Here is a 57,671-nt window from a genome sequence, read left to right on the forward strand (position 1 = left end):
CGTTAAAATCGTTCAGCAAGAGCTGGAAGCGGTTATGGGGGCTGCTAATGAAGAGCTGAACCTGGCTGCTCAACCACCGGCTGTGATTATGATGGCGGGCTTGCAGGGGGCGGGTAAAACTACTTCCGTTGCTAAACTGTCGCGTTTTCTGCGTGAACGTAAGAAAAAGAAAGTGTTGGTTGTATCAGCAGACGTTTATCGCCCGGCAGCGATTAAGCAGCTGGAAACACTGGCGACTGAGGTTGAGGTGGATTTCTTCCCGTCCAGCATTGATCAGAAGCCAATTGATATCGTAAATGCGGCGATTAACCACGCTAAAGTGAAGCATTTTGATGTACTGATTGTTGATACGGCGGGCCGTTTGCACGTTGATAACGACATGATGGATGAGATCAAAGATCTTCATGCTGCTATAAAGCCTGTTGAAACACTGTTCGTGGTAGATGCCATGACAGGTCAGGATGCTGCCAATACCGCTAAGGCGTTCAATGATGTGCTGCCGTTGACCGGTGTGGTTCTGACAAAAACTGACGGTGATGCCCGTGGTGGTGCTGCACTGTCTGTGCGTCATATTACTGGCAAGCCAATCAAATTCCTGGGTGTGGGTGAGAAGGTAGATGCGCTTGAGCCTTTCCATCCGGACCGTGTTGCTTCCCGTATTTTGGGTATGGGCGATGTCCTGTCCCTGATTGAGGAAGTTGAACAGAAGGTTGATAAAGACAAAGCTGAAAAGCTGGCGAAGAAAGTTCAGAAAGGTAAAGGCTTCGATCTGGAAGATTTCCGTGATCAGCTACAGCAAATGAAAAACATGGGCGGCATGTCCTCTTTGATGGACAAGTTGCCTGGTATGGGACAGATGGGCCAGATGATGCAAGGCGGCAATATGGCCGGCGCTGAAAAGAACTTTATGCAGATGGAAGCCATCATTAATTCGATGACGCCTCATGAGCGTCGCCGTCCAGATGTAATAAGCGGTTCACGTAAAAAGCGTATCGCTGCAGGTTCGGGTACACAGATTCAGGACATAAACCGTTTGCTGAAGCAGCATAAGCAAATGCAGAAGATGATGAAGAAGTTCTCCACTAAAGGTGGAATGGCCAAAATGATGCGCGGTATGAAAGGTATGTTGCCTCCAGGAATGGGTGGTGGCATGGGCGGAGGAATGGGTGGTATGGGTGGTCCGGGCGGATTTCCTAAGCTTTAATTTCTCTGTCGGCAGCTCGTCAAATAATAAGCTTTTAAAAGGCGGTGTTTTCACGTAAAATGCCGCCTCGTTTTTTATGTTAGGTGCAGTCTACGCGGGATTACGAATTTCGTAACTCGAGCGAGACTGCAAACAATGAACTGTGAGTGATTTCAAAACTCACTTAATAAAGGGACCGAACGCATGGTAACTATTCGTTTAGCTCGCAGCGGCGCTAAAAAGCGTCCTTTCTATCACCTTTCTGTTGCAGATTCTCGTAATCCTCGTGACGGTCGTTTTATTGAGCGTGTTGGCTTCTTCAACCCGCTGGCGAAAGGTCAGGAAGAGCGTCTGCGCGTCAATCTTGAACGCGTTGAACATTGGGTATCTAAAGGTGCTCAGGTTTCAGACCGTGTTGCTACGCTTCTGAAAGAAGCTAAAAGCGCATAATTAATTAGTTATCAGTCGGGTTTTTTAGAATGAATGGTTTAACGTCTGAGCAAACAACGATTGTTGGGCGCATTACAACCATCTACGGTGTTAAAGGGTGGGTGAAAATTTATTCGCACACTGAGCCGATGGAAAGCATTCTTGATTATTCGCCATGGCTGCTGAACAGAAATGGTCAGTGGTTGCCGGTCAAAATTTCTGACGGCAAAAAGCATGGCAAAGGACTGGTTGCTAAATTAACAGGTGTGGATGATCGGGAAGTGGCTCGCGACTATTGCGGCCTGGATATCGCGATTGAAACCAGCCTGTTACCAGCACTGGACACCGGTGAATTTTACTGGAGTCAGCTGGAAAAGCTAAATGTTATTACTGAGTCCGGCGAGCAGCTGGGTAAGGTAAGTCACTTGATTGCGACCGGTTCAAATGATGTTCTGGTGGTTAAAGGTAATGGTCAGAGTATTGATCGCCGTGAGCGATTGATTCCGTACCTGCCTGATCAGGTGATAAAAGAAATAAACCTTGATGAAGGTACGATTCGGGTCGATTGGGATCCGGAGTTTTAACCGGTGTGGATCGGTGTTGTCAGTCTTTTTCCTGAGATGTTCGAGGCGGTTACCTGCCACGGTGTAACAGGAAGAGCAGTGCGCAATAACTTGTTGGATGTGCAGTGCTGGAATCCAAGGGATTTCACTAAAGATAAACACCGTACCGTTGACGACCGCCCTTATGGTGGTGGTCCCGGCATGTTGATGAAGGTGCAGCCGCTGCGGGATGCTATCCATGCGGCCAGGCAAGCTGCCGGTGCAGATGAAGGCGTTAAAGTTATTTATTTGTCACCGCAGGGGCGCCGTCTTGATCATGCAGGCGTGAAAGAGTTAGCCAGTGCAGAAAAGCTGGTGTTGGTTGCTGGACGCTACGAAGGTATTGATGAGCGTCTGCTGGAAACTGAAATCGATGAAGAGTGGTCGCTGGGGGATTTTGTTCTCAGTGGCGGCGAATTACCGGCAATGGTGATGATCGATGCGGTGGCCAGGTTGCTTCCGGGTGTTCTTGGACATGCGGATTCAGCAGCAGAAGATTCTTTTAGCGACGGTTTACTGGATTGTCCGCATTATACGCGGCCTGAAAAACTTGACGAAATGTCCGTACCTGATGTGTTGCTTAGCGGTAATCACGAGGCAATCAGACGCTGGCGTCTGAAGCAGCAATTAGGCAGAACCTCACAGAGGCGCCCTGATTTGTTGGAAGACCTTGAGTTAGATAAAGAGCAGCAAACATTGTTAAACGAATTTATCCAGGAGGCCTGAGGGTCTCAGGGTTAGTATTAGGAGCGAGCGATGAGCAGCAAAAATCCAATCATTCAGCAGATTGAAGCTGAACAGATGACTAAAGACGTTCCTGAATTTGCACCGGGTGATACCGTTGTTGTTCAGGTTAAAGTTGTAGAAGGCGAGCGTAAGCGTCTGCAGGCTTTTGAAGGCGTTGTTATCGGTAAGCGTAACCGTGGCGTTAACTCTGCTTTCACTGTACGTAAAATTTCTCACGGTGTGGGTGTTGAGCGTACTTTCCAGACTTTCGCTACCAGCGTTGACAGCATTGCTGTTAAGCGTCGTGGTGACGTTCGTCAGGCTAAACTGTACTACCTGCGTGAGCGTAGCGGTAAGTCTGCACGTATCAAAGAAAAGTTGGCTAAATAAGCAGCTTTCCTGCGGGAAGAAAAAAGGTGGCTCAGGCCACCTTTTTTTGTGCCTGAAACTTTATTCGCTAATATTGTGAATAAAGATTTCTAGGTCGCTGTATCCTCGGAAGCGGTACTCGAATTCGAGCTCTAGGCGTTGGGCGATTTCTATGGCTTTATTGTATAAATACTCGTCCTGAGTTTGTGCGACATAAACCAGCTTTTTATAGTTACCGAACATGAACGGCAGCATGCTGGGCGTTTTGTCCAAACCGTATTGCTGCCACATGAATTTGTCAAAATGACGGCAGAAAAAATCAGTTAAAAAGAAAGAAGTTACATCTTCATCGTTGTTTGCAAAGCGTGTGTTGCCCTCGAAGAATGAAAAACAGTGTGGGCCGGGGATGCGTTCGATACTGTATTCGTCTAATACATCATCAAGTGCGCCTGCGGTGCCGCAATCGCCATAAATAACAAAAATCTTTGCATAAGAGTGCTGGTATTTTTCAATAGCTTTGCGCATTGCGTCAGGAATGAGTACTGGTCGGTGATGTAAATATGCAGGCAAGCATTGAATATCAATATGCATAAGGTTGTTGTGCGCTGTCAGAGCGACGACTTCTTTTGCCAGTGCGCCGCAGGCGAGCAGTAAAGTGCGGTGCTCCGGGGTCTGTTGTTTTACTATGCCCATGACTGCTACTTTTATTGATGTGTGTTGCAGAGATCTTAGATGGGGCGTTATAGAATAGCGAATAGACAGGTCGCATTTGCTATCTTGTGCCGGAAATAGCATAGATAAGGGATAAGAGTGTTGAAGCAGCAGGCGGAAGTCGTGCAGTTATCGAAAGATAATGTGCAGGTAATTGATAGCTATCTGGATGCTGTCTGGCTGGAGAAAGGGCTGAGTGATAATTCTTTGCAGTCTTACAGGCGGGATCTGCGTCAGTTTGCGCAGTGGTTGCAGGAACGGGGTTATGGTTTGCTGCAATTAGAGCGGCTTGAGTTGCTCAGTTATCTTAACTGGCGAGTTACACAGCGTTTAAAGCCTGCTTCTACGTCAAGAATGTTGTCCTGTTTACGAGGATTTTATCGCTACTATGTTCGTGAGGCGGTGTTGAGCGTTGATCCAACATTGGATATTGAAAGCCCTAAGCGGGGCCGTAGTTTGCCTAAAACTATGACTGAAACGGAAGTTGAAGCCCTGCTGGAGGCGCCAAATACGAATGACCCGCTGGACTTCCGCGACCGTACGATGCTGGAGATGCTCTACGCTGCCGGATTGCGGGTAACTGAGCTGGTGTCTTTGCAGTTGGGTCAGATCAATCCCCGACAGGGTATTATTCGAGTGGTGGGTAAAGGTGATAAAGAGCGCCTGGTTCCGCTGGGTGATGAAGCTGCCCGATGGTTGCGTGATTACGTACAGCATGTGCGACCTTTGCTGATTAGCGATTCGAATAATGAAGTGGTGTTTCCAAGTCGGCGGGGCACGCAAATGACAAGGCAAACATTTTGGTATCGCATTAAGCGTCATGGTCTGGCCGCAGGGTTAACACATTTGCCGTCTCCGCATGTCTTACGGCATGCTTTCGCGACGCATTTACTGAACCATGGAGCTGACTTAAGAGTGGTGCAGTTACTGTTGGGGCATAGTGATTTATCTACAACCCAGATTTATACTCATGTGGCGCAGCAACGGCTTCAGTCTTTGCATCGTGAACATCACCCCCGTGGGTAAAAAAATGCTTAAGAGTCTGAACTTTAAGGTTATGCTGTCGTCTCAAGTTTCAGACCACAAATATACCGGCAACAGGTCGGTGATGAGTTGCAGTTATAAAAGGTAGAGGGTTTCATGCGTAAATTTTTGATGATGGCAGCTGCACTGTTTGCATTTGTTGCTACCGTACAGGCGGAAGAGAATAAAGAGGCTGGTATACGTGATGCTTTGCGTGGCCTGAATGCTATGGTGCCGATCGTTGATGTTAAACCGGCGGCCTTTCCTGGTTTGTATCAAGTGACGTTGAAGAGTGGCGAAACGCTATATACCAATGATACCGGTAGCCACTTTGTAGTTGGCGATATGTTTCAGGTGAGTGATGCTGGTGGTTTGGTTAACTTGACCGAAGAAGCAAAGAAAGGTGATCGGATTGCGTTGATATCCAGTAATGATGCCAGTGATGCAATTACTTTTGCCGCTGAAGGCGAAAAGAAAGCCAGTATCACAGTGTTTACAGATGTGGATTGCTTCTATTGCCGGAAACTGCATAAAGAGATTGCAGATATTAATGCGCTGGGTATAGAGGTGCGTTATTTAGCATTTCCACGTGCTGGGTCAGGTTCTCCGGCGCATATGACGATGGATTCTGTTTGGTGTGCTGCTGAAGGTGAACGTAAAGGCTTAATGACTAAAGCTAAGCAGGGTGAGAGCTTGCCTGCAGCAAATAGTAGCTGTGAAAGTCCGGTGCTGGCGCAAATGAATGTAGGCCGTAAAGCAGGCGTTACAGGTACGCCTGCGTTAGTCCTTGAAGATGGAACCCTGGTGCCGGGTTACGTACCTGCAGCCCGTCTTGCTGAGATGCTAGAAGTAAATTGATCCTCTAGATCAAAAACTATTCATCAAGAAGGGAGCGAAATGCTCCCTTTTTTAGTTTCAAAGCGACCTCTTGCGTAGTGCATCCCTGCTGACTTAGATATAATGCCAAGCTATTTTGGCTCGGGCTGAATATGCGCTTACGTATATTCTGACATGACAAGCGAGGTAACGGTTTGAAACCAGTAAAAGTGGGTATCTGTGGACTCGGCACCGTTGGTGGCGGCACTTATAACGTATTAAAGCGTAACGCTGAAGAAATTGCGCGTCGCGCTGGTCGCAAGATTATTGTTGAGGAAGTCGGAGCACGTCGCCCGAATCCTGATTGCGATACAAAAGGCACCCAGATTACCGCGGATATTTTTGCCGTTGCCCGTAATCCTGAAATCGACATTGTCATCGAGCTGATCGGTGGTTATGAAACAGCGCTTGAGCTGGTTATGACTGCGATTGAGCATGGCAAACATGTCGTAACTGCTAACAAAGCGCTGATTGCTGAGCATGGTAATGAGATCTTTGAGGCCGCTCAGAAGAAGAATGTGATGGTTGCATTTGAAGCGGGTGTTGCTGGTGGTATTCCGGTGATCAAAGCCATTCGTGAAGGTTTGTCTGCAAACCGTATCAACTGGCTGGCAGGTATTATCAATGGAACCGGTAACTTCATCCTGACAGAAATGCGCGATAAAGGCCGTGATTTTTCAGATGTGTTGGCAGAAGCTCAGGCATTGGGTTATGCCGAAGCAGATCCAACCTTTGATGTTGAAGGTATTGATGCGGCGCATAAGCTGACCATTCTGGCTTCTCTGTCATTTGGTATCCCGCTGCAGTTTGAAAAAGCGTATACCGAAGGCATCAGTAAGATTACTGCTGAAGATGTGCAATACGCTGAAGAGCTTGGTTACCGTATTAAACATCTGGGTATTAGTCGTCGCAGTGAAGAAGGTGTTGAGTTGCGTGTGCACCCAACCATGATTCCTGAGAAAGCACTGATTGCGAATGTGCATGGTGTTATGAATGCAGTATTGGTTGACGGCGATGCCGTTGGTCAGACTATGTATTACGGTGCCGGTGCGGGTGCTGAGCCAACTGCCTCTGCAGTAGTTGCGGATGTTATTGATGTTGTGCGTACGCTGACAGCTGATCGCGATAACCGTGTACCGCATTTGGCTTTCCAGCCAGGTGAGTTGTCTGATGAGCCTATTTTGCCAATTGAACGTGTAGTGAGTTCTTATTATCTGCGTTTGCATGCGGTTGAGAAACCAGGTGTGCTGGCAATGGTAACGGGTATCCTGAGTGAGTCGGGTATCAGTATTGATGCTATCTTGCAGAAAGAAACTCATGAGCAGCTGGTGCCTATCATTATCCTGACTCAGGAAGTGAAAGAGCAGCAGATGAATGAGGCGATCGCTAAAATTGAAGCCTCTGACGATATCGACGGTGCGGTTACCCGTATCCGTGTGGAACACTTCGAAGCTTAAGTTGTAGGAAGTCAAAATCGTGAAATATATATCTACACGTGGACAAGCACCGGCACTGGACTTTGCCGATGTGCTGCTTGCAGGTCTGGCCAGTGATGGTGGTTTGTATGTACCGGAAAAGCTGCCGACCTTTTCGAAGGAAGAAATAGCTTCATGGGCCGGTCTGTCATATGCGGATCTGGCGTATAAAGTCGTTCAGCCATTTGTTGCCGGTTGTATTGATGATGCAGACTTTAAACGCATGGTTGACGAAACCTATGCAGGCTTTAATCACACTGCAGTTGCACCATTAAAAGAGCTGAATACTAACGAGTGGGTTTTGGAATTGTTCCATGGCCCTACTCTGGCATTTAAAGATTTTGCATTGCAGTTGCTGGGACGTTTGATGGATTTTGTCCTGCAGCAACGTAATGAACGTCTGGTTATTGTTGGTGCAACTTCCGGGGATACGGGTTCTGCAGCGATTGAAGGCTGCCGTCACAGTGATCATCTGGATATTTTTATTCTGCATCCGCATAACCGGGTGTCAGAAGTTCAGCGTAAGCAGATGACCAGTATCCTGGCGGATAATGTACACAATATTGCGCTGGAAGGTAATTTTGATGACTGTCAGCAGATGGTTAAAGACAGCTTTGCTGATCAGGGATTCCTGAATGGCGGTAAGCTTGGCGCAGTTAATTCTATTAACTGGGCGCGAATCATGGCGCAGATTGTTTATTACTTCTCAGCAGCACTGGCTGTAGGTGGTCCGCACCGCGAAGTAGCATTTTCGGTACCTACCGGGAACTTCGGCGATATTTTTGCTGGCTATATTGCCAAGCAGATGGGTTTGCCGATTAATCAGCTGGTTGTTGCAACTAACCGTAATGACATTCTTCACCGTGTGATTGCAGATAATGACATGAGCAAGGGTGAGTTAGTACACACTTTATCTCCGTCAATGGATATCATGGTGTCTTCTAACTTCGAACGTTTGCTGTTTGATGTTTATGGCCGTGACGGTGCTGCGATTACTGATCTGATGGACCGTTTCAAAACCGAATCTGTTCAGCTGGATGCTTCCCGTTGGGAAACTGTCCGTGAGCTGTTTGATAGCCATGCATGTGATGATGAAACGACTTGTCAGTTGATCGAAGACGTTCATGCTGATACCGGTTATCTGTTAGATCCGCATACTGCTATTGGTGTAGCTGCAGCACGTAAGTGCCGCCGTGATCTGAATGTGCCGATGATCGTTTTGTCTACTGCTCATCCTGTTAAATTTCCGGAAGCTGTTTTGAAGGCAGGCTTGCAGGCACCGGAATTGCCAGAGCATATGGCTGATCTGTTTGAGCGTGAAGAGCGCATGACAGTGTTACCAAATGATTTGGCGGCTGTTCAGGAATTTGTTGCGAAGAATGTTCCAGCATAATTTTTGAGAACTGATTTATTAAAACCCGCGACAGGTAGCTGTCGCGGGTTTTTTATTGTCTTTTGCAGGCTTCATATTCGTTACGTCATATATAAATCGTGGAATTATCAATAATTAATTGAAAACATTCGTGTTTTTTAGATGGGTGGTGTATTAAATAAACAGGCAGAGCTAATCATCAGTGCTGACGAGTCAGGATTAAGTCGATGCGATTAGTATTCAGGATGAGGCTGTATCTGGGAGAGAGTACGGAAATATGAATAGGGATTTAATTCAGTGATTACGTGTTGGTGGAGATAGGTTCGTGGATACGTTTTTTAATCTTTCTAAAATTTTTTGGGCTGTGGCTAATCCGGGAAATTTCATTGTATTAATGTTAGTGGTTTCAATGTTGTTTGGTTGGAAAAAACTGACTTTTTTAACTGTTTTCAGCTTGATGGTTTTAACGGTATACCCCATCGGAAATTTATTACTGCAGCCTTTAGAAAGTCGTTTCAGTCAGCCGGAAAAACTGCCTGAAAATATTGCCGGAATAATCGTGCTGGGCGGCGGTGAAGATGCCGAGCTGACAAGCATTTGGGGGCAGCCGCAGTTTTCTGAAGGTGCCGACCGGGTGATGACGTTACCGATGATGTTAAAGCGCTTTCCAGATAAACCGATTATTTTTACTGGCGGATCAGGGTCTGTATTGAAGCCTGAGTTTCGTGGCGCTGATACAGTAAAAGCATGGTTGGATGAGTTCAGTTTGGCTGAAAATATAATTTATGAGCGCCAGTCACGTAACACTTATGAAAATGCTTTGTTTTCAGGGCAGGTGTTACCTGAGGCTGTCAGTATTGATCAGGGAGATGGCTGGTTGTTAGTAACCTCAGCCTTTCATATGCCGCGTTCAGTCGGTATTTATCGTCAGCAGGGCTGGAAGGTAATTCCCTATCCGGTTGATTATTATTCAAAGCCTTTTGCGTTGGATAATTTCAGGTTTGATCTGGCAGGCAATTTAAGTGATTTTGGTACCGCTGTGCGTGAGTGGATTGGTCTGGGGGTATATTTCGCTACAGGTAAAACGGATAATTGGTTTCCTGTTGAGCGGGCTGTGACTGAACAGCCGCAAGAGCTGAGTATTTAAGTGTAATGTCAGAATTATTGATTCGTCGCCGTGAACATACGGCAGATGTTCCGGTGTTTAATCAGGTTCATCCCTTACTGGCGAGAGTTTATTCGAGCCGGGGATTGTATGATGTTGAACGCTTAGGCCGGCAGCTGAATCAATTGCAGAATGGCCAGGATATTTGTGGCTTAGATGCTGCAAGTGAGCGTCTGGCTGATGCAATCAGACAGCAGCAAAGCATTTTGATAGTTGGTGATTTTGACTGCGATGGTGCGACCAGTACTGTTTTGGGAATGCTTGCCTTAGGCATGATGGGTGCGCAGCGGGTTGATTATCTTGTTCCTAACCGGTTCGAGTATGGCTACGGCCTGAGCCCCGAGATTGTTGCTGTTGCAGCTCAAAGGCAGCCTGATCTGATTGTCACCGTCGATAATGGTATTTCCAGTGTTTCAGGTGTCGCCGCTGCCAATCTTGCCGGTATCGACGTGGTCATAACGGACCATCATTTACCAGGTGACGTGCTTCCGGATGCCTGTGCAATAGTGAACCCTAATCAACCTGACTGTCATTTCTCTGAAAAATCTACTTGCGGTGTGGGTGTTATTTTTTATGTGATGGCCGCGTTAAGGCGTTTACTTCAGCAGCAGGGTTGGTTTGCTGAGCAAAACATTGCTATGCCTAATCTTGGTAGCCTGCTGGATCTGGTTGCTTTAGGTACGGTAGCGGATGTCGTACCTCTGGAAGAAAATAACCGGATTTTAGTTCATCAGGGGCTGCAACGTATTCGTGCTGGTCAGGCGCGTCCTGGAATTTTGGCGTTATTAGATGTTAGCGGCCGGACACGACATAATCTGGTTGCTTCAGATTTAGGCTTTGCGTTAGCACCTCGCCTGAATGCTGCTGGCCGGCTGGATGATATGTCCGTTGGTATTGAATGCCTGTTGAGTAACGATCCTGAAAGAGCGCGTACACTGGCAGTACAGCTGGATGAACTGAACCAGGAACGCCGTGGTATCGAGCAGGAAATGCAGCAGCAGGCTTTACTATTACTGGATAGCCTGGAGCTGGACGATGCTGAACTACCCTTTGGCGTGTGTTTGTTTCAGGAAGACTGGCATCAGGGAGTTATCGGTATTCTAGCGTCTCGCATTAAGGAGAAACTGAATCGCCCGGTAGTTGCATTTGCTGCCGGAGATGATGGTGAGTTAAAAGGATCTGCAAGGTCGGTCGCGGGTTTTCATATTCGTGATGGCCTTGATGCTGTTGCTGCTAAACATCCGCATTTACTGAAGAAGTTTGGTGGCCATGCAATGGCTGCCGGTATGACGATAGTGGCTGATCAGTTGGATGCTTTTCAGGAGGCGTTTGATGCTGAAGTACGGCGACAGATGTCTGCTGAACAGTTGCAACATTCGGTACTGACTGACGGATCTCTTAGTGGGCAGGAATTTACTTTACAGGTTGCAGAACTCTTGAGGGAAGGTGGTCCATGGGGACAGCACTTTCCTGAGCCTTTATTTGATGGTGAATTTTCATTGCTGCAACAACGTATAGTTGGGCAGCGGCATTTGAAAGTTGTGTTGATGGACCCTGAAAGTGGTGTTGCTGTGGACGGTATTCATTTTAATGCTGATACTAAGTTGTGGCCAGATCAGACTATCCAGAAAGTACGTGCTGTGTATCGCCTGGATGTGAATGAATTTAGGGGGCAGCGGAATGTGCAGCTAATGATTGATCATCTGTTACCGCTAGGCTAATTAAAACTGTAATTGATAAGGGAATACTTAAATGAATGACTTTAATTTGCAGGAATTAAATACATTGCTGGGTGTATTTGCAAAAGCCGGTATTAAGAAAGATGCTGGCAGCGCTGAAGAGTTAGCGCTATATGAGCACTTTCAACAAGCTAAGATTGAACGTGATGAACTTGAAAATATGGACTTTGATGACTGTCTGGGCGGTGCCTGTAAATTATAAACAAGCAGCTGCCAGTTGCCGGCTGGCAGTGCATTTTATATGGATTAAATTTTGAATTGCCCCAGTAGTTTGTGAATGTTATTCGCTAACTGATTAAGTTGTTCGCTTGACTGGGTTACCTGCTGTGAGCTTTCTGTTGTTTGGCCAAATGCATGATGCATGTTGTTTACGTTGTGGCTGATCATATTTACAGTTGAACTTTGCTGCTCTGTTGCACTGGCGATTTGCGTATTCATATCAGCGACACTGAGAATGTCCTGTGTAATTGAATTGAGCGTTGCGCCAGCTTGTTCAGACTGCTGCACGCTAACTTCTGCCTGGCTTCTACCTGTCTGAATTACTGTTACTGTATTGTGAGCACCGTTTTGTAGTTGCTCTATCATGCTTTGTATTTCTTCTGTTGATTCCTGAGTCCGTTGCGCCAGTACGCGGACTTCATCTGCAACGACTGCAAATCCCCTGCCTTGCTCACCGGCGCGTGCTGCTTCAATGGCCGCGTTCAGGGCAAGCAAGTTAGTTTGATCTGCAATTGAGCGAATTACATCGAGTATGCCTCCAATGTTCTCAACATCTGTTTCAAGCGTCTGAATGCTGGTAACTGCCTGATCTACTGATTGTGCAAGGTTGTGGGTGGCGCTGATGCTGGCTTTAACAACGGACTGGCCTTCCATTGCCTGGTTGCGTACAGCTGAGACTGAGTTAGCTGCTTCGGATGCATTGCCGGCAACTTCCTGAACTGTGTGGTTCATCTCTCTGACTGCTTCAACTATTTTGTGTGTTTCTTCCTGATGTGTCGCAATACTGGAGTTCGTTTGGTCTGTAATATTTGCCAGAGAATCGGATGCGGTGACCAGTTCATCACCATAAGTTCGGACCTGAATGACAGTTTGGTGTATCCGTTCAACAAAGGTGTTAAATGTCGCAGCTAATATGCCCAGTTCATCAGAGGTGTTAACGGGCAAGCGAACGGTAAGGTTGCCTTCTCCCTGTGAAATGTCTTTCATAGCTTCTGTTGTTTGATGAAGTGGCCTGATAATACTGCGGCTGATTAACAGGCAAAGTACAATAAATACAACCAGAGTAATGCCCAGAAATATTAGTCTCTGCGTGAGAATGGTTGTGAACTGTTCGTCTATGTCGTTGACATAAATACCGCTGCCGACCATCCAGTTCCAAGCTTTAAAGCCTTTAACGTAGGAGAGTTTAGGTAGCTGTTCTTCGCTGCCATTAGGGGCTGCCCAGAAGTAATCGACAAAGCCTTCGCCGTTATTATTGACGACATCAACAAAGGCCATAAAGAGTAACTTTCCCTGTTTGTCTTTAATAGCGGAAGCATCTTTGCCGTTTAACGAAGGTTTGATCGGATGCATGATTATTTGTGGCTGTAGATCATTTATCCAAAAGTATTGGTTCTTATCATAGCGTAACTGACTGATAACCCGGCTGGCGGCTTGTCGGGCTTCGGTTTCACTCATTTCATTGTTTTGGCTGCGTTGGTGGTAGTCACCCAGAATGGCGTGCGCAGTTGTAACAAGCCCCTGTAGCCGGTCTTTTTTCGCCGAGAGCAGGTTTTCTTTCAGTTGAAAAGTATCCTGAATGTAAACCACAGAAAAAATAACAATTAGCAGGCACGGCAAAAGCCAGATACGTGTAGATATGGATATTCGTGACAGCATGATAACGATTCCCTGTTTTAGTTCATGACTTCAGGTTGGTGCTGGACCAGATCTGACGGGAGAGAGATAACAGTGACATTAATCTGAATAATGTCACTTGAGCCTAATCAAAAAACGATGAACTTAATCTTATCCATTAGTTGAAACTCCTAATGGGCAGTTAATGTTTATATCTGTTACGGAGTGTCATCTTTTTGTCATCAGTGAAATTTAACGTGTGCTAAAAAGCAAAGAAGTCAGGGTAGTATTGATGGGCCTGAGCACAAGGTTAAATATTGATTATGAAGAGCAGTTATTGCGGAGCTTGATCGCTAAAGATAGTCTTATTCCGCATTTTCAGCCGATAGTAGATTTGCGCACTGGAGAAACTATAGGCCACGAGGCTTTAATTAGGGGGCCTGAGGGCAGTTCACTGTATTCACCGGACAGTTTGTTTCAGGCAGCAATTCGTTGTGGGTTAATGCATACACTGGAGCTGAGTTGCCGGCGCTTATCTTTGCAGCGTTTTGCTGAGCTTAAAACTGACGGTAAGTTATTTCTGAATATAAGCGCTTCACTGCTAGGCACGCCAGAACATCAGAAAGGTTTAACTGCTGATATGCTGGCCGAGCTGGAAATACCGCAACATTCGATAGTCATTGAATTGTCTGAACAACATCCTTTTGATCAGTATGGCCTGACGCTTGAAGCTGTGCAGCATTACAGAGGAATGGGATTCGACATTGCGATTGATGACCTGGGTAGTGGTTATTCTGGCCTGAAACTCTGGTTAGAGTTGCAACCTAACATTGTTAAGATCGATAAACATTTTGTGCATAACGTTGATCGTGAACCGATTAAGCGCCAGTTTGTAAAATCGATATGCGGTATTGCCAATGGTGTTGGTTGTTCAATTATTGCTGAAGGCATAGAGACCAAGTCTGAGTTGCTTACTTTAAAGGAGTTGGGGGTCACTATCGGACAAGGGTTTTATCTTGGACGGCCTTCGCCTGATTTGTCAGATCCGCCGGGAGAATATACCTGGTTACCTAAACCGCTTCGGGAAGGAAATGATTCGGATATGGCTGAGACGGCTTCCGTGCTGGTCCAGCCCGCGCCTGCTCTGTCACAAAATGATGAGTTAGAGCTGGCGAGTGTATTATTCAAGGATAATCCTGCATACAACGCGCTGGCAGTGCTTGAGGACGGCAGGCCGGTAGGGACTGTTGGGCGCTCAAAGCTGCTGGAGTTGTTTTCGACACAATATGGTCGTGCTTTATACGAGCATAAGCCTGTTTCGGTGATGCTGGATGACGCTTTAATTATCGAAAGTGATATGTCACTTGAAAAGGTTTCGCAGATAGTTACTGAGCAGAATGACGTGTATTTGAACCAGGGGTTAGTGATCACCCGGAAGGGGTTGTATGTAGGCTTGGGTAATGTGCGGGATTTGTTAAAGAAAATTACTGAGTTAAAAATTCGCAATGCACGTTATGCCAATCCACTGACACTGTTACCTGGAAATGTTCCGATTAGTCGAGAGATTGATGGTCTGTTAAAGCGCACTGAAAATTTCAGAGTTGCGTATTTTGATATTAATTATTTTAAGCCGTTTAACGACTCCTATGGCTATGTGAAAGGTGATTATCTGATTCAGCAACTGGGAAGTTTACTAACTCGCTTTGCTAACGGCGATAATTTTACCGGACATGTGGGCGGTGATGATTTTGTTGTGGTTTTTCGTTGTGAAGATTGGCTTGAGCGCTGTCAGAAGATAGTTGCTGAGTTCGATAATTCTATCCGCGAGTATTACAGCCCTCAGGATTTGGAGCGGGGCGGCATCTGGTCGCAAAGTCGCAGTGGTGAGTCTACTTTTTTTCCTGTTCTCAGTTTGTCTGTGGGTATCGTTCATCCAGATCCATATAAATGTCTCAGTTATCATGAAGTGGCAGAATTAGCTGCAGAGGCAAAGAAACAGGCTAAGCTGGCGGATGGCAGTCATATTTTTATTTCCCGGCGACGTAAGCAAGGTAGCAGTGAGAATGAGTCTGAAAGCGAATAACGAAGATGGTTTTATATTGGCAATCCTACCTGTGATAGAGTAACCGCCTGATATTTATCGAGGCCTAATCTATGTCCTGGCACCCAGGGTTTTCCCGTGATGATGTTGAGATTGTTACGAATAAAACGGTTTATAGTGGTTTTTTTAAAGTATCCGAATTAGAGATCCGGCATGCGCGATTTGCTGGCGGTTCGATAGATATTCGTCGGGAGTTATTACACCGGGGAGATGCTGTCTGTGTCTTACTGTTTGATCCTGCTATGAATGCTGTCGTATTAATTGAGCAGTTTCGGATTGGTGCTGTTGATAAATCTCCCAGTCCCTGGTTGCTGGAGTTGATCGCAGGTATGGTTGAGCCTGGTGAGACCGCTCAGGATGTTGCCCGTCGAGAGGCGGTTGAAGAGGCGGGGGCTATTATCCATGATCTGATGCCTATAACGCGTTATTCACCCAGTGTTGGTGGTTGTGATGAATATGTTGACCTGTTTTGTGCGCGTGTAGACGCTAGTAATCTGGGTGGATTACATGGTCTGGAAGCAGAGGGCGAGGATATTAAAGTACATGTGTTACCCTTGTGTGAGGCATTCGAGCTTGTTGTAAATGGCCAAATTGATAATGCAGGCACTATTATCGCTTTGCAGTGGCTGCAACTGAACAAGGAAACTGTTCTTCAGCGCTGGAGCTGAAGTTCTGAAATATACAGACCGTGCTATATGCTTCAATTAATAGGTGGTAGTTTTTGACTGAAGTGTTTTATAAAGTTGGTAATCAAATTTATGCGTAGACGTTATATTCCGGATATTGTTAAGCAGATGGCTGATTGTGAGGCGAACTATGTACGCCTTATGCGTCTGTTGCCGGATATTGATAACTGTGATGAACGTGAATTTGAGATTCACTGGCAAGGTCAGAATAGTTCGGTTCGCTTGCAGGTAGAGGAGCGTTTTACCTATACAACGACAGTGCGTGTGAGCCATTTGTTTGAGCATGACTGGCTTAAAGCGCCATGTCTGTTGGTCAGGATGTATCATGATGCGCGAGCCGCTGAGGTTATTTGCATTATGCGCGGTAAGCAGTTGCGTGGTGTTTATAAGTATCCGAATATGGATATGCGTCAGCCGGATGAAAAGGCGCAAGTGAATCAATATCTGGGCGAGTGGCTGAGTCATTGCCTTACCCATGGACATGTAACCGAAGCAGTATTTTCCGTTGGCTAATCAAACTATCCGTCTTGTGCAGGTGACTGATTGTCACTTACAGAATGATCCTACCCAGTTATATCGACACCATGATGTTGAGTCTCAGCTCGATCAGATGCTTGCGCATCTTTCTACTGAGCTGCCCGCAGAAACCCTGTTGTTGCTAACCGGAGATAATGTTCATCATGGTGGTGTTGACGCATATAAACGGCTGGTGGAAAAAATAGATGTTGTGCCATTCGATGCTGTATGGATTCCCGGTAATCATGATGATTTGGCGATAATGAGAGCGTGCGGTGGCGCGCTAAATCGGAAGGTTATTCTGTTAAAGGGATGGTGTTTGATTTTATTGGACAGTACGTCTGAGCCAGATGGAAAAGGCAGTGGGTCGCTTGGCAGTAAAGAGTTGGAGTTTCTTCAGCAAGCCCTTCAGCAGAATGTTGATAAGCATTGTCTGATAGTGCTGCACCATAATCCGTTATCTGTAGAAAGTGGTTGGCAGGATTCCATTATGCTGGCTGATGCGGAACAGTTTTGGCAAACATTAGCGCCGTTTGATCATATTCGCGGCCTTATCTGTGGCCATGTTCATCAGGAATGGCACTGGCAGTGGAATGGCGTGGACGTGATGAGCTGTCCTTCATCCTCTGTTCAATTCAAAAAACGTTGTGATGATATGACGCTCGAAGATGATCCTGAGCTGCAAGCGCCAGCATACAGGTTATTAGAGTTGTTGGAATATGGTGATATTAGTAGCCAGGTTAAGCGGGTTAACCTGGTTGATAATTAGAATATATCGTCAGTCTGGCTTTCTCCGCCAGAAGCCTGGCCCGGACCAGTTGCTACTTCTGTAGGTACTTTATTTGCCGGGAATATTTCAAAGACAGCATTTTCTTGCCCCGGATAAGCCAATAAGCCTGTTTCAGGATCAATACGACGTGAAATGATGCCGTCAGGTTTTGCGATAGGTTCATCAGTACTGTCAGCCAGTGCTATGCTCATGAAGTCTATCCAGATTGGCAATGCAGCACTCCCCCCGAATTCTCTTCGTCCCAAGGTGGACGGTTGGTCGAATCCTACCCAGGCAGTTGCAACAACATCTTTATTGAAGCCGGAGAACCATGCGTCTTTCTGATCATTCGTGGTACCTGTCTTTCCCGCAATGTCAGTTCGTTTCAAACTGAGGGCCCGACGCCCTGTGCCGTGAGTGATTACGTCTTGCATGATATCGTAAATCATATAAGCCGCTTGTGGTTGCATGATTTGTTCGGCAATCGGCAGTTGAGAGATTTTACTGCCCGAAAGTTCGAGTTTATCAGTGTTACTGTTAGTTTCCTGCGCTGCCTGCTGAATAGTTGTGAGCTCGATATCTTTTATATTACTTGGGGTCTCGGTTACCGGTGCCGAATATTCACAGCCAGAACATACCGTAACCGGCTGAGCCTGAAATAAGGTTTTGCCGGCAGCGTTTTCCATACGTTCAATGAAATAAGGACTAACTTTATAACCCTGGTTAGCGAGTCCTGCATAACCAGTTACTAGTTCTAATGGTGTCACATCTGCACTGCCTAACGATAACGACAGGTTTTGTGGAATTCGTGTTTTATCAAAGCCAAAGCTGGTTAGATAATTAGTAGCTGTGTCGATGCCAATAGAACGAAGGATTCTGATGGAGACCAGGTTGCGTGAGCGATACAACGCTTCGCGTAAGCGAGTAGGGCCATAGAACTTTTTACTGTAGTTTTCAGGACGCCAGCTGGCTTCAAGATCATTGTCATTAAGTACAACAGGCGCGTCATTAATAGTGGTTGCAGGTGTAAAGCCTTGCTCTAATGCCGATGCATAAATAAACGGTTTAAAGTTTGAGCCTGGTTGGCGAAGAGCCTGGGTGGCGCGGTTAAATTTGTTATGCACAAAGTTAAAGCCACCGACTAAGGCATTTAAGGCTCCGTCTTTTGGTGACAGGGCGACAAATGCGCCCTGCACATGAGGAATTTGTGTCAGGCGCCACTGGTTTTCTTCGTCGCCGGGTACGACACGCACCATGTCGCCAATTGTAAGGATATCACTGGCGTTTTTGGGGGCGGCCCCCATCCTGTTAGGGCCTTTGTAGGCTTTAGCCCAATTGATATTGTCCCAATCAAGAGTGATTTCTTCTCCAGATTTTAAACGAGCGCTTGCTGACTGTTCATCTACTGTAGTTATTACTGCAGGAAGCAGACTGCCATAGACCGTTTGTTTTTTAAAGAATGCTTTTAGGCCTTCATCAGTAAGGTCTTCAGTAGTCGCTTCAGGGCCAAAGTAACCATGGCGCTCAGTGTATGCTAATAAGCCTTTCTCAAGAGCTGCGTTTGCAGCTGTTTGCATCGCACTGTCTAAAGTTGTGTAGACCTTTAAACCATCGGTATAGAGAGCATCCTGAAAGTGCTCATAAAGGCGGTTACGTACCATTTCTGCAACATATGGGGCATATAGCTCAATCTGTGTACCGTGGTATTCGGCGGTAACCGGAGCTTCAACTGCTTCTTCGTAAGCCTGATCATCAATAAAGCTCAGAGTGTGCATCCGCTTCAGGATCCAGTTACGGCGTTCTAAAGCCCGGCTGGGGTTTGTTATGGGGTTATATGCGGAAGGGGCTTTCGGTAAGCCTGCGATCATTGCGTACTGAGCGACGCTGAGTTCATCAATGTTTTTTCCATAGTAAATTCTTGCAGCTGCCTGGATGCCATATGAACGATGGCCAAGATAAATTTTATTGATGTACAACTCAAAAATCTGTTCTTTACTGAGCTCTTGCTCAATGCGAAGAGAGAGTAAGATTTCATTAAATTTACGTACAAAAGATCGTTCACGGGTCAGGAAGTAGTTTTTTGCTACCTGCATAGTGATGGTACTGCCACCACTTTTGATTTTACCGCTACTGGCTAACTGGTATGCCGCCCGGGCAAGACCTTTGATGTCTATACCAAAGTGATTGAAAAAATTACGGTCTTCAGCAGCAAGTAGGGCATTTATAAAGGTTTGCGGAACTTGTTCGAAACTGATGGGAGTGCGGCGTTTTTCACCAAATTCAGCAATCAGCTTTTTATCTGCTGAGTAAATGCGTAATGGTGTCTGCAGTTTAACGTCTTTTAGTGTTTGGACATCAGGCAGCTTTGGTGCGTAGTGATAATACGCGCCACCAAGTGCTGCGAAACCGAGGATTATTCCCACAAGAGACAATGTCAGGCCGATTTTTAATAAAGTTTTCATTAAAGTCATTCTATTGTGGGTTTTAAAGTAAGTTTACTTGCTGCCGAGACATTATATCTGTATCTAAGTAATGGTCACTAGTGAAACAGCGTTGAAATTTATATATATTTAGGGTTAGAACTATATTTAATCGCATGCTTGCTATTTTTAAGGACTACTTATCGTGTTGAGCTTTCTGAAAAAGCAAGAAAAAGGCTGGGTCGGTGTAGATATAGGTACATCATCAGTGAAAATGGTTGCTTTGTCTAAACGCGGTGCTGACCTTAGGGTTGATGCATATGCAATCGTCCCTTTGCCACCAACGGCGGTAATCGATAATAGTATTCAGGATGTAGGCCAGGTATCTGAAATGATAGAGCGTGGCCTTAAAATTTGTAATAAGCCTCTTAATCAAGCTGTGACAGCAGTACCTTCATCTGCAGTGATTTCCAAAACAATTGAGCTGAGTGATTCTTTTACCGAGTTTGATCTTGAAGAACAGATTAAAATAGAAGCAGATCGCTTTATTCCTTATCCTCTTGATGAAGTGGCGCTTGATTTTGAAATTATTCGGCCTTCTCCTTCAACTCCTGGCCTAAATGAAATTTTGTTAGTTGCCTGCAGAAACAACGATGTTGAAAAAAGAGAAGATGCTATAAATAGTGCTGATCTGAACTGTCAGGTGGTTGATGTTGATAGTTTTTGTATCGAGCGGGTATATCCTCTTCTTGCACTGGATGATGCCGATAATCAGGCCTTGATTGGTTTGGTTGATATCGGTGCTGCTACTCTGACGTTAAATGTCTTCAAAAACAATCAGATAGTTTATAGCCGTGAGCAGGCATTTGGTGGTAATGACTTATCTCATCTACTGCAGCAGCACGCGGGAGTTAATCCTGCTGATATTGATCACCAGTTGCGCAGTGGTGAGCTAGGTCTAGAGCTAATGGAAACTGTGGTATTACCGTTTCGAAGCACTATTAGCCAACAAATATCCAGAGCTCTGCAATTCTTTTATTCATCAGGTGCTCATAACCAATTGACTAAGCTATGTTTACAGGGCGGTGGAGTGACAATTGAAGGGTTAGCCGATATTGTTGCTGAAGAGGTTGGTGTAGCAACTGAGTTAGCTAATCCGTTTGCTGGTATGGATATAGACTCTAAAATCAATCCTGCCAGGTTGGCGCATGACGCCCCTTCGTTGGTAAAAGCCTGTGGCATGTCGCTGCGTAGCTTCGAGCATTGATCAATAGGATTACGAATGGCACGAATAAATCTCAGGGCCTGGCGGGAAGAGAAGGCAGCTCAGCGACAGAAGCAGTTCATGGTCAATATCTTGTCGTGTGCATTTTTGGCAGTAGCTGTTGTTTTGTTGGTGGGTTTTTATTTTGATTTTCAAACTGACCGACAGCGAGTGAGAAATAATTACCTGAATAGCGAAATTGCCCAGTTAGATGTCCAGCTTGCGGAAATAAAAGAGCTGAATGTTGAGCGAACTCGATTAACCGACCGGTTAAAGGCAATTCAGGATTTACAATCGAGCAGACCGTTAATTGTCAGAAACTTTGATGAATTGGTTCGGGTTCAGCCTGATGGCGTATTGTATTCTTCGCTGTCACGTACAGGTGATGTTATTACACTGAATGGTCTGGCACAGAAAAGCGCAGACGTGTCTGCTTTGATGCGACAGATATATTCAAGTGTATGGTTTGGCGAACCGAACCTGACAAAAGTTGCGAATGCAGACAGCATGAAGAATTTCGATCTGACCGTACCTGTATTAAAGCCTTCTCTGGATGAGGTGAAATAAGTATGGATAGGCTGGCGAATAGTTTTAAGGGCTTTGATCCGGATAACCTTGACTTTAGTATGGCTGGAAACTGGCCAATAGGTGTGAAGATTGTCTGTTACCTGCTTGTATTTGGTGTGGTGATTGCGGGAGGTGTTTACTTCCACATATCTGATGCCGAAAAACGTCTTAATAATGAGGTATCAGCAGAGTCAGGATTGAAGCTTCAGGTGCAGGCTAAGGCTGGCCAGATAGCAAACTTGGATGCTTTGCGAAAGCAGATGGCAGATGTTCAGGGGAGATTTTCGGAGCTTCTTAAACAGCTGCCGACGGAAAAAGAAGTGCCGGGCTTGTTAGAAGATATATCTGATATTGGTCGTTCCAGTGGGTTGGATATTCAGGTAATTCAATTGGCGGCAGAGCAAAAGAATAAGTTCTATATTGAATTGCCTATCGATATACAGGTGACGGGGACATACCATCAGTTAGGTCAGTTTGTCAGTGGCGTTGCGGCTTTGTCACGTATTGTAACTTTGCATGACTATAGAATTACACCGGGCGATAACTTGTTATCGATGAATATAAGCGCAAAGACATATCGTTATGATGACAGTAATTAATATTGTAAAAAGTGCAGTTTATATTTTATTGGTTTTTGTTGTTACTGCCTGTGTATGGGTGGAAGATCCTGATGACTTGCGTCATTTTGTACAGCAGCAGCGTCAAGCGGCAGCACCTCCAATAGAGCCTCTGCCTGAGTTTAAGCCTTATCATAGCTTTGTGTATGAGGGCGCAAGCCTTCGTGATCCGTTTCAGAGCCTTGTTCAACTAAGCGACGGAAATACTGCCGAAGATCCGATTTTTAATAATGCAGATAACAGTTTGCTGCCAGATTCCGAACGTCCTAAATCTTATCTGGAAGAGTTTTCCTTAGATTTGTTGAGTATGGTTGGGACTATCGGAATGAGTCAGAGGCGTTGGGCGCTGATTAAAGATAACAAAGGCGAAGTGCACCGTGTGACTGTCGGAGATTACATGGGACTGGATTTTGGGCAGGTGATGACCGTTAGTAACGGGTTTGTTGAGTTGAAAGAAATTGTGCCGAATGGCCGCGGTGGATGGATGACCCGACAGCGTAGCATAGTAATGGATGAAGAATGATGATTTTAGAGCAGCAGTTTTATCGATTGGGTGCGGCGTTTTTCTTACCGTTGGTTTCTATCCGTACAGCTTTTAAAGTACTAAGTGTTTGTTTACTAACTAGTATAAGTCAGTTGGCTCAGTCTGCTGATGTGCAGTTATTAAAGTCTTCTTTTGTTAGTTTACCTAATGATAAGTTAGAAATGCGGTTTGATTTTGATGTGCCGCCTTCAGTGCCAAAAGCATATATGACGAACAGCCCGGCACGATTAGTTTTAGACTTATGGGGCGTTGAAAATATTCAGGATATGCGTAACTTGGCAGTGGAAAGTGGCAAGGTTCGTAGCGTGAATTTTGCCCAGGTACCTGGGCGTTTGCGAGTAGTCATGAATTTATATGCTGCTACTGCATTTGATACTTACGCTGATGGTAATAGCCTGTTTGTTGTAGTTGGAGATCTAAATAGAGAAGATACAAAAGCTGTAGCCAAGACAGAACAGGCAGCGGCCGATAATCGTTTAAATGCTGTAGCTGATCCGACAAAGCCTCAGCGCACGCGAGTTCAGGGAGTTGACTTTGAAAGAACCCCTGAAGGTGGTGGCAGGGTAGTGGTGACACTGTCTGATGATAAGGCAGGAGTAGATATTGTTGAAGAGGGCAACAATATTGTTGTTAATCTGGTTGGGGTTGAACTTTCCCAAGCATTGCAGCAGCGGGTAGATGTGCAGGATTTTGCTACGCCTGTACTGTTTATCGATTCAATTGCCAGTGGTGAAAATACCAGTATCTTAGTAAAGCCTTCCGCGGAACCTTATGACTATCTTGCGTATCAAACTAATAATCAGTTGTGGATAGAGCTTAAGCCGTTAACGCAGGAAGCGCTTGAAGAGCGCGAAGAGCGTTTTCCTTATACAGGTGAGCGTATTGACTTAGATTTTCAAAATGTTGAAGTACGTTCAGTTCTACAAATCCTTGCTGAGGTTGCCGAGAAAAACTTGGTTGTGAGTGATCAGGTTGGCGGTAATATTACCTTGCGACTTAAGAATGTTCCCTGGGATCAGGCGCTGGATTTGATTTTAAGTACGAATAAACTGGATAAGCGAGAAATTGGCAACGTTTTGTTAATTGGTACTGCTGCAGAAATTGCTGAGCGTGAACGGATTGAGTTGGAAAGTAGTAAACAAGTTGAAGAGCTTTCGCCGTTGCGTACTGAGTTTATTCAGGTTGATTACCGTAAAGCGTCGGATATGGTCAGCCGGCTAACAGAAGCAAGATTGATTTCCGAGCGCGGCTTCATTCTCGCTGATGATGAAACGAATACGTTAATGATTCGTGAAACGGCTAAAGGTTTGACTGATGTGCGTAAAACACTGAGTCGTTTTGATACTGAGGTTGCTCAGGTATTGATTGAGGCTCGGTTGGTGACTGCAAACACTGATGTGACAAAAGACTTGGGTGTAAAGTGGGGAGTAGGGTATACCGAAACGCATGGGGATGGATCTTCAGTGACTTTAGGACGGAGTATCGCTGATATTAATAGTCCTGGTGGAAATACAGGTCTAAATGTGGATCTGGGTGCGCAGGCTGTTAATGCGACAGGTCTTGCCATTGGTTTACGGTCAGGGTCTAGCACTTTACTTGGATTGGAACTATCTGCGCTCGAATCTGATGGTCGGGTAGATGTTATTTCTCAGCCTAAAGTAGTCACCACTAATGGAAAAAAAGCCTTAATTCAATCGGGTACTGAGATCCCATTTCAATCAGTTGATGAGGATGGAAAAGTTAGTATTGAATTTAAAGACGTCGTACTATCACTTGATGTGACACCGCGAATTAATCCTGGTGATCGTGTAGCTATGGACTTGGTGATAAAAAAAGATTCAATAGGTGATCTTTTACCTAATGGTGAAATCAGCATAATTAATAATGAGCTGGAAACGTCGATCGTTGTTCCAGACGGGCAAACAATCGTGCTTGGTGGGGTCTTTGAAAATACAAAGCGTAATACAATCAATAAAACTCCGTTGTTGGGTGATTTGCCTGTAGTTGGTAATTTATTTCGGAATACGCAGACTAAAAATACGAAGGCAGAACTGCTTATTTTCATAACGCCTAAGTTAATACGTGAGTCGTTGTCGGTCAGATAATACTAATGCCGTAGCTTACTTTTAAGCTGCGGCATATTTTGTAATGGATATGTTAATTTGAATATTTTTTTAGTCGGTCCTATGGGGGCGGGCAAAAGTACAATTGGTCGCTTGTTGTCCCTAGAGCTGAAATTAGATTTTGTTGATTCAGATAGGGTAATTGAAGAGCGCGCGGGTGCTGATATACCCTGGATCTTTGATGTTGAAGGCGAAGCAGGCTTTCGCCTGCGTGAGGCGAATGTGATTGATCAGCTTACCGAGGAAGATGGTCAGGTACTGGCTACTGGCGGTGGAGTTGTTTTAAAGGAAGAAAATCGGGCTTGCTTGCAGGGGCGCGGAACAGTTGTTTACTTAACGACGTCTATTGAGCAGCAGTTAGAACGTACATCCCGGGATAAAAATCGCCCCTTATTGCAGCAGCCTGATCCTGAGCAGGTTCTTGTGCAGTTAATGGAAGAGCGGCATCCACTTTATACTCAGGTAGCAGATTTCTCCGTTGTGACCGATCGACGCAATCCACGTTCTGTGGTTACTGAAATCGTAGAGCTTTTACAGCAGCAAAAAATTCTTAAATAGTGATTTGAAATATATGACTCAGCAGACGCTTAATGTTGATTTAGGTGATCGTTCGTATCCAATATTTGTTGGTAATGATTTATTTCAGCCGGAAATGCTGGCGCCATATATTCGTGGCAACCAAGTGTTAGTCGTCAGTAATACAACGGTAGCACCTTTATATATGGCGACACTGAAGGCTGCGTTACCTGCTATTCAGGTTGACGAAGTTATTCTTCCTGATGGTGAAGAATATAAAAGCCTGACGCATTTGAATGCAATCTATGATGAGTTACTACAGAAGCGACATAACCGAACCACTACGCTTATTGCGCTCGGAGGTGGTGTTGTTGGCGATATGACAGGTTATGCCGCAGCTTCTTATCAGCGTGGCGTTAATTTTATTCAGGTGCCAACCACTTTGTTGTCTCAGGTTGATTCCTCGGTTGGTGGTAAGACTGGCGTGAATCATCCAATGGGTAAAAACATGATAGGTGCTTTTCATCAACCGCAGGTTGTGTTGGCCAGTGTTGATGCGTTGGAAACCCTGCCTGATCGTGAATTATCTGCAGGCCTCGCGGAAGTAGTGAAGTACGGTTTTATTTATGACGCTGATTTTCTAGCTTGGTTAGAAGAGAATATGTCGGATCTGATGGCCCGTGACAGTAAAAAACTGAGCCAGGCGATCTATCGTTCCTGTGAGGTGAAAGCTGAAGTTGTTGCGCAGGATGAGCGGGAGGGAGGTATTCGTGCGATTCTCAATTTAGGTCATACTTTTGGCCATGCGATTGAAGCGAAGCAGGGGTACGGTAACTGGTTACATGGTGAAGCCGTTGCTGCCGGAACAATGATGGCGGCTGATCTTTCGCGTCGTTTAGGTTGGCTGACTGTTGGTGATGTAAAGCGCGTAGAGAAGGTTTTGTTGGCTGCTAACCTGCCAGTCAGGCCACCGCAAGATATGACTGCGGAAGACTTTATTGATTTGATGTCAGTTGATAAAAAAGTCTTAGATGGCCAGTTGCGATTAGTGTTACTTAAGTCGTTGGGAAATGCGGTAGTAACAGCAGATTTTTCCGCAGATTTGTTACAAGAAACGTTAACCGCTGGCGCATATTGCTAACAGAAGGCTGAATATTCAACCATGGCGCAGACCCCGATTAATCAACAGGCACTGGCAGCAGCTTTTGAATCTGCACAGCAACGTAAGTCATTCTATTTTGAACCTGCTTCCAGGGTTCAGATGGTCGATAAAATTGAGCATTTGAGTCGTTTTAGTGACTTTCTTCTGGTTGTAACAGGTGATGCCGGAGCTGGTAAATCGACCTTACTGGAACAGTTGAGAGTACCAGAAACGGATACTACGCTTTGTGCCAGTATTTTACGTTGTGATCAGCCCGTCAATGTATCTGTATTGCTGAGGAGTCTTGCTAAACAGCTGCCTGTAGATATCCCTGATCAGGCGGATAATCGTAAATTATTAGCGCTTATCTATGAAGCTTGTAATGTGTTATCTGCGCAGGGCATGCAGTGGCTGGTAATGGTGGATGATGCAGAGAAACTGGGAAAGGATGCACTGGAGTTTTTATTGCATCTGTTAACAGATGCGGCTGCCTTGTCAGCTAAGCCTCATGTGATTCTGTTTGGTTTACCTGAGTTGATGACCCGTTTACAGCAAGATCACAGTATTGATCAGTTGGATGGTCAGACACATCACCAAATGCTTGAGCCTTTTGCTGAAGATGAAGCGCAAAGCTACATTATTCAGCGTTATAAGGCTGCTCAGTCATTATCTGAAGAGCAATTACGGCAGTTATTTGTCATTTCCGGTGGTTTGCCTGGTGGGTTAAATCAGGCTGTTGAAAACTTATTCCGGGCCGGTGAAATTAGCCAGAACAAGTCTTCTCGGGGCCTACCGCGTGTACATTTGATTAGCATTGCGACAGTGCTGATAGGTGTGTTGTTGATTTCATTATGGCAGTACTGGCCGGAAGAGCAGCAAAGTGAGGATGTTCGTGAACGTGTTCAGTTAGAGCTTCCAGTTACACCGGCAGCTAAAGAAGCTGCAATCATTGACGTTTCAGATGAACCTGCTGTACGTAAGATTTTACCTATTCCGTCACTTGAACCTGATCTTGTTATCAAAGATAACAGCGTTGTTGAGGCTAATAAGCCTGTGCCGGTTGCTAAGATTGTTGAGAAGAAAGCTGTAGAGAAAAAACAGCCAGCCAAACCTGTTTCTGATACATCTGTCTTAGTAAAGAGTGAGCAGTCTAAACTTAGTAAAACTGATTCTGCTGATAAATCCAAACCTGTGTTGCCAAAACCAGAGGCTTCTGTGCAATCAAAAATTGTTGCTGAAGCGAAAGATAAAGTTGCAGCAAAAGTGATTGCAGAAAAGCCAGCAGTAAAACCTGTTGAGGTTGCAGCAGCAGTCAAAAATACAGTTTCTGAAGCCCCTGCAAAACCGGATGTTAAAGTTAAGCCTATAATTAAACCAGTCGTTAAACCTGTTGTTAAAACGGTTCCTAAGGCTGTAGTTAAGGAAAGCCCGGCTGTTGCTAAGTTGACAGCGCCTCAGCTCACAGTAAGTGAGCAGGCATTGCTTGAGTGGCCTACTTCCGGCTATACGCTTCAGGTATTGGGTGCCGGGTTAAAGAAAAGTGCTGATGATTTCATTCGTGGACAACAGGAGCCTCAGAAGTTCTACCTGTTCAGAACTACCTACAAGGGAAACCCATGGTATGTAGTGGTCTACGGACAATATAAAAGTCGTCAGTCAGCGTCAGTTGCCAGTAAATCTTTACCAGATGGGTTGCGTAAGCTTCAGCCCTGGGCGAGATCCATACAGGGTATCCAGTCTGAGATAAAAAAATAGGGCTTTACCTAAGGTAAAGCCCTGAAGAAAAGGACAAACAAGGAGAGAAATGACGTCCGCCCGGCGTTTGAGCCTGACTGGGTGTATCGCTGGGAAATATGGAAGTTAACCAAATCTCTTTGCTGCCGAACCTCGGACAGTTGTCATCTGCACGGCCAATACTAGGCCTTCCTTCTGAAACCAAACTGAAAAGTTAGTCGTATCTAAGCTGTAATCCTCATGTGTTTGACGCGAAGAGGAAAGCGGTCTCATCTGATGTTGTTATTCTCGAGCTGTCTTTGACCAGTGTCGTATTGTGCGCTTGCACAATACGAAGGCAAAATATCTGAACGGTGAGGGTTTGGGGTTTTTTAGTCATGCATCCAGTGACTGATGAAATATGCTAATGGTTAGAATGAAAAAACATCACGAAAGAAGTTAAAAGCGCGTTTTTGTGTGCTTTTTATCGTTATACCGTAGATGAGTTTCAGAACCGGACAAGTTTCCTGATATTCATGTTTCTTAAAGGAAACTTAAGGGTGTTTTTAGAGTATTTGTATATTTAATGCTCAACTGCAGAGTAAATTTCTATAAAAACACCTCTGACAAAAATATCCTCTGAATTGTGTATAATTTGTCCTTCCAGGGCTTGGTGTGTAGAATGGCCGTCCCTTTGATGAGGATGAAGCCACCTTTTGGGTGCGAAGGACGGCGATAATATATTGATAAGAAAGAATTTTTGGTGGGATAACTTATGAGCAACAGTCTATATCGCCCAGGTGAATTTAAAGATAACTGCGGTTTTGGCCTTATGGCCCACATGCAGGGTGAGGCGAGTCATGACTTGCTGCAAAAGGCGATAGAAGCCCTTGCCTGTATGACACACCGCGGAGGCATAGCAGCAGACGGTAAGACAGGTGATGGCTGTGGTCTGCTAATGCAAAAGCCTGATGGGTTTTTACGTGCCGCGGCGCACAAAGAATTGTCAGTAACGCTGACTGAAGAATACGCGGTTGGGATGATTTTTCTCTCCCGTGATCCAATTAAAGCCCAGGCAGCCCGACAAATTATGGATCAGGCTCTGGAAGCTCAGGGCTTAGGTGTCGCTGGCTGGCGTGTAGTGCCAACAGATGATGCTTGTTTGGGTACTATTGCCAAAGATACCCTGCCTCAAATTGAACAGGTTTTTGTAACTACAGATAAGACACAGCGTGAGTTTGCCGTGAGTTTGTATGTAGCCCGTCGTAAGGCGGAGATCGCACTAAGTTCAGACGAAGATTTCTACATCTGTAGTCTTTCCGATAAGGTTATTTCTTATAAAGGACTGATGATGCCGGTAGATTTGCCGGTGTTCTATACAGACCTGAGTGATCCTGATCTGGCAACGGCTATCTGTACTTATCATCAACGTTTCTCTACCAACACTGCTCCGCGCTGGCCTTTGGCTCAGCCGTTCCGGTTGTTGGCTCACAATGGTGAAATAAACACCATTGAAGGGAACCGTAACTGGGCCCGTGCCCGCTCTAATAAGTTTGCAACTGAGCAGCTACCTAATATTAACGAACTGCAGCCAATTGTTAACACAACTGGTTCAGACTCCTCCAGCATGGATAACATGCTCGAGTTCTTGCTAATAGGCGGCATGAATCTGTACCGTGCTGCCCGTATGATCGTACCGCCAGCCTGGCAGAATCTGGACACTATGGATGCCGAGCTGCGGGCTTTCTATGATTACAATTCTATGCATATGGAACCATGGGATGGCCCGGCAGGTATGGTACTGACCGATGGCCGTTTTGCGGTCTGCATGCTGGATCGAAATGGTTTGCGCCCTTCACGCTGGGTGATGACGAAAGACGGTTTCATTTGTACCGCTTCTGAAATTGGTGTGTTCGAGTATCAGCCTGAAGATGTTGTGGCACAGGGCCGGGTAGGTCCGGGCCAGATCCTGTCTATCGATACTGAAACCGGTGAAGTTTTGCACACTGCGGATGTTGATGACCGTCTGAAGAAAGCACAGCCATATAAGCAGTGGATGCGTGAGCATTCTTTGCCGCTGGAACAGACCATGAACCTGACTGAGGAGTCTCAGTCATTTCGTGAAATGAGTACGGAAGAAGTAAAAGTTCACATGAAAATGTTCCATGTGACCTTTGAAGAGCGTGATCAGGTGCTGCGTCCGTTGGGCGAAACCGGCATGGAAGCGGTTGGTTCTATGGGTGACGATAAGCCAATGGCTGTTTTATCATCAATGATACGTTCACCTTATGATTATTTCCGACAGCAGTTTGCTCAGGTAACTAATCCGCCGATCGATCCATTGCGTGAATCTATCGTGATGTCGCTGGATACCTGTATTGGTTCCGAGCGTAACGTATTTGCTGAGTCGCCGGAGTATGCCCGCCGTATCATGCTGACAACGCCAGTACTGTCGGCCAGCAAATTCCTGAGATTGAAGAATAATACGCATGACGGTTTTGATGTTGCACAGATAGACCTGAATTATGATCCAGCTGAAACTGATCTTGAACAAGCTGTTATCAGTGTCTGCGATCAGGCTGAAGCTTTTGCCCGTGACGGTAAGGTAATCATTATTCTGTCGGATGCGGCTATTCGCCAGGGTAAATTGCCAATTCATGCTTCTATGGCAACCGGTGCAGTTCACCATCGCTTAATAAATGAAGGCTTACGTCCAGACGTAAACTTGATTGTTGAGTCCGGTACTGTCCGTGATCCGCATCACTTTGCCGTGCTGTTTGGTTTTGGAGCGACAGCTGTTTACCCATATCTGGCCTATCGCGCTTTGACTGACCTGTGTAATACCGGTGAGTTACCGATGGACTGGTTGGATAGCCATGAGAATTATCGTAAAGGTATCAATAAAGGCCTGATGAAAATCATGTCTAAGATGGGTATCTCTACGATTGCTTCATACCGTGGTGCTCAGCTGTTCGAAGCTGTTGGTGTCAGTTCACCGGTGGTTGATCTGTGTTTTACCGGTGTTACCAGTCGCATTGAAGGTGCCGATTTTACTGACTTCCAAAGTGATCAGTCTGATCTGGCTAAACATGCCTGGATTGCTCGCAAGCGAATCAGTCAGGGTGGCTTGCTGAAGTATGTCCACGGTGGCGAATACCATGCTTACAATCCGGATGTCATTCAGTCGATTCATAAAGCTGTTCGTAGCGGTGACGATTCCGACTATCAGGTGTATGCAGATCTGGTCAATCAGCGCGGAGTAGCAACTATCCGGGATCTGATGGCACTGAAGTCTGATGTTAAAGCGATCGATATTTCTGAAGTAGAACCGGTTGAAGCTATTTTTAAACGCTTTGATTCTGCCGCAATGTCTTTAGGTGCTTTATCACCTGAGGCGCATGAATGTCTGGCTATGGCTATGAATGAGCTGGGTGGGCGTTCAAATTCCGGTGAGGGTGGTGAAGATCCTGCTCGTCACGGTACTAATCGCCGTTCTAAAATTAAGCAGGTGGCTTCAGGTCGTTTCGGTGTGACACCAGAGTATCTGGTGAATGCTGAAGTTATGCAGATAAAAGTAGCCCAGGGTGCTAAGCCAGGTGAAGGTGGTCAGCTACCTGGTGGAAAGGTTAACCAACTGATTGCACGGTTGCGTTATTCCGTACCGGGTGTGACGCTGATTTCACCACCTCCACATCATGATATTTATTCGATTGAAGATTTAGCTCAGCTTATTTTTGATCTTAAGCAGGTTAACCCCGAAGGTCTGGTATCCGTGAAGTTGGTTTCGCGTCCGGGCGTAGGGACTATTGCCTGCGGTGTAGCAAAAGCTTATGCCGATCTGATTACTATTTCCGGTTATGACGGCGGTACAGCGGCGAGTCCGCTGACGTCTGTTCATTATGCAGGATCACCATGGGAGCTGGGTCTGGCAGATGCGCATCAGTCTCTGCGTGGTAATCACTTACGCGGCAAGGTCCGTCTGCAAACAGATGGTGGTCTTAAGACCGGTCTGGATGTTATTAAAGCGGCAATACTTGGAGCAGAAAGCTTTGGCTTCGGTACGATGCCAATGGTTGCTGTGGGTTGTAAGTATTTGCGGATTTGTCATCTGAATAACTGTGCAACAGGTGTTGCGACTCAGAATGAGCAGCTTCGGGATAATTATTACCGTGGCACGGTGGAAATGGTTAAAAACTATTTCCGCTTTGTTGCTGAAGAGACCCGTCAGTGGATGGCTTCGGTTGGCGTTCGTTCAATGGAAGAGCTGGTGGGTCGGGTTGATCTGTTGGAAGTGATTGATGGCAGTACCGTCAAGCATAAGAAACTGGACTTACGGCCGTTGCTGAGTGACGCAAATATCCCTGCAGAAATGCCGCAGACTTGCCAGGTAGGGCACAATGATCCTTATGATCTGGCTGGCCTGAATACTCAGATGTTGGAGCTTGCTGAGCAGGCGATTGCTGATAAGAGTGGTGGGGAATACGAGTTAACCATTACGAACTGCGATCGTTCAGTGGGTGCGCGCACTTCCGGTGCTATTGCCAAGAAACACGGTAACCTGGGAATGCAGGATAAGCCGCTGCGCTTTAACTTTACCGGTCATGCTGGACAGAGCTTTGGTGTGTGGAACGCCGGTGGTCAGGAGTTGTATCTCTTGGGTGATGCAAACGATTACGTCGGTAAAGGTATGGCCGGTGGCAAGATTGTAATTCGTCAGCCTGATACGGTTGGCTATGCGAGCAACGAGACCACTATTATTGGTAATACCTGTCTGTATGGTGCAACTGGCGGTACTTTGTATGCGGCAGGCTGTGCAGGTGAGCGATTTGCAGTACGTAACTCAGGCGTACACGCAGTCGTTGAAGGTGCCGGAGATCACTGTTGTGAATATATGACAGGTGGTTTGGTGACTGTGCTTGGCCAGACTGGCTGTAACTTCGGTGCAGGTATGACCGGTGGTTTTGCTTATGTGTTAGATATGGACAACACCTTTGTGGATAAGTACAACCATGAGTTGGTTGAAATTCACCGGGTTGCGCCGCAGCACATGGAAGAATACAAGAACCACTTGCGTTCAGTGATTATGGGTTTCATTGATGCCACTAACAGCGCATGGGCAACCCACATTGTAGAGAACTTCGATGATTACATCGGCCGTTTCTGGTTGGTGAAGCCTAAGGCTGCAAGCCTTGGGGCTCTGTTGAACCATATGCGTTCACGACCAGAGTAATAACGAAGCTAATGTAATTAATGGGATGCAGATAAGAGATTGAGTCTGCATCGCCAGGTGGGGTAGATATATGTCAAAACGTCTAAATAATGATTTTCAGTTTGTCGAAGTTGACCGCGAAGGTCCGGTGAAAATTGCGGCAGCTGTGCGTAAGCAGCAATTTGCAGAGATTTATGAGCCGTATCAGCCAAAGCAGGCCAGTGAACAGGCACACCGTTGTCTTGAGTGCGGTAACCCATACTGTGAATGGAAGTGTCCGGTTCACAACTATATTCCGAACTGGCTGAAACTGGTTTCGGAAGGCAACATCATAAAAGCAGCGGAACTGAGTCATCAGACTAACTCTTTACCAGAGGTTTGTGGTCGGGTATGTCCGCAAGACCGTTTGTGTGAAGGTGCCTGTACGCTGAATGATGAGTTTGGTGCGGTAACGATCGGTTCGGTTGAAAAATACATTACAGATACTGCGTTTGCGATGGGTTGGCGTCCTGATATGAGCAAGGTGCCAGAAACCTATAAAAAGGTTGCTGTGATCGGTGCGGGGCCTGCGGGTCTGGCATGTGCAGATATTCTGGTGCGTAACGGTGTGACGCCAGTGGTATTTGATCGTCATCCTGAAATCGGTGGTTTGCTGACATTCGGTATTCCTGAGTTCAAGTTGGATAAAGACGTGATGGTGCGCCGTCGTGAGATCTTTACTGAAATGGGTGTTGAGTTCCGTCTTAACACTGAAGTCGGTAAAGATATTCAGATGCAAAAACTGCTTGATGAATATGATGCCGTATTCCTGGGGATGGGTACTTATACTTATATGAAGGGGGGGTTCCCAGGCGAAGATTTGGATGGTGTGCATGATGCTTTACCGTTCCTGATCTCTAACGTGAACCGTTGTTTGGGCTTTGAGCGTAGTGAAGAAGAATACGTGGGCGTTGCCGGTAAGAAGGTTGTTGTTCTGGGTGGTGGTGATACCGCGATGGACTGTAACCGGACATCAGTACGTCAGGGCGCCGAAAAGGTTATCTGTGCGTATCGGCGTGATGAAGCCAATATGCCCGGTTCTAAGCGTGAGGTTGAAAACGCACGTGAGGAAGGTGTTGAATTTATGTTCAATCGCCAGCCTGTAGAAGTGGTTGGTGAGAACGGTAAAGTCGTTGGCGTTAAGGTTGTTACAACTGCATTGGGTGAGCCTGATGAAAATGGCCGCCGTCGTCCTGAAGTTGTTGCAGGAAGTGAAGAAGTTATTGATGCTGATGCAGTGTTGGTCGCTTTTGGCTTCCGTCCAAGCCCTGCGCCATGGTTCAGTGACTTTGGTATTGAGCTGGAGCAGGATGGTCGTATTTGTACGTCAGTGAACAAGCAGTATGCATTCCAGACCAGTAATGAAAAAGTGTTTGCTGGTGGGGATATGGTGCGTGGTTCTGATCTGGTGGTAACTGCCATCGATGAAGGCCGTAAGGCTGCAGAAGGGATACTCGATTTTCTTGAAGTCTGAGTGATCTATGAAGCAAAAGGCCTCGTAAGAGGTCTTTTGTGCATCTGTGGGGCTGTAATTTCGCTGTAGCAGGACTTTTTTTGATCTGGATTGCAGAACAATTCGGGTCAACCCTGTAGAATAGCCGCCAATCTGTTTTGACCCGAGAGAATCTGATGACCGAACTGAAGAACGATCGCTTTCTGCGTGCCTTGCTACGTGAACCTGTGGATGTAACACCGGTATGGATGATGCGCCAGGCTGGCCGCTATCTCCCAGAATACCGTGCGACTCGCTCACAGGCCGGTGATTTTCTGAGTTTGTGCAAGAACAAAGAGCTGGCATGTGAAGTAACCATTCAGCCATTAGAGCGTTATGACCTTGATGCCGCTATTCTGTTCTCCGATATTCTGACGATTCCGGATGCAATGGGCCTGGGACTGTACTTTGAGGTTGGCGAAGGTCCTAAGTTTAAGAAAGTTTTGCGTACAGAAGCGGACGTAGCGGCTTTACCTGTACCGGATTCAGCGCGTGATCTCGATTACGTGATGAATGCGGTGAAAGAAATTCGCCGTGAACTGAATGGCCGCGTTCCTTTGATTGGTTTCTCCGGTAGTCCCTGGACACTGGCAACTTACATGGTTGAAGGTGGTTCTAGTAAAGACTTCCGTCACATCAAAGAAATGATGTATGCGACGCCGGAAGTAATGCATGCTCTGTTAGATAAGCTGGCTCAGTCGGTGACAGACTACCTGAATCAGCAAATTCTGAGCGGTGCTCAGGCGGTACAGATTTTCGATACCTGGGGGGGCGTATTAAGCGGTCCTATGTATCAGGAGTTTTCTCTGCGTTATATGCAGCAGATCATCTCCGGTCTGATTCGTGAACATGAAGGGCGTAAAGTGCCTGTTATTATGTTTACTAAAAATGGCGGACAGTGGCTGGAAACAATGGCTGAGGCTGGTGCTGATGCGTTGGGTCTGGACTGGACAACTAATATTGATGATGCCCGTGCCCGTGTTGGCGACAAAGTTACTCTGCAGGGGAATATGGATCCGAGTGTGCTTTATGCATCTCCGGAGCGTATCCGTCAGGAAGTCGGTGATATTCTTGGCAGGTTTGGTACAGGTTCAGGTCACGTGTTTAATCTGGGCCATGGTATTCATCAGTTTGTTGATCCGGAGCGACCGAAAGCTTTCGTTGATGCGGTTCACGAACTGAGTGCGCAGTACCACAAATAATGATAAGAAAGAGGGCTATTTAGCCCTCTTCGTTTATGTCATGGAAGGCACACAAAATGTAATGGATTTATTAAAAGACAAACTAAACTCAGATTTCAAAGGGTGTTATGAGTAATCGTTTATCTGAATTACTTGAAAGTAATAAAGAATGGGCGCAGAAGATCAACGACGAAGATCCGCTGTTCTTCGAAACGTTGGCTCAGCAGCAGTCGCCAAAATATTTATGGATTGGTTGTTCGGACAGCCGGGTACCTGCCAATGAGATTGTTGGTATGTTGCCGGGTGAGCTTTTTGTGCACCGTAACGTAGCTAACCTGGTGATTCACAGTGATATGAACTGTCTGTCTGTGATTCAGTATGCCGTTCAGGTGTTGAAGGTTGAGCACATTATGATCGTCGGTCACTATGGTTGTGGTGGTGTCGCTGCTTCCATTTCCGATAAATCAAACGGTATGATTGATAACTGGTTGCGGCATATTCGTAACGTTTATGTACACCACAAAGATCTGTTATCTGCCTGGGATCATTCCCATCAGAAGCTGGATCGTCTGTGCGAGCTGAATGTTATCGAGCAGTCCTATAATGTTTGTGATTCTACTATCGTTCAGGAAGCCTGGGCCGCTGGTCAGAAGTTGACAGTGCATGGTTGGGTGTATGGTTTGAGCGATGGCTTGATCAATGATCTCGAGTTCAATGCTTCCAGTAAAGATGATGTGCCTGAACAGTACCGGTTGGCATTAAGTAAGATCGAAGCATTGCGTGAACTGGCAATGGCATCCAGTAATAAAGGTAAGAGCGCTCGCTCATTGTGGGCCCGGGTTCAGAAGGTGTTTAATAAAGCGGAATAGCTTGCAGACTAAACATAAAAAGCCCTGACAGGTTTACCTGTCAGGGCTTTTTTATTACTGTTGAGAAGCTTTGAAAGCCTGTTCCAGATCGGCCAGAAGGTCATCAATATGTTCGATGCCAACCGATAAACGTACCATGTTAGGGGTCACGCCTGCCGCTTTCAGCTCTTCGTCGTTAAGCTGGCGGTGAGTGGTTTCTGCGGGAATAGAGGCTAGGGACTTACAGTCACCGATGTTAACCAGGCGTAAGAATACATTTAGCGCGTCGTAGAATCTGCGGGTACCTTCACGACCAGCTTTGAGGCCAAAACTAAGAATGCCAGAGGCTTTGCCCTGCATATACTTTTCGGCCAGAGCATTATCTTTATGACTGCTTAGGCCTGCATAATTTACCCATTCAACCAGATCATGATTATTCAGATATTCTGCAATGCGGGCGCTGTTGTCACAAATGCGTTCCATCCGCAGAGGTAAAGTTTCCATGCCCTGTAATAAGAGGAACGCATTCATTGGTGATAGCGCTGCACCCATGTTGCGCAGAGGTACAACGCGGCAGCGGCCAATAAAAGCAGCCGGCCCAAATGCCTCTGTATACACTACGCCGTGGTATGAGATGTCAGGTTCGTTTAGCAGTGGGAAGCGTTCTTTATTTTCTGCCCAGGGGAAGTTTCCTGAATCTACAATCACACCGCCGATAGAGTTGCCGTGGCCGCCAATATACTTAGTGGCAGACTGAACAACGATATCCGCACCGTGCTCAATTGGACGCCAGAGTGCAGGGCTTGGGACTGTGTTATCCACAATCACGGGCACGCCATTACGGTGAGCGAGGTCACTTAGTTGCGCGATATCCGCAATGCTACCGGAAGGGTTGCCGACGGATTCGCAGAAAATGCCTTTGGTCCGGTTATCAATGTTAGCCTCAATTGCCGCATAATCATCTTTATCCACAAAGCGGACTTCGATGCCTTGGCGCGGCAAAGTATGAGCAAACAAGTTATAGGTACCGCCGTACAGCTCGCTGGTGGCAATAATGTTATCACCAACCTCGGCCAGAGTTTGGATTGTATAAGTAATTGCGGCCATGCCGGACGCTACTGCGAGTGCCGCAATTCCGCCTTCCATAGCAGCGACACGTTGTTCAAGAACATCTGTCGTTGGGTTCATGATGCGGGTGTAGATGTTGCCCGGGACTTTTAGATCGAACAAATCAGCGCCGTGCTGTGCGCTGTCGAACGCGTAAGATGCTGTTTGATAAATAGGTACAGCAACTGCTTTAGTGGTTTCGTCAGGGGTGTAGCCGCCATGAACGGCGAGTGTTTCCAGTTTCATTGTCCGATCCTTCAAAATGATTACGAAAGAATGTGCCGAGGAGCTTCGATTGTAATCCCTTTCCGAAATAAAGAAAGCCAGTGTTTTTGCTGCCAGCAGGCGGTGCTTTTGTTTAGAATGCCTGATCAGATTGATGGGTTTCTCACGGGTAAGATCAGAGGTAGGTCATGGCAAAACAAAAAACTGCATATGTGTGTAATGAATGCGGAGCGGATTACACAAAATGGCAGGGGCAGTGCACCGCCTGCATGCAGTGGAATACCCTGACAGAAATCCGTCTTAGCAGTGCAAAACAAACGGGTTCGCGCGGGGCACGATTTGACAGTTATGCAGGCAGTGCTGCACCGGGAGGTTTGCCACATAATAAAGTGACTGATCTTGCCTCAGTTGATCTGTCGGAAATGCCACGTTTTGCCTCTGGTTCAAGTGAGTTAGACAGGGTTCTTGGTGGCGGTTTAGTGCCGGGGTCTGCGATTTTGATTGGTGGGCACCCTGGTGCAGGTAAAAGTACTTTGTTGCTGCAAACTATGTGTTATCTGGCGCAGCAGATGCCAGCTTTATACGTCACTGGTGAAGAGTCTCTGCAGCAGGTGGCATTGCGGGCTAACCGTCTGGGCATTAATGCGCAGAATCTTAAGATGCTATCTGAAACCAGTGTCGAAGAATTATGCGCCGTGGCTGAAACACTTAAGCCAAAAGTGCTGGTTGTTGATTCCATACAGGTAATGCATGTGGCTGATGTGACTTCTGCTCCGGGCAGTGTTTCACAGGTGCGTGAAGCGGCGGCTTATCTGACCCGGTATGCCAAACAAACAGGTACTGTGCTGTTTCTGGTGGGGCATGTTACTAAAGATGGCAGTCTTGCAGGGCCTAAAGTGCTAGAGCATATGATTGACTGTTCATTGCAGTTGGAAGGTGACAGTGATGGTCGTTTCCGTACTTTACGCAGTCATAAAAACCGTTTTGGGGCTGTTAATGAACTGGGCGTTTTTGCCATGCTGGAGAATGGTTTAAAAGAGGTTAAAAACCCAAGTTCTATCTTTCTTAATCGTGGTGAACAGCCAAGCCCTGGTAGTCTTGTTATGGTTGTGTGGGAAGGCACACGCCCATTGCTGGTAGAAGTTCAGGCACTGGTGGATGAGAGTCACATGAATAATCCTCGTCGGGTTGCTGTAGGTCTTGAGCATAACCGTCTGGCTATGTTGCTGGCCGTGCTGCACCGGCACGGTGGTTTACAGACTGGCGACCAGGATGTGTTTGTGAATGTTGTTGGTGGTGTCAAAGTTTTGGAAACTGCGGCGGATTTAGCGTTATTACTGGCCGTGGTGTCCAGTTTTCGTGACAGGGTATTACCGCAGGATCTGATTGTTTTCGGAGAGGTGGGACTGTCTGGTGAGATTCGCCCTGTGCCTAATGGTCAGGATCGTATCCGCGAAGCGGCGAAACATGGTTTTACTCGGGCGATAGTGCCAAAAGCAAATGCCCCTAAGACAGCGCCTCAGGGCATGAAGGTAATCGGTGTAAGCCGTTTGTCAGAAGCGCTGGACGCTATCTGAGCTTACTATTTTTCATCGACCAGATGTTCCAACTCTCGCTCTAGCAGTGTCTCGTCGCCAAGGTTTAGTTCAACCAGGCGGCGCAGATGGGAGATGCTTTCAATGCTGATGTTATTGGTATGGAATCCCAGTTGGTTTCCTTCCTGGTGCATAAGCGTTGAGGGTAGTTCCATCAGAATATCGTTGGCGGCCAGGTGGATTTTCAGGGTTACCTGGGTGCCAATTTCGATTGGAACTGATTCGTCTACTTCGACTAAGGAGCCTTTAAATGATAAATCCAGCAGGTGTACTGGCCAGCTGTGTTCGTCATCAATAATTTCAGTCTGAGCATCGAATTTGATGCGCTTAAACCGGCGTCTTTCCTGCACGGGCTTCACTCCTGCTCTGAATCACTAATACTGCAGAGATAGTGACATAAGATAATAACTTGCCTATTGCGGTTAAGAGTACAACCTAATTTGGGTAATTTAAAGCTTTGTCATCCGCAGTCTGAGGAACTCTTAAGATATAAAAAAACCGGCTGAATTAGCCGGTTTTGTATTTTGTAGCGGTAACTTATGCCAGGCGCTTATACTTAATACGTTCTGGCTGATGGTCCTTACCGTGGCGGCTTTTGTAATCTTCCGCATATTCGGTGTAGTTGCCTTCAAAGAAGACTGCTTCAGAGTTGCCTTCGTAGGCCAGCATGTGAGTACATACGCGGTCCAGGAACCAACGGTCGTGAGAAATAACTACCGCGCAACCCGGGAATGCCAGTAGGGCTTCTTCCAGAGCACGCAGTGTTTCTACGTCGAGATCGTTGGTCGGCTCATCGAGTAGCAGTACGTTGCCGCCTTCTTTAAGTAGCTTAGCCATGTGCAGGCGGTTACGCTCACCGCCAGACAGGTCTTTAACGAACTTCTGCTGATCGGAGCCTTTGAAATTAAAGCGGCCGCAGTAAGCACGGGATGAAGTGCTGTAATTGCCGACAACAATGTTGTCCTGGCCATCAGAGATTTCTTCCCAAACGGTTTTGCTGCCATCCAGGTTACGGTCCTGATTAACGTAAGCCAGTTGAACTGTTTCACCCAGTTCGATGCTGCCTGAATCTGGTTTTTCGTCACCTGTGATCAGCTTAAACAGTGTTGATTTACCCGCACCATTACCGCCGATAATACCGACAATTGCGCCCTGAGGTACGCTGAAGCTCAGGTTTTCAATCAGAACTTTGTCGCCGAAGGCTTTGCTGACATTGTCCAGAACGATTACTTTTTCACCCAGACGTGGTCCCGGTGGAATGTAGATTTCTGAGGTCTCGTTACGGGTCTGGAATTCCCGTGAGCTCATTTCTTCAAACTGACGCAGGCGTGCTTTGGATTTTGCCTGGCGGCCTTTTTGCCCCTGACGTACCCACTCCAGCTCGGAATTGATTGCTTTCTTGTGAGCGGCTTCCTGTTTGGCTTCCATTTGCAGACGGTTGTCTTTCTGTTCAAGCCATGAAGAGTAGTTGCCTTCGTATGGGATGCCGTGACCGCGGTCAAGTTCCAGAATCCAGCCTGCGGCATTATCCAGGAAGTAGCGGTCGTGGGTAATTGCCACAACGGTACCAGGATATTCCTGCAGAAAGCGTTCAATCCAGGCGATAGATTCCGCATCCAGGTGGTTGGTCGGCTCGTCCAGCAGTAGCATGTCTGGCTTATCTAATAGCAGGCGGCACAGTGCTACACGGCGACGTTCACCACCGGACAGGTGCTCAACACGAGCATCCCAAGGTGGCAGACGCAGAGCTTCAGCTGCAACTTCCAGAGTACGCTCAAGGTTGTGACCGTCTTTAGCTGCAATCAGGTTTTCGAACTGAGCCTGGCGTTTGGCCAGTTCATCGAAGTCTGCATCAGGCTCGGCATAAGCAGCATATACTTCGTCCAGACCAGACAGCGCTTCTTTAACGTCAGAAACTGCTTCTTCGACAATCTCACGTACGCTTTTACTGTCGTCCAGTTGAGGTTCCTGCGGCAGATAGCCAACATTCAGGTCCGGCATTGGGCGAGCTTCACCCAGATAGTCTTTATCAACACCGGCCATGATGCGAAGTAGGGATGACTTACCTGAACCGTTCAGGCCCAGGACACCGATTTTAGCGCCGGGGAAGAAGGACAGAGAGATGTCTTTAAGGATTTCGCGCTTGGGTGGGACAACTTTGCCCACCCGGTTCATGGTATATACGAACTGAGCCATTACAGAGCCTGTATGCTGGGTGTGAGGGTATCCACCGGCCATTGGTTAAGGCATGCCGGCAGCACAAAATTTGTTGCATATTTTAGCTTCAGGCAGCGACTAAAGCTAGGTAAGTAACCCGGCTTTAGCTTCGTCGATAGCTGGATATGAATAATTTATGAAATTGGATGAATTTCTCTGCATCATTGCCTGCTATTAACGCTAAACTTCGCGTATAATGTCTGCCTTTTTTGTACCAGCGTAAGGCTTATCAGCCGGCGCCGGTTTTCTATCTGACTGCGGTGGCTCATGAGGCCACCGGGATGATCGTCTTATGGGCGGTCCTGACGCTCTTTGAGGTTGGTTTATGCATTGTCCGTTCTGTGGTGACCATGAAACCAAGGTGGTCGACTCCCGTTTGGTGGCTGAAGGCCAGCAGGTGCGTCGTCGTCGGGAATGTGTAAGCTGCCACGAGCGTTACACTACCTATGAAACTGCTGAACTGTTAATGCCTAAAGTAATTAAGGCAGACGGTTCCCGGCAGCCATTCGATGAAGACAAGCTGCGTGCAGGTATCCATCGGGCGTTGGAAAAGCGGCCGGTCAGCGTTGAAGATATCGAAGCATGCATCAGTCGGATCAAGCATCGTTTACGTGCTTCAGGTGAGCGCGAACTGGCTTCTCGGATGTTCGGCGAAGAAGTTATGCGTGAATTACGTAAGCTGGATGAAGTTGCCTATGTGCGATTCGCGTCCGTGTATCGCAGTTTTCAGGATATTAACGAGTTTAAGAAAGAAATTGAGCGTTTGTCTGAAGCAAAGGACGACGCCGATGACGAATGATGCTGTGCAATGGTCTGTTGCAGATCATCAGTATATGGCGCGGGCAGTTGAACTAGCCTGGCGTGGTTTGTATACCACTGAACCGAATCCACGTGTTGGCTGTGTAGTGGTTCGGGATGGCAAGGTCATTGGTGAAGGTTTTCATCGTATTGCTGGCGAAGGGCATGCAGAAGTAAATGCTTTACAGGCGGTTGCTGATTCTGAAACAACTGCCGTTGGTGCTACTGCCTATGTGACGCTTGAGCCTTGCAGTCATTTTGGTAAAACGCCTCCCTGTGCTGAAGCGCTGGTTGAGGCAAGGGTCGCTGAAGTTGTTATTGGTATGGTTGATCCTAACCCGCAGGTATCAGGGCGTGGAATTGCGCGACTGGAAGCTGCAGGTATCAAAGTACGTACTGGTTTGTTGACCGGGGATGCTGAGGCATTGAATCCCGGTTTTAATAAGCGTATGAGAGCACAGCGGCCGTTTGTGCGTTTGAAGTTAGCCGCAAGCTTGGATGGCCGTACCGCAATGGCCAGCGGAGAGAGTCAGTGGATCACAGGTCCGCAGGCGCGTCAGGATGTGCAGCGATTACGTGCCAGAAGTTCGGCGCTTATTACAGGTATCGGTTCGATACTACAGGATGACTCAGCACTCACCGTGCGTGCGGAGCAGTTAGGTTTGGCTGAGGCTGAAGTGATTTCTCAGCGCCAGCCGTTAAGAGTCGTGCTGGACAGTCAGGGGCGAATGCCTGCTACTGCAAAAATTTTACGCCAGCCAGGGAAAACACTGGTTGTAAGTCAGGCGTCATGTCCGGCGTATTTTAGCCAGCTGGCGTCGTCTCAGGACACATCTGCTGAGTTAGAGTGGTTACAATTAGCCGGTAAAGGCGCAGGTATTGATCTGCAGGTATTATTAACAGAGCTGGCTAAACGCCAGTGTAATGAGGTGCTGGTCGAAACTGGCGCGACTCTGGCCGGTAGTTTTATCGGGCAAGGGCTGGTGGATGAGCTGGTGTTGTATCAGGCGATGACCTTGCTGGGAAGTGAGGCGCGAAGCTTAGTGGCACTGCCTCTGCAGAAAATGAACCAGCAGCGCCGGCTGACACTGACCGACAGCAGGGTTTTAGGTAATGATATTCGGTTAACATTAACGCCTGTCGAAACTGACACGGCTGAGTAAGCGAATAACACTGGTTACTAAAAAAGTAGTACCAAGGAATACATTAAGAGCTATGTTTACTGGAATCATCGAAGCGCTGGGAAATATTGCCGCAGTTGAACAGGTGCAGGGCGATCTGCGTTTATATATTCGTACCGGTTCACTGGATTTAGGTGATGTTGCTTTAGGTGACAGCATCGCAGTTAACGGGGTATGTCTGACAGCGGTTGACCTGCCGGGAGATGGCTTTTGGGCGGATGTTTCCCGGGAAACGCTTGCACATACCCGGTTTCCGGATTTAAAACCGGGTGAACAGGTTAATCTGGAAAAGGCGATGCAGCCAAGTGGTCGTCTGGGCGGCCATATAGTCACAGGACATGTTGATGGGCTTGGTATCGTGAAGAACCGTTACGAAGATGCCCGTTCAATTCGCTTTGATATTGAAGCGCCGGCGGATATAAGCCGGTATATCGCGGCGAAGGGTTCAATTACTGTGGACGGTACAAGTCTGACTGTAACAGCTGTTGAAGGTAACGGCTTTCAGCTGAATATTGTGCCGCATACCGCGCAAGAAACGATTTTAGCGAGTTATCAGACCGGGCGTCAGGTACATTTGGAAGTAGATATTATTGCCCGTTATATGGAGCGTTTGCTGAACCGTACAGCTGAGCAAACCGAGACGTCAGGGGTGAGTATGAACGCTCTGGCAGCAGCCGGTTATCTGAACCGGTAATACATTTCGCTGTTCTGCTATAAATAGCAGGGCTGCAATCAATATTTGAACTGAGGTTTTGGATCAATGAATCTGAACACACCTGAAGAACTGATTGAAGATATCCGTCAGGGTAAAATGGTTATCCTGATGGATGATGAAGACCGTGAGAATGAAGGCGATCTGGTTATTGCTGCAGAAATGGTACGGCCTGAAGATATTAACTTCATGGCAACACATGCACGTGGTCTGATTTGTCTGACGCTTACCCGTAAGCACTGTGAACAGTTAAAGCTGCCATTAATGGTGCAAAGCAACGGTGCACAGTTCTCAACTAACTTCACAATGTCTATTGAAGCATCTGAAGGTGTGACAACAGGTATTTCTGCAGCGGACCGTGCACATACAGTACGTACTGCCGTGCGCCACAATGTGAAAGCTGAAGATATTGTACAGCCAGGTCATATTTTCCCGCTGATGGCTCAGCCTGGTGGTGTTCTGAGCCGTGCAGGTCATACAGAAGCAGGTTGCGATCTTGCCCGTCTGGCTGGCTGCACGCCGGCTGCGGCAATTGTTGAAATTATGAATGATGACGGCACCATGGCGCGCCGTCCGGATCTTGAAATTTTTGCTGAGAAGCATGATCTTAAGATTGGCACTATTGCTGATCTGATCCATTACCGGGCAACCAACGAACATACAGTTGTACGGGAAAGTGAAAGTGTTGTGCCGACAGAGTTTGGTGACTTTACCTGCGTAACGTTTCAGGATGAAATCCAGAACTGTACGCACCTCGCCCTGACACTGGGTGATATTACTACTGATGAGCCAACAGCTGTTCGGGTTCACAGCCGTACAGAAGTACTGCGTGATGTTGTTGGCGCCAATCAGGGGGAAGAGCTGAAATGGACTATGCGCCGCGCTCTTCAGAAAGTAGCAGAAGAAGGCAAAGGTGTTGTTCTGCTGCTGGATACCAGCGAGCGAATTGATCTGGGCGACGCCCTGAATCAGTTGCTGAATAAGGATAAGAAAATCCGGCCGGCGAATGTCAGTGCGTCCGGATCTTATCTGACAGTGGGTACAGGTTCGCAGATTCTGCGTGATCTGGGAGTAGGCAAAATGCGCCTGCTGAGCTCACCAATGAAATTTAATGCGATTTCCGGTTTTGATCTGGAAATTGTTGAATACATTACATGTGAAGAATAACTCCCTTATGGCTGCAGATAAGCCATAAAAGTTCATGAATAATTGACGATAGGATTAAGAGAAGATGTCAGTACAGTATGTGGAAGGTGATTTCCTGACCGGTGGTGGTAACTACAGCATCGTAGTTGGCCGTTTTAACAGTTTCGTAGTTGAAAGTCTGTTAGAAGGTGCGATTGATACACTGAAACGCCACGGTGTTGAAGCGGGTAATATTCGTGTTATCCGGGTGCCGGGTGCGTTTGAAATTCCTCTGGCAGTACAGAAAGTTGCTGCACAGAAGAAAGACGATGCAATCATTGCATTGGGTGCGGTTATTCGTGGTGGCACACCGCATTTTGAATACGTATCAGGTGAAAGCTCTAAGGGCGTTTCACAGGTATCTCTGGATTACAGCGTACCAGTTGCTAACGGTATTCTGACGGTAAACTCTATCGAGCAGGCTATTGAGCGTTCTGGCACTAAAGCAGGTAACAAAGGTGCTGAAGCAGCGCTGTCTGCATTGGAAATGGTTAGCTTACTGCGCCAGCTTGAAGGGTAAGCGAAATGACCGATAATCCTACGCCAAAGAAGTCTAAGAAGCCGTCGCTGACTGAAAAACGTCGCGCCGCGCGGAGCTTCGCGTTACAGGCGTTGTACCAATGGCATATATCCGGTAATTCAGTTACCGATATCGAACTGCAGTTCCGCATAGATAATGATATGTCTGGTGCAGACATTCCGTTATTCAGTGAGTTGCTGCATGGGGTGCCTGCGCACGCCAGTGATCTGGATGCTTCTTTCGAGCCTTTCCTTGATCGTGCTTTGACGGATCTTGATCCGATTGAGCTGGCAGTATTGCGTATTGGTAGCTTTGAATTAGCGCATCGTATTGTTGTGCCTTATAAAGTCGTTATCAACGAAAGTGTTGAGTTAGCGAAAATTTTTGGTGCTACTGAAAGTCACCGTTATGTTAACGGTGTACTGGATAAATTAGCTGCACGGGTGCGTATGACGGAAATCAACGCAAAACGTGGTGCTAAGAAGTCCTGATTAGGAGTCGTTCTTGGACGAGTTTGAACTGATACGCCAGTATTTTTCTGATCTCGGCCAGGACAGCTCTGGCTGTGTCGAGCTGGGTGTTGGAGACGATTGCGCAATTGTCTCTCCGCCGGCGGGACAGCAGCTGGTCTTTTCGATTGATACGCTGGTGGAAGGTACGCACTTTCTGCCAGGTACGCCGCCTCAGCAGATCGCAACGCGTTTATTAGGTGCTACTTTAAGCGATCTCGCAGCGATGGGCGCCCGCCCCGGCTTTTTTACGTTAGCAATTACTCTACCTGAATCTGATCCGGCCTGGTTGGCTGCCTTTGCTCAGCCGCTTGCGAGTATGGCAGAGCGCCATGGCGTTCGGTTGGTAGGTGGTGATACAACCAAAGGGCCGTTAACGCTGACTGTTCAGGTACATGGCTGGGTTGAACAGGGTAAAGCACTGCGGCGGGATGGCGCAAAACCTGGTGATGCGGTGTACGTTACAGGCACTTTGGGAGACTCCCGCGCAGGACTGGAGACCTTGCTAAAGAAGAGTTCTGTAAACTCTGATGTGGCTTATCTACAGCAGCGTTTTTATGCCCCTGAACCGCGCTTAACTACTGCGCAATTACTGGTAGGGCTGGCATCAGCAGCGATTGACGTTTCGGATGGTTTGCTTGCTGATTTAGAGCATATTCTCAAGGCCAGTAATGTGGGGGCCTGCATAGAGTTAGATGAATTGCCATTGTCGCCCGCTTTACGCCGGTTTGCCGGTGAGCAGCAGGCGATTGACTGGGCCTGCTCCGGTGGGGAAGATTTCGAAATTTGCTTTACGCTCCCAGCGTCACATGAAGAAGCTGTTCTGGATAGTCTGGTACATCATGATGTGCCTGTCTGGCGCGTCGGTGAAGTGCGTCAGTCGCATGGTCTGTTTGTTAAAGATGCGACCGGTGAGCGGCCGGTTACTGCCCGTGGATTTAATCATTTCTCTGAGATATCTGAATAATGAAGCAGACGACACCTGCGTCAGTATGGCGTAATCCCGTACATTTTTTAGCATTTGGGCTAGGCAGTGGAGCCGCGCCGAAGGCGCCGGGTACATTTGGAACGCTGGCGGCTGTACCGCTTTATTTATTGCTGGAGCCGCTTTCTGCAACTATTTATGCGCTGGTGTTGCTGGTTACTTTCCTGATCGGAATCTATCTGTGTGGTAAAACCTCTGCTGACATGGGAGTGCATGATCACGGCGGTATAGTCTGGGATGAATTTGTAGGCTACTGGATTACTATGTTTCTGGCACCGGCAGGTTGGCTGTGGATTGTCTTAGGTTTCATTTTTTTCCGTTTCTTCGACATTGTTAAGCCCTGGCCAATAGGCTGGGCGGATAAACATGTCAGTGGTGGTTTGGGCATTATGCTGGATGATGTGCTGGCGGGTATCATGGCATTTGTATGTCTGCAGGCGAGTTATTACGGTTGGTTAGTATTCGGCTAGCAGGAAGGCTGTTGCCGGCTGCTTTCAGTTTAATTTCAGATAAGCATTTTAATATTGCATCAGAGTCTGCCGAACTCCGTGTGAAATGTTCCGGAACCATCCCCTGTGTTCCTCCAGCAGCCTGTCTGCTGATACTTTCAAAGTTCGACATATTCTCCGTGAGGCTGGAGTTGCAGAGATTTTTCTGTAGTTTCCCAGTCCAGCTTACTAACTGTCTTTTAAAGAGGTGGGCTGAATATGCGATACATACAAGCTGCAATAATGGCAGTTTTACTGCTGGGTCTGAGCCTGACTGCTCAGGCTGATACAAAGCGTTTTGGCTTTCTTGAGGCTCAACCGGTACTGATACAGAGTGAAATACTGTCGGTTGCTGAGCTGACGGAAAGAATACAGGCTACATCCGACGATATGCTGGGTATGAATCTGATACCGCATGCGCAGGGCTATATGTACCAGTTACAGCGCCGTGATCAGCATGGCAAAGTGCGTATTGATTTTGTCGATGCATATACCGGTGACGCCTTATCCAGATTGACAGTGCAACAGCTGTTGGCGGGTGCAAAGTATTATACGTTTTAGTAATTTGTTAGTGACGTTGGCGGTTGGCTGATACCGTACAATGAGGGGCCGGAATGAAATTTATAAGAATATTATTGTTTTCTATGCTGATGCTGCAGGGGTATTCCGCTGCGGCGATGGGATCGTTTGAAAAGCTCGACTACGAGGATTGTCGTGAACTGGTTTCCAGTGGCGAGATTCTGTCTATGGCTGAACTGATGGCGCTGGTAAAAGATATGTCTGAAGGGCGGATTATTGATACCAGTCTGTTAAAAAAAGGTGCTGTGTATATCTATGAAATGGAGATTGCCGGCACGAATGGTATGATTGAAATGCTTTACGTTGATGCCCGTACCGGCGCTATTAGCCACACCCTGGATACTGACGGGCAAAAAGGTATTTAATTAACAATCAGTATTGATATTAAGTATTTAAATTCAGCGCTTAACGTCAGTATTTATATTCAAGTGATTACCACCTAGAGGAAACGGAATGCGGATATTGCTGGCTGAGGATGATCCGGCTTTAGGCCCTGAACTGAAAGCGGCATTAGCGAAACATGGCTATGCGGTTGATCTGGCTGTGAATGGCATAGATGCTCAGGCGTTAGGTGAAGAAGATATTTATGATCTTGTCGTTCTGGATCTTGGTTTACCTGATAAATCTGGTCTGGATGTGTTGCGTCACTGGCGCAATAAAAAGAACAATATTCCGGTTTTAATTCTGACTGCACGAAGTGCCTGGCAAGAACGTGTTGATGGCTTCGAAGCCGGTGCTGATGACTATTTGTGTAAGCCTTTTCATACCGAAGAGTTGCTGGTGCGAATGACCGCTCTGTTACGCCGTGCCAATCAGCAAATCAGTTCACAGCTTGAGTCTTCTGGATTATCTCTGGATGAGAACAGCCAGTCGGTCATCCGGGATGGTGCTGAAGTTTCGTTAACGGGAACAGAGTATCGTCTGTTGCGTTATATGATGCATAACCCGGGGCGGGTATTGTCTAAGCTGCAGCTGGTTGAGCATATGTATGACGATGGTACTGAAAATGACAGTAACGTTGTTGAAGCTTATATAAAGATGTTGCGCAAAAAGATTGGTGCAGAACTGATCAAGACCAAACGTGGTCAGGGGTATGTCTTCGGAGAGCCTACTTGAGATCTATTCAGGCACGGCTAAATTTTGGCTTTGTGCTGGTTACTCTTATTTTATTCGTTGTACTGTGGCTTGGGCAGGGTTGGTTTCTGCGTCAGATGGCATATGACTTTGTATCCGCCCGTCTGGCCAGTGATGCCTATACCCTGCTGCGAGCAGTAGACATGGATATAGGCAGTGGCTGGCGGCTTGATCAGGATAAAACCTCCTCCGTATATGAACAGCCCATGTCAGGCCATTACTTTCAGGTAGCGGTTGACGATAAGTGGTTCTTTTCCCGTTCCCTGTGGGACGCCAAAATCCCTCTCAGTGAAAATCAGGATGTAGGTGAAGAGCGAATCCGTTTGCTGGAGATGAATGGCTCCCCCTGGCTGGTGTATGAAAACAAATTCATGAAACAGGGGCGGGCAATTCGTGTAGCGCTGGCGGAAGATGTCAGCTTCATTGAGGCTTCACTTGCTCAGCTGACCTGGCTGTTTGCCGGGGTTGGTGGTCTGTTGCTATTAGTATTGCTGGCTGTTCAGGTGTGGGTGATAAGACAAGGGTTGTCTTCTTTGAAGGCGGTCCGGCACGAAATTGCACAGTTGAAGTCCGGGCATATTCGTCAGTTACCCGCGGTTGAGACAAAAGAAATTGAACCACTGGTGACAGAAATAAATTATCTGGTGCAAAGTATGGAGATGCGCTTACAGCGTTCCAGAAATGCTGTTGGTAATCTTGCGCATGCTTCTAAAACGCCGCTGACTGTAATCGACAGGCAGATAGAGTCCCTGATTGAGGCTGGTTATAGCCAGGGTAAGGATATGCAAGAGCAGTCTTCCCGTTTGCGGGGCATGATGGAGCGTGAGCTTACCCGGGCCCGGATTGCCGGAGCAGCTTTACCAGGGCAGCGTATTTATATTCAGGAAGAGCTGGAGAAGCTGGTCCGTACCCTGAAAGCAATCTATCGTGAGAAAGCGATTAATTTCCAGTTAGATGTTTCAGCAACGACATACTTTCCCGGTGAGAGGGATGACTTGGTCGAACTGATGGGGAATTTGCTGGATAACGCTTCTAAGTGGGCCCGCAGTGAAATAAGTATTGTGGCACGTATGGATGACGCGAGCCTTGAGCTTATAGTTGCGGACAACGGTCCGGGTGTGGCATCTGAAGATCTGGAACGGTTAATGAATCGTGGTGAACGTCTTGACGAAGATACGGTTGGTCATGGTCTTGGCATGAGTATTATTTCAGAAATCATCCGGCAGTATCAGGGTACTTACCGATTATCCCACTCAGCGGCGTTAGGTGGTTTACAGGTGCAAGTTATCTTGCCCCGACAGTTGGATATGGATTTAGTCGAAGTATAATTTCCTCTTGAAAATTCAGTAATTTCCCCCATATTGAGAGTATCTGATATTGGATATATACAGCAGGTCGATGACTTGCTGATTATGTCGTATTCAGAGTTAGCGCTTGTTTCGTCGGGCTGATAGAATGCCCGCCTGTTTTGATTAAGGAATACTCCCTGTGTCTGTTGAATATGTTGCCTCGTCTAAGCTGCCCACCCCCTGGGGTGTATTTACCATGGTCGGTTTTGAAGACCGGGCAACGGGTAAGGAGCATATAGCGCTAACCTTTGGTGAGTTGCTGGCCGATACGCCTGTTTTGGCACGGATTCATTCTGAGTGTCTTACGGGGGATGCGTTGTTTTCGTTACGTTGTGATTGTGGTTTTCAATTGCAGGAAGCAATGAAGCGGATAGCTGAAGAAGGCAGTGGCGTGATTTTATATTTACGTCAGGAAGGTCGAGGCATTGGTTTACTGAATAAAATCAAGGCGTATAACCTTCAGGATGGCGGCGCTGATACAGTTGAAGCTAATGAGCAGTTGGGTTTCCAGGCTGATCAGCGTGATTACACTATGTGCCAGGTGATGCTGGAGCATTTGGGTATTAACAGTGTGAAGTTGATGACTAATAATCCACGCAAAGTGAAAGCGTTACAAGCCAGTGGTCTAAACGTTGATAAGCGAGTGCCGTTGCAGGTGGGTAAGAATCGTCACAACGAAGACTACCTGGCAACGAAGATGGGTAAGCTTGGCCACATGATGACTGAGCAGCACTTCCAGGAAGACCCTCAGGATAAATAAAGCTTGTTGTAGCTGTTATTCAAATTCATAAAAAAGGCCGGATAATCCGGCCTTTTTTATGTCTGAAGCATTGCTAACCCTGCGGCCAGAGCAATGGTCGGATTACTTGACGAAGGCCTTCGGTATCAAGCCCGCATTCGGCTAGCTGTTCCTGCCGGGTTGCGTGTTCAATCCAGCGGTCTGCTATGCCTAAGCTAATCAGATGTACCTGACTGTTGATGCTGTGTAAATATTCGCTGACAGCTGAGCCTGCACCACCCTGAATAGCGTGATCTTCCAGTGTGATCAGAGTGTGATGATCTGCCAGTAATGTCAGAATAATCTGCTGGTCCAGTGGTTTGACGAAGCGCATATCAATAATGCTTAGATCCATGTCCTCAGCTAATGCTTCTGCCTGGCTGAGCAACGGCCCAAAATTCAGAACGGCAACACCACTATTGCCGCGGCGAATTTCCCGGGCGGAACCTAGGGTGATCGGAGTGGCCGGTTGTGTCTGTTGTCCGGTACCACTGCCTCTTGGGTAACGAATGGCTGCTGGCCCCTGATACTGATATCCGGTTTCCAGAAGGTTAAGCAGTTCCTGTTCATCTGAGGGGGTTATGACAACCATTTCAGGAATACAGCGCAGATAGCTGATGTCATAGCAGCCTGCGTGTGTTGCGCCGTCTTCACCAACAAGACCTGCACGATCAATACAGAACAGCACATCCAGATTCTGAATCAGAACATCATGTATGAGTTGATCGTAAGCACGTTGCAGGAAAGTTGAATAAATAGCGACAACCGGCTTCATGTTGCGAAATGCCATACCGGCAGCCAGAGTTACAGCATGCTGTTCTGCTATGGCAACATCAAAGAAACGCTCTGGATATTTTTGGGAAAATTCAACCAGGCCTGAACCTTCACGCATTGCGGGAGTGATTGCTGTCAGGCGGGGGTCCTGTTCTGCTTTATCGGTTGCCCATTGACCAAAGATATTAGCAAAGGTTGGTTTACCTTTCGCTTTTGGTTTGTCTATTGGTTCTATTTTAGCAATAGCGTGATAACCAACAGGGTCTTTTTCTGCCGGAGAGAAGCCTTTTCCTTTAAGCGTCGTGATGTGTAAAAACTGTGGGCCCGCCTGATCGAGGCTGTGCTGTAAAGCGGTAATCAGGGTTGGCAGATCGTGGCCGTCAATGGGGCCTGAGTAGTTAAAGTCCAGTGCTTCGAACAGTGCTGCTGTGGTTTCACCCATATTGTCTTTAAGGTTTTTTGCCAGATAAGTTGCCAGGCCACCTTCGTTATGGGAGATCGACATATCATTATCATTCAGGATTACCAGCAAATTACTACCGGTATGCGCAGCATGATTGAGGGCTTCAAATGCCATGCCTGCGGTCATGGCGCCATCGCCGATAACGGCAACGGTATGACTGTCGATGTTTTGTAGTTTGTCTGCCAATGCCATGCCTAACGCCGCACTGATGGAAGTGCTGGAGTGTCCTGTGCCAAATGCGTCGTAAGGGCTTTCGCTCTGGCGAGGAAATGGGGCTAAACCATCCTTTTTACGGATTGTCAGTAGTGCTTCACGGCGACCTGTAAGGATCTTATGTGGATAACTTTGATGGCCAACATCCCAAACTAGGTGATCATCCGGTGTATTCAGGCAGTAATGCAGGGCGACAGTCAGCTCGACAACGCCAAGACCTGCGCCAAAATGTCCGCCGGTCTGACCGACACTGTACAGCAGAAAATGCCGTAACTCGTTTGCAAGCTCGGTAAGCTGATCAGTTGGTAAGGTACGTAATTGCTTTGGATCATCAAGCTGATCGAGCAATGGCGTAACCGGGCGTGTTGTTGGGATTTCAAAAAACATCAGCGTGGAAATCTTCTACAGCGAATTAGTATTGGCGTTCGACGATGTAATCAGCCAACCAGTGTAGTGGTTGTGCTGCATCCCCGAAGTTTTCGATACTAGCATGGGCCTGTTGGTTTAGTAGTGCCAGTTTTTGTTTTGCACCGGCCATTCCGAGCAAGGCCGGATAGGTTGGCTTATCCTGTTCGGTATCAGACCCCTGAGGTTTTCCGAGGGTTTCTGTATCGCCTTCGATATCCAGAATATCGTCCTTCACCTGGAATGCTAAGCCAATATGGCGAGCGTAAGTATTTAGCGCCAGCAGGTCTTCTGCTGTTGCCTGGCCGCTGCTTAATGCGCCCATTTCAATACTGCTACAGATCAGCGCTCCGGTTTTGTGGCGGTGCATATTCTCCAGCTGTTCCAGCGTCATTGCTTTGCCTACGTGGCTAAGGTCAATTGACTGGCCGGCAACCATACCCATTGCACCGCTACCCTGCGCCAGAGACGTAAGTATCCGGAGCTGAGTGGATGCATCGATATCATGTGTGGGGGTGCTGAGCAGCTCGAATGCCAGAGCCTGTAGGGCGTCACCAGCAAGGATTGCAGTCGCTTCATCAAACTCGATATGACAGGTAGGCTTGCCGCGTCTTAAATCATCATCATCCATGGCAGGCAAATCGTCATGTACTAAAGAATAGCTATGAATACATTCGATTGCGCAGGCTGCGGCATCAGCAGCTTGCAGGTTGCCGCCGAGTAATTGATTACCCATATAAACCAGTAGGGGACGAACACGTTTTCCGCCGTTGAACAAAGAATAACGCATTGCATCCTGTAACAGTGGCGCGGCACTCTGGTTCGCTATGTGATGCTCCAGTGCCTGTTCTACCCTGTTTCGATATCTATCCAGCTGCTGTTTCATCTCCACCGGTTATTCCTCCGGCAGCTCAAATGGCGTTTCCTGCAGTTCGCCGTTTTGTTTAATCAGCAGTTGAACCTTTTGTTCAGCATCGCTGAGCATACTTTGACAATTACGGGTAAGTTTGACGCCTTCTTCGAAGGTCTGTAAAGATTGCTCGAGGCTTAGATCGCCCTTTTCCAGTTCTTCAACCATGCTTTCCAGCTGGCCAAGTGCTGTTTCGAAATCGACGGGCTTCTTAGATGCAGGCATTAGCGAAATTCTCAAATAATCTAGCAGCTTAGTGCGTGTTGGGTTCATTTAGACTGGCATATTGTACTGTAAATAGTACGATATAGGGCAAGTAAAGCAGGGGCCTTAATCAATCGTTTGAATGTTGCCTGTTACTTGTTGTAGATTTTTATGCGGATGAAGCTAAAGTATTTGCCTGATGAGGGCGATAACACTATGTGGATTAACTTTTTCAAAGTGGATTTGAATTTATGACGCTGAGGAGTACAGAGTGGATTTAGCAACGCTCGTTGGGTTATTAGGTGCATTTGGTATCGTAGTCGCAGCGATGGTCACCGGTGGTGATGTTGGTGCTTTTGTCAACATGCCTTCGTTGTTGATCGTAATGGGCGGCAGTATTTTCGTTGTGCTTATGAAGTTTACCCTTGGCCAGTTTTTGGGCATAGGTAAAATCATGGGTAAAGCCTTTATGTTCAAGTCCATAAAGCCTGAAGATATAATTACTGAAGCAGTAGATCTGGCTGACGCAGCCCGTAAAGGTGGTTTGCTGTCGCTGGAAGATAAAACTGTCAGCAGTGACTTTATGCAGCGTGGCATACAGTTATTGGTGGACGGCCATGATCCGGATATTGTCCGTGGTCTGCTGAATAAAGAGAAAGCCCTGACCACTGAACGTCACGAGAGTGCCTGTGACATATTTAAGGCGCTGGGTGATGTCGGACCTGCAATGGGGATGATCGGAACCTTGGTTGGTCTGGTACAGATGCTTTCTAACATGAGTGATCCGAAATCGATCGGTCCGGCAATGGCGGTAGCTCTACTTACCACTTTGTATGGTGCAATGCTGGCAACGATGTTTGCTTTGCCTGTTGCGGATAAGCTGGATGGCCGTAAAGCTGAAGAAGAACTTAATCAGTCGCTCATTATTGATGGTTTGCTAGCCATTCAGGCGGGTCAAAACCCTCGGGTAATCGAGCAGATGCTGCGTAACTATCTGCCTGAGAAAAAACGGGCAGTGGCTGAAGGGTAACGCGCATGAGTGATGAAGAAGAAACGAAATGCCCCCCCTGCCCCGCGGGGTTACCGGGCTGGCTAGCAACATTTGGCGACTTAATGTCGCTCCTAATGTGCTTCTTCGTATTACTGTTGTCCTTCTCCGAAATGGATGTGCTCAAGTTTAAGCAGCTTGCCGGTTCTATGCGTGAAGCTTTTGGTGTGCAGAATCAGGTTAAAGTTGCTGATATTCCGAAAGGTACCAGCATAATCGCTCAGGAATTTAGTCCCGGGCGCCCTGAACCTACGCCGTTGAATGAAGTGCGGCAGATGACCACTGATAATGATCTTCAAACGTTGGATATACGGACCAATGAAGGTGAGTCTGAAATCAGTGAGGAAGAAAAGAGCGAAACTCAGGAAGAGCTGCAGGAACTGCTGGAACAAATTGAAGCTCAGGCGGAAGCTCAGGCTAAGCAGGATGCGGTTTCTTTTGCGGCAGCACTCCAGTCAGAAATTGGACAGGGCAGTGTAGAAGTTGAGACCGACGGCAAAAGAATTATTATCCGAGTTAAGGATAAAGGCTCCTTTAGTTCAGGTTCTGCAGAACTGAAATTTGCTTATATTCCTGTGATGGCCAAAATTCGGGATGTTTTGCTGACAGTACGTGGCAAGGTAGCAATTGAAGGACATACGGATAATATTCCTGTCTCAGGTGGCCAGTATGAGTCTAACTGGGGGTTGTCGACTGCTCGGGCGTTATCTGTAGGACATGAGTTGTTTGCAGATCCCCGAATTGATCAGTCTCGCTTTAATGTTGTTGGCTACGCGGATACCAAACCTCTGGCGCCAAACGATACGTCTTTAAATCGAAGCACTAACCGTCGTGTTGAGATTATTGTGCAGAAGGGGGCCGACCCTGAAGCGCTTGAAAAGATAAAAGCGGGGGATGCCGAAACATTCGGCCCACTGACTCCTCAGGAAGTATTCTGATAAAAAAAACCCGGTATTGACCGGGTTTTTTTATATCTGCAGTGAAGCTTATTTAGAGTTGTCCAGCATGTGCTGAATAGCTGCAGACAGCTCGCCGTCGCT

The 57,671-nt window shown here is 47.0% G+C and carries 54 protein-coding genes (2 of these 54 cut by a window edge); 44 read left to right on the top strand and 10 right to left on the bottom strand.

Annotated features, from left to right (window positions below):
• The 5 genes from ffh to rplS form a co-directional block, all read left to right on the top strand.
• Positions 1–1,204, top strand: partial view of a signal recognition particle protein gene (gene ffh, locus OCU49_RS02855; protein WP_261845182.1) — the 3' portion only. It extends 221 nt beyond the left edge of the window; 1,204 of the gene's 1,425 nt are visible here — the last part of the coding sequence; its start codon lies off the left edge, out of view; its stop codon occupies positions 1,202–1,204.
• A gap of 183 nt (positions 1,205–1,387) precedes the next feature.
• Positions 1,388–1,633, top strand: coding sequence for a 30S ribosomal protein S16 (gene rpsP, locus OCU49_RS02860; RefSeq protein WP_261843524.1), 246 nt, complete (start codon positions 1,388–1,390; stop codon positions 1,631–1,633).
• Positions 1,634–1,662: 29 nt separating this feature from the next.
• Positions 1,663–2,196, top strand: a complete 534-nt coding sequence (gene rimM / locus OCU49_RS02865; RefSeq protein ID WP_261843525.1) for a ribosome maturation factor RimM — start codon at positions 1,663–1,665, stop codon at positions 2,194–2,196.
• 3 nt (positions 2,197–2,199) lie between these two features.
• A complete protein-coding gene (trmD, locus tag OCU49_RS02870) occupies positions 2,200–2,940 on the top strand; it encodes a tRNA (guanosine(37)-N1)-methyltransferase TrmD (RefSeq protein ID WP_261843526.1) in 741 nt (246 codons plus the stop codon).
• 30 nt (positions 2,941–2,970) lie between these two features.
• A complete protein-coding gene (rplS, locus tag OCU49_RS02875) occupies positions 2,971–3,330 on the top strand; it encodes a 50S ribosomal protein L19 (RefSeq protein ID WP_205659251.1) in 360 nt (119 codons plus the stop codon).
• 60 nt (positions 3,331–3,390) lie between these two features.
• Here rplS and OCU49_RS02880 read toward each other — a convergent pair whose 3' ends face one another.
• Complete coding sequence (locus OCU49_RS02880; protein WP_261843527.1) at positions 3,391–4,002, bottom strand: DUF1638 domain-containing protein; 612 nt, start codon at positions 4,000–4,002, stop codon at positions 3,391–3,393.
• 117 nt (positions 4,003–4,119) lie between these two features.
• Here OCU49_RS02880 and xerD point away from each other — a divergent pair, with 117 nt between their 5' ends.
• The 7 genes from xerD to OCU49_RS02915 all read left to right on the top strand — a co-directional run bounded on the left by xerD (position 4,120) and on the right by OCU49_RS02915 (position 11,872).
• Positions 4,120–5,046, top strand: coding sequence for a site-specific tyrosine recombinase XerD (gene xerD / locus OCU49_RS02885; RefSeq protein ID WP_261843528.1), 927 nt, complete (start codon positions 4,120–4,122; stop codon positions 5,044–5,046).
• Positions 5,047–5,160: 114 nt separating this feature from the next.
• Entirely contained in the window at positions 5,161–5,901 is a 741-nt protein-coding gene (locus tag OCU49_RS02890) for a DsbC family protein (protein ID WP_261843529.1), read from the top strand.
• A 173-nt stretch (positions 5,902–6,074) separates the two neighbouring features.
• On the top strand, positions 6,075–7,376 hold the full coding sequence (locus OCU49_RS02895; RefSeq protein ID WP_261843530.1) for a homoserine dehydrogenase: 1,302 nt from the start codon (positions 6,075–6,077) through the stop codon (positions 7,374–7,376).
• 19 nt (positions 7,377–7,395) lie between these two features.
• The gene (thrC, locus tag OCU49_RS02900) at positions 7,396–8,787 is read left to right on the top strand and encodes a threonine synthase (RefSeq protein WP_261843531.1); all 1,392 of its coding nucleotides are present in this window, start codon (positions 7,396–7,398) and stop codon (positions 8,785–8,787) included.
• A gap of 304 nt (positions 8,788–9,091) precedes the next feature.
• Positions 9,092–9,913, top strand: a complete 822-nt coding sequence (locus tag OCU49_RS02905; RefSeq protein WP_261843532.1) for a YdcF family protein — start codon at positions 9,092–9,094, stop codon at positions 9,911–9,913.
• Positions 9,914–9,918: 5 nt separating this feature from the next.
• Positions 9,919–11,652 carry a single-stranded-DNA-specific exonuclease RecJ gene (gene recJ, locus OCU49_RS02910; protein ID WP_261843533.1) on the top strand — a complete coding sequence of 578 codons (1,734 nt, stop codon included), beginning with the start codon at positions 9,919–9,921 and terminating at the stop codon, positions 11,650–11,652.
• 31 nt (positions 11,653–11,683) lie between these two features.
• Entirely contained in the window at positions 11,684–11,872 is a 189-nt protein-coding gene (locus tag OCU49_RS02915) for a hypothetical protein (RefSeq protein WP_261843534.1), read from the top strand.
• Positions 11,873–11,916: 44 nt separating this feature from the next.
• Here the strand turns inward: OCU49_RS02915 and OCU49_RS02920 are convergent, their stop codons facing one another.
• A complete protein-coding gene (locus OCU49_RS02920) occupies positions 11,917–13,548 on the bottom strand; it encodes a methyl-accepting chemotaxis protein (RefSeq protein ID WP_261843535.1) in 1,632 nt (543 codons plus the stop codon).
• Positions 13,549–13,798: 250 nt separating this feature from the next.
• Here OCU49_RS02920 and OCU49_RS02925 point away from each other — a divergent pair, with 250 nt between their 5' ends.
• The 4 genes from OCU49_RS02925 to OCU49_RS02940 all read left to right on the top strand — a co-directional run bounded on the left by OCU49_RS02925 (position 13,799) and on the right by OCU49_RS02940 (position 17,578).
• Positions 13,799–15,589 (top strand): GGDEF domain-containing protein, encoded by a 1,791-nt coding sequence (locus OCU49_RS02925; protein WP_261843536.1) that lies wholly within the window; start codon positions 13,799–13,801, stop codon positions 15,587–15,589.
• A 71-nt stretch (positions 15,590–15,660) separates the two neighbouring features.
• Positions 15,661–16,275, top strand: coding sequence for an NUDIX domain-containing protein (locus tag OCU49_RS02930; RefSeq protein ID WP_261843537.1), 615 nt, complete (start codon positions 15,661–15,663; stop codon positions 16,273–16,275).
• Positions 16,276–16,365: 90 nt separating this feature from the next.
• Positions 16,366–16,806: a DUF1249 domain-containing protein gene (locus OCU49_RS02935; protein WP_261843538.1), complete on the top strand. Its 441-nt coding sequence runs from the start codon at positions 16,366–16,368 to the stop codon at positions 16,804–16,806.
• Entirely contained in the window at positions 16,799–17,578 is a 780-nt protein-coding gene (locus OCU49_RS02940; protein WP_261843539.1) for a metallophosphoesterase, read from the top strand. Before OCU49_RS02935 ends, OCU49_RS02940 begins: the two co-directional genes overlap by 8 nt.
• Here OCU49_RS02940 and OCU49_RS02945 read toward each other — a convergent pair.
• Positions 17,575–20,040, bottom strand: coding sequence for a penicillin-binding protein 1A (locus OCU49_RS02945; protein WP_261843540.1), 2,466 nt, complete (start codon positions 20,038–20,040; stop codon positions 17,575–17,577). The two genes, OCU49_RS02940 and OCU49_RS02945, sit on opposite strands and share 4 nt — an antisense overlap.
• 163 nt (positions 20,041–20,203) lie before the next feature.
• Here OCU49_RS02945 and pilM point away from each other — a divergent pair, with 163 nt between their 5' ends.
• The 12 genes from pilM to can all read left to right on the top strand — a co-directional run bounded on the left by pilM (position 20,204) and on the right by can (position 37,273).
• Positions 20,204–21,265, top strand: coding sequence for a type IV pilus assembly protein PilM (pilM, locus tag OCU49_RS02950; RefSeq protein ID WP_261843541.1), 1,062 nt, complete (start codon positions 20,204–20,206; stop codon positions 21,263–21,265).
• A gap of 15 nt (positions 21,266–21,280) precedes the next feature.
• On the top strand, positions 21,281–21,829 hold the full coding sequence (locus OCU49_RS02955) for a PilN domain-containing protein (RefSeq protein WP_261843542.1): 549 nt from the start codon (positions 21,281–21,283) through the stop codon (positions 21,827–21,829).
• 2 nt (positions 21,830–21,831) lie between these two features.
• Entirely contained in the window at positions 21,832–22,428 is a 597-nt protein-coding gene (locus tag OCU49_RS02960; protein WP_261843543.1) for a type IV pilus inner membrane component PilO, read from the top strand.
• Positions 22,412–22,969 (top strand): pilus assembly protein PilP, encoded by a 558-nt coding sequence (locus OCU49_RS02965; protein WP_261843544.1) that lies wholly within the window; start codon positions 22,412–22,414, stop codon positions 22,967–22,969. Before OCU49_RS02960 ends, OCU49_RS02965 begins: the two co-directional genes overlap by 17 nt.
• Positions 22,966–25,095, top strand: coding sequence for a type IV pilus secretin PilQ (locus tag OCU49_RS02970; protein ID WP_261843545.1), 2,130 nt, complete (start codon positions 22,966–22,968; stop codon positions 25,093–25,095). Before OCU49_RS02965 ends, OCU49_RS02970 begins: the two co-directional genes overlap by 4 nt.
• A 57-nt stretch (positions 25,096–25,152) precedes the next feature.
• On the top strand, positions 25,153–25,671 hold the full coding sequence (gene aroK / locus OCU49_RS02975) for a shikimate kinase AroK (protein WP_272885313.1): 519 nt from the start codon (positions 25,153–25,155) through the stop codon (positions 25,669–25,671).
• Between the two features lie 13 nt (positions 25,672–25,684).
• A complete protein-coding gene (gene aroB / locus OCU49_RS02980) occupies positions 25,685–26,770 on the top strand; it encodes a 3-dehydroquinate synthase (RefSeq protein WP_261843546.1) in 1,086 nt (361 codons plus the stop codon).
• Positions 26,771–26,791: 21 nt separating this feature from the next.
• The gene (locus OCU49_RS02985; RefSeq protein ID WP_261843547.1) at positions 26,792–28,525 is read left to right on the top strand and encodes an AAA family ATPase; all 1,734 of its coding nucleotides are present in this window, start codon (positions 26,792–26,794) and stop codon (positions 28,523–28,525) included.
• A gap of 733 nt (positions 28,526–29,258) precedes the next feature.
• A complete protein-coding gene (gene gltB / locus OCU49_RS02990) occupies positions 29,259–33,713 on the top strand; it encodes a glutamate synthase large subunit (RefSeq protein ID WP_261843548.1) in 4,455 nt (1,484 codons plus the stop codon).
• 70 nt (positions 33,714–33,783) lie between these two features.
• On the top strand, positions 33,784–35,205 hold the full coding sequence (locus OCU49_RS02995) for a glutamate synthase small subunit GltD family protein (RefSeq protein WP_261843549.1): 1,422 nt from the start codon (positions 33,784–33,786) through the stop codon (positions 35,203–35,205).
• Between the two features lie 155 nt (positions 35,206–35,360).
• Entirely contained in the window at positions 35,361–36,425 is a 1,065-nt protein-coding gene (gene hemE, locus OCU49_RS03000) for a uroporphyrinogen decarboxylase (protein WP_261843550.1), read from the top strand.
• A 107-nt stretch (positions 36,426–36,532) separates the two neighbouring features.
• Positions 36,533–37,273 (top strand): carbonate dehydratase, encoded by a 741-nt coding sequence (gene can, locus OCU49_RS03005; RefSeq protein ID WP_261843551.1) that lies wholly within the window; start codon positions 36,533–36,535, stop codon positions 37,271–37,273.
• Between the two features lie 54 nt (positions 37,274–37,327).
• Here the strand turns inward: can and OCU49_RS03010 are convergent, their stop codons facing one another.
• Positions 37,328–38,605 (bottom strand): O-acetylhomoserine aminocarboxypropyltransferase/cysteine synthase family protein, encoded by a 1,278-nt coding sequence (locus OCU49_RS03010; RefSeq protein ID WP_261843552.1) that lies wholly within the window; start codon positions 38,603–38,605, stop codon positions 37,328–37,330.
• A 167-nt stretch (positions 38,606–38,772) separates the two neighbouring features.
• On the opposite strand from OCU49_RS03010, the gene radA reads away from it, so the two are divergent.
• Entirely contained in the window at positions 38,773–40,161 is a 1,389-nt protein-coding gene (gene radA, locus OCU49_RS03015; protein WP_261843553.1) for a DNA repair protein RadA, read from the top strand.
• A gap of 5 nt (positions 40,162–40,166) precedes the next feature.
• Here radA and OCU49_RS03020 read toward each other — a convergent pair whose 3' ends face one another.
• Together OCU49_RS03020 and ettA are read right to left on the bottom strand one after the other, a co-directional pair.
• Positions 40,167–40,529 (bottom strand): PilZ domain-containing protein, encoded by a 363-nt coding sequence (locus OCU49_RS03020; protein WP_261843554.1) that lies wholly within the window; start codon positions 40,527–40,529, stop codon positions 40,167–40,169.
• 187 nt (positions 40,530–40,716) lie between these two features.
• Positions 40,717–42,375 (bottom strand): energy-dependent translational throttle protein EttA, encoded by a 1,659-nt coding sequence (ettA, locus tag OCU49_RS03025; protein WP_261843555.1) that lies wholly within the window; start codon positions 42,373–42,375, stop codon positions 40,717–40,719.
• A 346-nt stretch (positions 42,376–42,721) separates the two neighbouring features.
• Here ettA and nrdR point away from each other — a divergent pair, with 346 nt between their 5' ends.
• From nrdR to ribA, 13 genes are all read left to right on the top strand, one after another.
• Entirely contained in the window at positions 42,722–43,195 is a 474-nt protein-coding gene (gene nrdR, locus OCU49_RS03030) for a transcriptional regulator NrdR (protein ID WP_261843556.1), read from the top strand.
• Positions 43,185–44,357 (top strand): bifunctional diaminohydroxyphosphoribosylaminopyrimidine deaminase/5-amino-6-(5-phosphoribosylamino)uracil reductase RibD, encoded by a 1,173-nt coding sequence (ribD, locus tag OCU49_RS03035; protein WP_261843557.1) that lies wholly within the window; start codon positions 43,185–43,187, stop codon positions 44,355–44,357. Before nrdR ends, ribD begins: the two co-directional genes overlap by 11 nt.
• A gap of 52 nt (positions 44,358–44,409) precedes the next feature.
• The gene (locus tag OCU49_RS03040; protein WP_261843558.1) at positions 44,410–45,069 is read left to right on the top strand and encodes a riboflavin synthase; all 660 of its coding nucleotides are present in this window, start codon (positions 44,410–44,412) and stop codon (positions 45,067–45,069) included.
• 66 nt (positions 45,070–45,135) lie between these two features.
• Entirely contained in the window at positions 45,136–46,254 is a 1,119-nt protein-coding gene (gene ribBA, locus OCU49_RS03045; protein ID WP_261843559.1) for a bifunctional 3,4-dihydroxy-2-butanone-4-phosphate synthase/GTP cyclohydrolase II, read from the top strand.
• A 64-nt stretch (positions 46,255–46,318) separates the two neighbouring features.
• A complete protein-coding gene (ribH, locus tag OCU49_RS03050) occupies positions 46,319–46,792 on the top strand; it encodes a 6,7-dimethyl-8-ribityllumazine synthase (protein WP_261843560.1) in 474 nt (157 codons plus the stop codon).
• 5 nt (positions 46,793–46,797) lie between these two features.
• Entirely contained in the window at positions 46,798–47,283 is a 486-nt protein-coding gene (nusB, locus tag OCU49_RS03055) for a transcription antitermination factor NusB (protein ID WP_261843561.1), read from the top strand.
• A 13-nt stretch (positions 47,284–47,296) separates the two neighbouring features.
• On the top strand, positions 47,297–48,268 hold the full coding sequence (gene thiL / locus OCU49_RS03060; RefSeq protein ID WP_261843562.1) for a thiamine-phosphate kinase: 972 nt from the start codon (positions 47,297–47,299) through the stop codon (positions 48,266–48,268).
• Entirely contained in the window at positions 48,268–48,756 is a 489-nt protein-coding gene (locus OCU49_RS03065) for a phosphatidylglycerophosphatase A family protein (protein WP_261843563.1), read from the top strand. Before thiL ends, OCU49_RS03065 begins: the two co-directional genes overlap by 1 nt.
• Positions 48,757–48,993: 237 nt before the next feature.
• Entirely contained in the window at positions 48,994–49,335 is a 342-nt protein-coding gene (locus OCU49_RS03070; RefSeq protein WP_261843564.1) for a hypothetical protein, read from the top strand.
• Positions 49,336–49,388: 53 nt separating this feature from the next.
• Positions 49,389–49,718 (top strand): PepSY domain-containing protein, encoded by a 330-nt coding sequence (locus OCU49_RS03075; protein WP_261843565.1) that lies wholly within the window; start codon positions 49,389–49,391, stop codon positions 49,716–49,718.
• A gap of 88 nt (positions 49,719–49,806) precedes the next feature.
• The gene (locus OCU49_RS03080) at positions 49,807–50,469 is read left to right on the top strand and encodes a response regulator transcription factor (RefSeq protein WP_261843566.1); all 663 of its coding nucleotides are present in this window, start codon (positions 49,807–49,809) and stop codon (positions 50,467–50,469) included.
• Positions 50,466–51,815: a sensor histidine kinase gene (locus OCU49_RS03085; protein ID WP_261843567.1), complete on the top strand. Its 1,350-nt coding sequence runs from the start codon at positions 50,466–50,468 to the stop codon at positions 51,813–51,815. The genes OCU49_RS03080 and OCU49_RS03085 overlap by 4 nt, the downstream gene beginning before the upstream one ends.
• A 160-nt stretch (positions 51,816–51,975) precedes the next feature.
• Positions 51,976–52,596, top strand: coding sequence for a GTP cyclohydrolase II (ribA, locus tag OCU49_RS03090; protein ID WP_261843568.1), 621 nt, complete (start codon positions 51,976–51,978; stop codon positions 52,594–52,596).
• A 73-nt stretch (positions 52,597–52,669) separates the two neighbouring features.
• On the opposite strand, the gene dxs is transcribed toward ribA, so the two are convergent.
• The 3 genes from dxs to OCU49_RS03105 are packed head-to-tail and all read right to left on the bottom strand — an operon-like array spanning position 52,670 to position 55,604.
• Positions 52,670–54,451: a 1-deoxy-D-xylulose-5-phosphate synthase gene (dxs, locus tag OCU49_RS03095; RefSeq protein WP_261843569.1), complete on the bottom strand. Its 1,782-nt coding sequence runs from the start codon at positions 54,449–54,451 to the stop codon at positions 52,670–52,672.
• Positions 54,452–54,476: 25 nt separating this feature from the next.
• Entirely contained in the window at positions 54,477–55,361 is an 885-nt protein-coding gene (ispA, locus tag OCU49_RS03100) for a (2E,6E)-farnesyl diphosphate synthase (protein WP_261843570.1), read from the bottom strand.
• Positions 55,362–55,364: 3 nt separating this feature from the next.
• Entirely contained in the window at positions 55,365–55,604 is a 240-nt protein-coding gene (locus tag OCU49_RS03105; protein WP_261843571.1) for an exodeoxyribonuclease VII small subunit, read from the bottom strand.
• A 250-nt stretch (positions 55,605–55,854) separates the two neighbouring features.
• Between OCU49_RS03105 and pomA the strand changes: the two genes are divergently transcribed.
• Positions 55,855–56,613: a flagellar motor protein PomA gene (gene pomA / locus OCU49_RS03110; protein ID WP_261843572.1), complete on the top strand. Its 759-nt coding sequence runs from the start codon at positions 55,855–55,857 to the stop codon at positions 56,611–56,613.
• 5 nt (positions 56,614–56,618) lie between these two features.
• On the top strand, positions 56,619–57,569 hold the full coding sequence (locus OCU49_RS03115; protein WP_261843573.1) for a flagellar motor protein MotB: 951 nt from the start codon (positions 56,619–56,621) through the stop codon (positions 57,567–57,569).
• Positions 57,570–57,617: 48 nt separating this feature from the next.
• On the opposite strand, the gene OCU49_RS03120 is transcribed toward OCU49_RS03115, so the two are convergent.
• Positions 57,618–57,671 carry the final stretch of a c-type cytochrome gene (locus tag OCU49_RS03120; protein ID WP_261843574.1) on the bottom strand. Its footprint extends 252 nt past the window's final position, so only the last 54 of its 306 coding nucleotides appear in the window; its start codon lies beyond the right edge, outside the window — the gene reads right to left on this strand; it ends in the stop codon at positions 57,618–57,620.

Origin of the sequence: Aliamphritea ceti, assembly GCF_024347215.1 — a bacterium.
In the GTDB taxonomy this organism is placed as follows: Bacteria; Pseudomonadota; Gammaproteobacteria; order Pseudomonadales; family Balneatricaceae; genus Amphritea; species Amphritea ceti.

Coding starts and splice junctions, on each gene's coding strand:
- rpsP (WP_261843524.1), top strand. CDS start 1,388: ATGGTAACTATTCGTTTAGCTCGCAGCGGCGCTAAAAAGCGTCCTTTC.
- rimM (WP_261843525.1), top strand. CDS start 1,663: ATGAATGGTTTAACGTCTGAGCAAACAACGATTGTTGGGCGCATTACA.
- rplS (WP_205659251.1), top strand. CDS start 2,971: ATGAGCAGCAAAAATCCAATCATTCAGCAGATTGAAGCTGAACAGATG.
- OCU49_RS02880 (WP_261843527.1), bottom strand. CDS start 4,002: ATGGGCATAGTAAAACAACAGACCCCGGAGCACCGCACTTTACTGCTC.
- OCU49_RS02890 (WP_261843529.1), top strand. CDS start 5,161: ATGCGTAAATTTTTGATGATGGCAGCTGCACTGTTTGCATTTGTTGCT.
- recJ (WP_261843533.1), top strand. CDS start 9,919: ATGTCAGAATTATTGATTCGTCGCCGTGAACATACGGCAGATGTTCCG.
- OCU49_RS02915 (WP_261843534.1), top strand. CDS start 11,684: ATGAATGACTTTAATTTGCAGGAATTAAATACATTGCTGGGTGTATTT.
- OCU49_RS02920 (WP_261843535.1), bottom strand. CDS start 13,548: ATGCTGTCACGAATATCCATATCTACACGTATCTGGCTTTTGCCGTGC.
- OCU49_RS02925 (WP_261843536.1), top strand. CDS start 13,799: ATGGGCCTGAGCACAAGGTTAAATATTGATTATGAAGAGCAGTTATTG.
- OCU49_RS02930 (WP_261843537.1), top strand. CDS start 15,661: ATGTCCTGGCACCCAGGGTTTTCCCGTGATGATGTTGAGATTGTTACG.
- OCU49_RS02935 (WP_261843538.1), top strand. CDS start 16,366: ATGCGTAGACGTTATATTCCGGATATTGTTAAGCAGATGGCTGATTGT.
- OCU49_RS02945 (WP_261843540.1), bottom strand. CDS start 20,040: ATGAAAACTTTATTAAAAATCGGCCTGACATTGTCTCTTGTGGGAATA.
- OCU49_RS02955 (WP_261843542.1), top strand. CDS start 21,281: ATGGCACGAATAAATCTCAGGGCCTGGCGGGAAGAGAAGGCAGCTCAG.
- OCU49_RS02960 (WP_261843543.1), top strand. CDS start 21,832: ATGGATAGGCTGGCGAATAGTTTTAAGGGCTTTGATCCGGATAACCTT.
- OCU49_RS02965 (WP_261843544.1), top strand. CDS start 22,412: ATGATGACAGTAATTAATATTGTAAAAAGTGCAGTTTATATTTTATTG.
- OCU49_RS02970 (WP_261843545.1), top strand. CDS start 22,966: ATGATGATTTTAGAGCAGCAGTTTTATCGATTGGGTGCGGCGTTTTTC.
- aroB (WP_261843546.1), top strand. CDS start 25,685: ATGACTCAGCAGACGCTTAATGTTGATTTAGGTGATCGTTCGTATCCA.
- OCU49_RS02985 (WP_261843547.1), top strand. CDS start 26,792: ATGGCGCAGACCCCGATTAATCAACAGGCACTGGCAGCAGCTTTTGAA.
- gltB (WP_261843548.1), top strand. CDS start 29,259: ATGAGCAACAGTCTATATCGCCCAGGTGAATTTAAAGATAACTGCGGT.
- OCU49_RS02995 (WP_261843549.1), top strand. CDS start 33,784: ATGTCAAAACGTCTAAATAATGATTTTCAGTTTGTCGAAGTTGACCGC.
- hemE (WP_261843550.1), top strand. CDS start 35,361: ATGACCGAACTGAAGAACGATCGCTTTCTGCGTGCCTTGCTACGTGAA.
- can (WP_261843551.1), top strand. CDS start 36,533: ATGAGTAATCGTTTATCTGAATTACTTGAAAGTAATAAAGAATGGGCG.
- OCU49_RS03010 (WP_261843552.1), bottom strand. CDS start 38,605: ATGAAACTGGAAACACTCGCCGTTCATGGCGGCTACACCCCTGACGAA.
- radA (WP_261843553.1), top strand. CDS start 38,773: ATGGCAAAACAAAAAACTGCATATGTGTGTAATGAATGCGGAGCGGAT.
- ettA (WP_261843555.1), bottom strand. CDS start 42,375: ATGGCTCAGTTCGTATATACCATGAACCGGGTGGGCAAAGTTGTCCCA.
- nrdR (WP_261843556.1), top strand. CDS start 42,722: ATGCATTGTCCGTTCTGTGGTGACCATGAAACCAAGGTGGTCGACTCC.
- ribD (WP_261843557.1), top strand. CDS start 43,185: ATGACGAATGATGCTGTGCAATGGTCTGTTGCAGATCATCAGTATATG.
- OCU49_RS03040 (WP_261843558.1), top strand. CDS start 44,410: ATGTTTACTGGAATCATCGAAGCGCTGGGAAATATTGCCGCAGTTGAA.
- ribBA (WP_261843559.1), top strand. CDS start 45,136: ATGAATCTGAACACACCTGAAGAACTGATTGAAGATATCCGTCAGGGT.
- ribH (WP_261843560.1), top strand. CDS start 46,319: ATGTCAGTACAGTATGTGGAAGGTGATTTCCTGACCGGTGGTGGTAAC.
- nusB (WP_261843561.1), top strand. CDS start 46,798: ATGACCGATAATCCTACGCCAAAGAAGTCTAAGAAGCCGTCGCTGACT.
- OCU49_RS03065 (WP_261843563.1), top strand. CDS start 48,268: ATGAAGCAGACGACACCTGCGTCAGTATGGCGTAATCCCGTACATTTT.
- OCU49_RS03070 (WP_261843564.1), top strand. CDS start 48,994: ATGCGATACATACAAGCTGCAATAATGGCAGTTTTACTGCTGGGTCTG.
- OCU49_RS03075 (WP_261843565.1), top strand. CDS start 49,389: ATGAAATTTATAAGAATATTATTGTTTTCTATGCTGATGCTGCAGGGG.
- OCU49_RS03080 (WP_261843566.1), top strand. CDS start 49,807: ATGCGGATATTGCTGGCTGAGGATGATCCGGCTTTAGGCCCTGAACTG.
- dxs (WP_261843569.1), bottom strand. CDS start 54,451: ATGTTTTTTGAAATCCCAACAACACGCCCGGTTACGCCATTGCTCGAT.
- OCU49_RS03105 (WP_261843571.1), bottom strand. CDS start 55,604: ATGCCTGCATCTAAGAAGCCCGTCGATTTCGAAACAGCACTTGGCCAG.
- OCU49_RS03115 (WP_261843573.1), top strand. CDS start 56,619: ATGAGTGATGAAGAAGAAACGAAATGCCCCCCCTGCCCCGCGGGGTTA.